General features: G+C 69.2%; 51 protein-coding genes. 1 reads left to right on the top strand and 50 read right to left on the bottom strand.

Going from position 1 to position 41,717, the window contains the following annotated elements:
• The 14 genes from ACLBX9_RS16550 to ACLBX9_RS16615 form a co-directional block, all read right to left on the bottom strand.
• Window positions 1-2,988, bottom strand: a 2,988-nt coding sequence (locus ACLBX9_RS16550) for a hypothetical protein (protein ID WP_447719716.1), incomplete at its 3' end; no start/stop codon positions are given.
• 112 nt (window positions 2,989-3,100) lie between these two features.
• Window positions 3,101-4,495, bottom strand: a complete 1,395-nt coding sequence (locus ACLBX9_RS16555) for a hypothetical protein (RefSeq protein WP_447719717.1) — start codon at window positions 4,493-4,495, stop codon at window positions 3,101-3,103.
• A 9-nt stretch (window positions 4,496-4,504) separates the two neighbouring features.
• Entirely contained in the window at window positions 4,505-5,170 is a 666-nt protein-coding gene (locus tag ACLBX9_RS16560) for a hypothetical protein (protein WP_447719718.1), read from the bottom strand.
• A 71-nt stretch (window positions 5,171-5,241) separates the two neighbouring features.
• Entirely contained in the window at window positions 5,242-5,838 is a 597-nt protein-coding gene (locus tag ACLBX9_RS16565; RefSeq protein WP_447719719.1) for a DUF4376 domain-containing protein, read from the bottom strand.
• The gene (locus ACLBX9_RS16570) at window positions 5,838-6,893 is read right to left on the bottom strand and encodes a hypothetical protein (RefSeq protein ID WP_447719720.1); all 1,056 of its coding nucleotides are present in this window, start codon (window positions 6,891-6,893) and stop codon (window positions 5,838-5,840) included. The genes ACLBX9_RS16565 and ACLBX9_RS16570 overlap by 1 nt, the downstream gene beginning before the upstream one ends.
• A gap of 89 nt (window positions 6,894-6,982) precedes the next feature.
• The gene (locus ACLBX9_RS16575) at window positions 6,983-7,801 is read right to left on the bottom strand and encodes a putative phage tail protein (protein ID WP_447719721.1); all 819 of its coding nucleotides are present in this window, start codon (window positions 7,799-7,801) and stop codon (window positions 6,983-6,985) included.
• Between the two features lie 14 nt (window positions 7,802-7,815).
• A complete protein-coding gene (locus ACLBX9_RS16580) occupies window positions 7,816-8,919 on the bottom strand; it encodes a baseplate J/gp47 family protein (protein ID WP_447719722.1) in 1,104 nt (367 codons plus the stop codon).
• On the bottom strand, window positions 8,906-9,442 hold the full coding sequence (locus tag ACLBX9_RS16585) for a phage GP46 family protein (protein WP_447719723.1): 537 nt from the start codon (window positions 9,440-9,442) through the stop codon (window positions 8,906-8,908). Before ACLBX9_RS16585 ends, ACLBX9_RS16580 begins: the two co-directional genes overlap by 14 nt.
• A 9-nt stretch (window positions 9,443-9,451) precedes the next feature.
• On the bottom strand, window positions 9,452-9,946 hold the full coding sequence (locus ACLBX9_RS16590; protein ID WP_447719724.1) for a phage baseplate assembly protein domain-containing protein: 495 nt from the start codon (window positions 9,944-9,946) through the stop codon (window positions 9,452-9,454).
• On the bottom strand, window positions 9,943-11,052 hold the full coding sequence (locus tag ACLBX9_RS16595) for a phage baseplate assembly protein (protein ID WP_447719725.1): 1,110 nt from the start codon (window positions 11,050-11,052) through the stop codon (window positions 9,943-9,945). The genes ACLBX9_RS16590 and ACLBX9_RS16595 overlap by 4 nt, the downstream gene beginning before the upstream one ends.
• Window positions 11,052-11,795, bottom strand: a complete 744-nt coding sequence (locus tag ACLBX9_RS16600; protein ID WP_447719726.1) for a hypothetical protein — start codon at window positions 11,793-11,795, stop codon at window positions 11,052-11,054. The genes ACLBX9_RS16595 and ACLBX9_RS16600 overlap by 1 nt, the downstream gene beginning before the upstream one ends.
• Before the next feature lie 18 nt (window positions 11,796-11,813).
• Window positions 11,814-12,344, bottom strand: coding sequence for a DNA circularization N-terminal domain-containing protein (locus ACLBX9_RS16605; protein WP_447719727.1), 531 nt, complete (start codon window positions 12,342-12,344; stop codon window positions 11,814-11,816).
• A 24-nt stretch (window positions 12,345-12,368) separates the two neighbouring features.
• Window positions 12,369-15,434 carry a phage tail tape measure protein gene (locus ACLBX9_RS16610; protein ID WP_447719728.1) on the bottom strand — a complete coding sequence of 1,022 codons (3,066 nt, stop codon included), beginning with the start codon at window positions 15,432-15,434 and terminating at the stop codon, window positions 12,369-12,371.
• A gap of 128 nt (window positions 15,435-15,562) precedes the next feature.
• Window positions 15,563-15,898: a hypothetical protein gene (locus ACLBX9_RS16615; protein WP_447719729.1), complete on the bottom strand. Its 336-nt coding sequence runs from the start codon at window positions 15,896-15,898 to the stop codon at window positions 15,563-15,565.
• 45 nt (window positions 15,899-15,943) lie between these two features.
• Between ACLBX9_RS16615 and ACLBX9_RS16620 the strand changes: the two genes are divergently transcribed.
• Entirely contained in the window at window positions 15,944-16,273 is a 330-nt protein-coding gene (locus ACLBX9_RS16620) for a hypothetical protein (protein WP_447719730.1), read from the top strand.
• Window positions 16,274-16,281: 8 nt separating this feature from the next.
• Here ACLBX9_RS16620 and ACLBX9_RS16625 read toward each other — a convergent pair whose 3' ends face one another.
• The 36 genes from ACLBX9_RS16625 to ACLBX9_RS16800 form a co-directional block, all read right to left on the bottom strand.
• Window positions 16,282-16,653 (bottom strand): phage tail tube protein, encoded by a 372-nt coding sequence (locus ACLBX9_RS16625; RefSeq protein WP_447719731.1) that lies wholly within the window; start codon window positions 16,651-16,653, stop codon window positions 16,282-16,284.
• A 110-nt stretch (window positions 16,654-16,763) separates the two neighbouring features.
• Window positions 16,764-18,302: a phage tail sheath subtilisin-like domain-containing protein gene (locus ACLBX9_RS16630; protein WP_447719732.1), complete on the bottom strand. Its 1,539-nt coding sequence runs from the start codon at window positions 18,300-18,302 to the stop codon at window positions 16,764-16,766.
• Between the two features lie 91 nt (window positions 18,303-18,393).
• Window positions 18,394-18,624 carry a hypothetical protein gene (locus ACLBX9_RS16635; RefSeq protein WP_447719733.1) on the bottom strand — a complete coding sequence of 77 codons (231 nt, stop codon included), beginning with the start codon at window positions 18,622-18,624 and terminating at the stop codon, window positions 18,394-18,396.
• 9 nt (window positions 18,625-18,633) lie between these two features.
• Complete coding sequence (locus ACLBX9_RS16640) at window positions 18,634-19,431, bottom strand: hypothetical protein (RefSeq protein WP_447719734.1); 798 nt, start codon at window positions 19,429-19,431, stop codon at window positions 18,634-18,636.
• On the bottom strand, window positions 19,428-19,859 hold the full coding sequence (locus ACLBX9_RS16645; protein WP_447719735.1) for a hypothetical protein: 432 nt from the start codon (window positions 19,857-19,859) through the stop codon (window positions 19,428-19,430). The genes ACLBX9_RS16640 and ACLBX9_RS16645 overlap by 4 nt, the downstream gene beginning before the upstream one ends.
• Window positions 19,860-19,868: 9 nt before the next feature.
• The gene (locus tag ACLBX9_RS16650) at window positions 19,869-20,126 is read right to left on the bottom strand and encodes a hypothetical protein (RefSeq protein ID WP_447719736.1); all 258 of its coding nucleotides are present in this window, start codon (window positions 20,124-20,126) and stop codon (window positions 19,869-19,871) included.
• 101 nt (window positions 20,127-20,227) lie between these two features.
• The gene (locus ACLBX9_RS16655; RefSeq protein ID WP_447719737.1) at window positions 20,228-21,268 is read right to left on the bottom strand and encodes a major capsid protein; all 1,041 of its coding nucleotides are present in this window, start codon (window positions 21,266-21,268) and stop codon (window positions 20,228-20,230) included.
• A gap of 66 nt (window positions 21,269-21,334) precedes the next feature.
• The gene (locus ACLBX9_RS16660; RefSeq protein ID WP_447719738.1) at window positions 21,335-21,715 is read right to left on the bottom strand and encodes a head decoration protein; all 381 of its coding nucleotides are present in this window, start codon (window positions 21,713-21,715) and stop codon (window positions 21,335-21,337) included.
• 46 nt (window positions 21,716-21,761) lie between these two features.
• Window positions 21,762-23,039, bottom strand: coding sequence for a S49 family peptidase (locus ACLBX9_RS16665; RefSeq protein ID WP_447719739.1), 1,278 nt, complete (start codon window positions 23,037-23,039; stop codon window positions 21,762-21,764).
• A complete protein-coding gene (locus ACLBX9_RS16670) occupies window positions 23,039-24,679 on the bottom strand; it encodes a phage portal protein (RefSeq protein ID WP_447719740.1) in 1,641 nt (546 codons plus the stop codon). Before ACLBX9_RS16670 ends, ACLBX9_RS16665 begins: the two co-directional genes overlap by 1 nt.
• Window positions 24,676-24,903, bottom strand: a complete 228-nt coding sequence (gene gpW / locus ACLBX9_RS16675; RefSeq protein WP_447719741.1) for a gpW family head-tail joining protein — start codon at window positions 24,901-24,903, stop codon at window positions 24,676-24,678. Before gpW ends, ACLBX9_RS16670 begins: the two co-directional genes overlap by 4 nt.
• 4 nt (window positions 24,904-24,907) lie before the next feature.
• Window positions 24,908-26,884 (bottom strand): phage terminase large subunit family protein, encoded by a 1,977-nt coding sequence (locus tag ACLBX9_RS16680; protein ID WP_447719742.1) that lies wholly within the window; start codon window positions 26,882-26,884, stop codon window positions 24,908-24,910.
• A gap of 11 nt (window positions 26,885-26,895) precedes the next feature.
• Entirely contained in the window at window positions 26,896-27,543 is a 648-nt protein-coding gene (locus ACLBX9_RS16685) for a hypothetical protein (RefSeq protein ID WP_447719743.1), read from the bottom strand.
• A 254-nt stretch (window positions 27,544-27,797) separates the two neighbouring features.
• Window positions 27,798-28,406: a hypothetical protein gene (locus ACLBX9_RS16690; protein ID WP_447719744.1), complete on the bottom strand. Its 609-nt coding sequence runs from the start codon at window positions 28,404-28,406 to the stop codon at window positions 27,798-27,800.
• A 156-nt stretch (window positions 28,407-28,562) separates the two neighbouring features.
• Window positions 28,563-28,823 (bottom strand): hypothetical protein, encoded by a 261-nt coding sequence (locus ACLBX9_RS16695; RefSeq protein WP_447719745.1) that lies wholly within the window; start codon window positions 28,821-28,823, stop codon window positions 28,563-28,565.
• A 64-nt stretch (window positions 28,824-28,887) separates the two neighbouring features.
• Complete coding sequence (locus ACLBX9_RS16700) at window positions 28,888-29,835, bottom strand: tyrosine-type recombinase/integrase (RefSeq protein ID WP_447719746.1); 948 nt, start codon at window positions 29,833-29,835, stop codon at window positions 28,888-28,890.
• A gap of 126 nt (window positions 29,836-29,961) precedes the next feature.
• On the bottom strand, window positions 29,962-30,714 hold the full coding sequence (locus ACLBX9_RS16705) for a DNA-methyltransferase (RefSeq protein ID WP_447719747.1): 753 nt from the start codon (window positions 30,712-30,714) through the stop codon (window positions 29,962-29,964).
• A gap of 333 nt (window positions 30,715-31,047) precedes the next feature.
• A complete protein-coding gene (locus tag ACLBX9_RS16710) occupies window positions 31,048-31,194 on the bottom strand; it encodes a hypothetical protein (RefSeq protein ID WP_447719762.1) in 147 nt (48 codons plus the stop codon).
• Entirely contained in the window at window positions 31,178-31,582 is a 405-nt protein-coding gene (locus ACLBX9_RS16715) for a hypothetical protein (RefSeq protein WP_447719748.1), read from the bottom strand. Before ACLBX9_RS16715 ends, ACLBX9_RS16710 begins: the two co-directional genes overlap by 17 nt.
• The gene (locus tag ACLBX9_RS16720) at window positions 31,579-31,782 is read right to left on the bottom strand and encodes a hypothetical protein (RefSeq protein WP_447719749.1); all 204 of its coding nucleotides are present in this window, start codon (window positions 31,780-31,782) and stop codon (window positions 31,579-31,581) included. Before ACLBX9_RS16720 ends, ACLBX9_RS16715 begins: the two co-directional genes overlap by 4 nt.
• Window positions 31,779-31,985: a hypothetical protein gene (locus tag ACLBX9_RS16725; protein WP_447719750.1), complete on the bottom strand. Its 207-nt coding sequence runs from the start codon at window positions 31,983-31,985 to the stop codon at window positions 31,779-31,781. The genes ACLBX9_RS16720 and ACLBX9_RS16725 overlap by 4 nt, the downstream gene beginning before the upstream one ends.
• A gap of 1 nt (window position 31,986) precedes the next feature.
• Window positions 31,987-32,142, bottom strand: coding sequence for a hypothetical protein (locus ACLBX9_RS16730; RefSeq protein WP_447719751.1), 156 nt, complete (start codon window positions 32,140-32,142; stop codon window positions 31,987-31,989).
• 7 nt (window positions 32,143-32,149) lie between these two features.
• Complete coding sequence (locus ACLBX9_RS16735) at window positions 32,150-32,464, bottom strand: hypothetical protein (protein ID WP_447719752.1); 315 nt, start codon at window positions 32,462-32,464, stop codon at window positions 32,150-32,152.
• A complete protein-coding gene (locus ACLBX9_RS16740; RefSeq protein ID WP_447719753.1) occupies window positions 32,461-32,688 on the bottom strand; it encodes a hypothetical protein in 228 nt (75 codons plus the stop codon). Before ACLBX9_RS16740 ends, ACLBX9_RS16735 begins: the two co-directional genes overlap by 4 nt.
• Window positions 32,688-32,834 carry a hypothetical protein gene (locus ACLBX9_RS16745; RefSeq protein WP_447719754.1) on the bottom strand — a complete coding sequence of 49 codons (147 nt, stop codon included), beginning with the start codon at window positions 32,832-32,834 and terminating at the stop codon, window positions 32,688-32,690. The genes ACLBX9_RS16740 and ACLBX9_RS16745 overlap by 1 nt, the downstream gene beginning before the upstream one ends.
• Window positions 32,834-32,995, bottom strand: coding sequence for a hypothetical protein (locus ACLBX9_RS16750; RefSeq protein WP_447719755.1), 162 nt, complete (start codon window positions 32,993-32,995; stop codon window positions 32,834-32,836). Before ACLBX9_RS16750 ends, ACLBX9_RS16745 begins: the two co-directional genes overlap by 1 nt.
• 62 nt (window positions 32,996-33,057) lie before the next feature.
• Complete coding sequence (locus ACLBX9_RS16755; protein WP_447719756.1) at window positions 33,058-33,300, bottom strand: hypothetical protein; 243 nt, start codon at window positions 33,298-33,300, stop codon at window positions 33,058-33,060.
• 153 nt (window positions 33,301-33,453) lie between these two features.
• Window positions 33,454-34,101, bottom strand: a complete 648-nt coding sequence (locus ACLBX9_RS16760) for a hypothetical protein (RefSeq protein ID WP_447719757.1) — start codon at window positions 34,099-34,101, stop codon at window positions 33,454-33,456.
• A gap of 122 nt (window positions 34,102-34,223) precedes the next feature.
• Window positions 34,224-34,862 carry a hypothetical protein gene (locus ACLBX9_RS16765; protein ID WP_447719758.1) on the bottom strand — a complete coding sequence of 213 codons (639 nt, stop codon included), beginning with the start codon at window positions 34,860-34,862 and terminating at the stop codon, window positions 34,224-34,226.
• A 187-nt stretch (window positions 34,863-35,049) separates the two neighbouring features.
• Window positions 35,050-35,439 (bottom strand): hypothetical protein, encoded by a 390-nt coding sequence (locus ACLBX9_RS16770; protein ID WP_447719759.1) that lies wholly within the window; start codon window positions 35,437-35,439, stop codon window positions 35,050-35,052.
• A 149-nt stretch (window positions 35,440-35,588) separates the two neighbouring features.
• A complete protein-coding gene (locus ACLBX9_RS16775) occupies window positions 35,589-37,199 on the bottom strand; it encodes a hypothetical protein (protein WP_447719760.1) in 1,611 nt (536 codons plus the stop codon).
• Window positions 37,200-37,232: 33 nt separating this feature from the next.
• Window positions 37,233-38,132 carry an SPFH domain-containing protein gene (locus ACLBX9_RS16780; RefSeq protein ID WP_447719761.1) on the bottom strand — a complete coding sequence of 300 codons (900 nt, stop codon included), beginning with the start codon at window positions 38,130-38,132 and terminating at the stop codon, window positions 37,233-37,235.
• 460 nt (window positions 38,133-38,592) lie between these two features.
• The gene (locus ACLBX9_RS16785; RefSeq protein WP_447718777.1) at window positions 38,593-39,225 is read right to left on the bottom strand and encodes a TadE/TadG family type IV pilus assembly protein; all 633 of its coding nucleotides are present in this window, start codon (window positions 39,223-39,225) and stop codon (window positions 38,593-38,595) included.
• 15 nt (window positions 39,226-39,240) lie between these two features.
• On the bottom strand, window positions 39,241-39,813 hold the full coding sequence (locus tag ACLBX9_RS16790; RefSeq protein ID WP_447718776.1) for a TadE/TadG family type IV pilus assembly protein: 573 nt from the start codon (window positions 39,811-39,813) through the stop codon (window positions 39,241-39,243).
• A gap of 100 nt (window positions 39,814-39,913) precedes the next feature.
• Window positions 39,914-41,005 carry a hypothetical protein gene (locus ACLBX9_RS16795; RefSeq protein WP_447718775.1) on the bottom strand — a complete coding sequence of 364 codons (1,092 nt, stop codon included), beginning with the start codon at window positions 41,003-41,005 and terminating at the stop codon, window positions 39,914-39,916.
• Window positions 41,006-41,253: 248 nt separating this feature from the next.
• Window positions 41,254-41,706 (bottom strand): MucR family transcriptional regulator, encoded by a 453-nt coding sequence (locus ACLBX9_RS16800; RefSeq protein ID WP_447718774.1) that lies wholly within the window; start codon window positions 41,704-41,706, stop codon window positions 41,254-41,256.
• Window positions 41,707-41,717: the final 11 nt, after the last annotated feature.

Consider the following 41,717-nt stretch of genomic DNA (forward strand, 5'->3'; position numbering starts at 1 on the left):
GGCCTGGGCGGCGAGCTGCGCCGCGGCCGCGCCGCTGATGGTCGAGGCCGCCGCCTGATCGAGCCGGGCCGTGAAGGCGAGGCTCGGTCCAAGCGCGGCGGTGGACTGTCCGGCGAGCTCGGGGGCCGCCGGTAGGGTCAGCGTTCCGGTGACGACGAGGCCGCCTGTGGCCAGCACCCGGGTCGCGGCCTGGAAGGTCGTCGAGGCCGCGATGGTGAGCGCCGCCTGTGCCGAGACGCCCGCGCCCGCCGCCAGGGCGGCGGCGGCATTGGCGCCGAGGGTGCCGGCGTGGGTCGATCCCGCGACCGCGGTGAGCGCAGCGGACGTGCTCGCCGTGGCGGAGCCCGCCACACCCGTGCCGGACGAGGCGGCGAGCGCGGCGAGCGCGGCCGTCCCGGTCCGGGCGGTAGCGACCTGGAGGGCGGACGCCGCGAGCGCCACGGCCGCCGTGTAGGCCTGCGCCCCGTCGGTGCGCAGGTCGGTGCCCAGCACCGCGGCGAGCGCCGCCGCGGCGACCGCCACGGCCTGCGCCTGCGCGCTCTGACCCTCGGCCTGCGCAAGCGCCACCGCGCCCGCGTAGAGCCCGACCGCGGCCCCGGAGAGGCTTAAGGAAGCCGGCAGCGGCGCGGAGACCGCGACCGAACCGGAGCCTGAGGTTTGCGCCAGCGCCTGCGCCGCGAGGCTCGCCGCCGCGCTGTAGGCCTGCGCGCCGCCCGTGGAGGCCTGCGCGCCCACCACCTCGAGGAACGCCGCGGCGCTGGCGAGGATGGCCGACGATGTGGCCGCCGCGGCTGGGAGCTGGGCGAGGCCGGCCGATCCGACCGCGGTGATCTGGGCGGCCCCGGCGTGCGCGGGCGACGCCTGGAGCGAGGCTGCCCCAGCCAATGCGCCCTGGCCGGCCGCAGCCGTCACGGCCGAGGCCGCGAGCGCCATCGAGGAGGCGTAGGCCGCCCCGCCGGTGCTCGCCGCCGCGGCCAGCGCCATCGCGAGCGCGGCCCCTTGGGCGGCCGTGATCGCGCTGGTGTCGGTGAGCCCGGCAGCCCCGGCGAGGGTGAGGGCCGAGGCAGCCGTGAGGCCACCCGACCCGGACTGCCCGGCCAGGGCCGCGAGGGTGAGCACGGCGGCGGCCGAGGTCTGCGCCGCGCCGGCGATCCCGGCGACCTCCGCGAGCGCCGCGGTGACGGCCGCGGTGACGCTGGGCGACCCGGCGAGCGCCGCGGCGGCGGCGAGCGGGACGGACGCGCCGTAGACCGCACCGCCCAAAGCCGTGACGCCCGGAGTGGCGGCGAGCGCCGCGGCGCTGACGCCGGACAGCAGCGCGGTCACACCCTGCGAAGGCGTGAGCCCGAGCGCCATGGTGGCGGTGTAGGTCGTACCGCCCGTGCCGCCGCCGCTCGTCGCCACGGTCGGCGCTGCGGAGGCGTAGGGGTGGCCGGCGGGAAGGAGGGCCTGCAGGCCGTTGTTCCAGGCGAGATAGCCCTGGAGCTTCGCTTCATCCGCCGCGGACAGCGCGCCGGTGCTGACATACTCCCGGATCGCCGTCGTGCCGAAGCGGGTGATCCGCCCGCCGATGAGCAATGGACCGGCCGGCGTGCTCAGCGTCGCCGTCTTGTTCGCGACGTCCGTGCCGTTGACGTTTCCGACCTCGACGCCGCCGGCCGTGTAGCGCGCCCCGAGGAGGTTCGTGGACGTACCGAGCGCGCCGAGCAGAACGTCGCTGCTGTAGTCGAAGATACAGGCATTGTTGCTGCTGGCGGGGACGTTGAAGGCAAACCCCCACGCCTGCGAAGAGCTTTCCGCGCCCCAGAACGACACCACCGCGTCGCTGCCGGACAGCGCGCGCCCGACCGCGTACGTCGTGCGCGGCGCCGTCCCCGTCAGCGGGTAGTTCTGCGCCGTCGCCAGGACGTTGCTGTTGAAGACGACTTCGCCGGTCGCGCTGTTGTAGGTCGGATTGCTCGGGGACGACCACGGGAGCGCGTGGAAACCGTTCGGCCCGTTGTCCGCCCACTTGGTGACGACCCCGCCCGTGATGGTCACGGTCGAGGCAACGTTTCCGTTCAGCCAGACGAAAGCCGGATCAGCCGGGAGGTCGCTCGGGAGCCAGGGACGAAAGCTCGGATCCGTGGCCGTCAAGGTGAAGGTGGTGGCCGGGGACGTGTTGCCGGCCGGATCCGTGGCGGTGAGCTGGACCGTGTAGGTGTTGCTGCCGCCCGAGACGTAGGTCTGCGGCTGCGGAGTGAGCACGCCCGTGGAGGTGTTGAGGCTGAACCCGGCGGCGTTCGTGCCGGCGACGATGGCCCAGGACGCGACGGTCTCGTTGGCCGCGAGCTGTATCGGGGTGACGGTCGAGCCGTCGCCCCTCTGTGACCCGCTGGTGGTCGTGATCGTCGGCGGGGTGGTGTCTTCGTAGAACTCCACGGACACCGAGCGATACGCACCGCTGGTGACGGTCTTGGTCTTGGCGGTCCACGATGAAACGGTGGCCGCGCTGTCGTAGACGCCGAGGCCGCCGGCCGTGCCCACCGACGTGCGGCGGGTCATGCTGGTGGGTGCGGTCGAGGCGAGCGTGGTGTCGGTCTTGGAACCGATGGCGCCGAACACCCACGAGCCGTTCGTGCCGTTCTGCAGCGTCAGGGCCGGGACCGAGGCCGAGGTCGAGGTCGCGCCTGTGGCCGCGCCCGCGCCGACCTTCCAGGCATTCGCGCCACTGGTCGAGCGGTACTGTGAGACGCCGACCTGTGTGGCGTTGGTCCAGGTGCCGGACGTCGTTTCCGTGCCGTCCGCGATCCTGTAGGCGGCCACCAGGGCGTTGGTGGTGCCGCCGCCGGTGGCCCCAGAGATCGCCGTCCAGCCGGACGGGATCGTGGCCGCGGTGGCGCTGGCGTTGCGGTAGGCGACCGCGATGAGGAGATCGCCGGCCTGGATGCCCGAGAGGGCGACCGACGTGCTGGCGGCCGAGAACGCCGCGACGCTGGAAATCGACACGCGCGGCGGTCCTCGTGCTCGGCGATGCGGGCGGGTCTCAGCGCAGGGCGGCGAGCGCGAAGGGCACGGGGGTCGAGGGGGCGGCGAGGGTTAAGCCGAAGCCACTCGAAGATCAGCTCCCGCCCCAAGTCCGCCGGCTGCGCATGAACAAGTTCGTGGCACCCGTCGCCCCAGGAGACGCGAAAGTGCCGTTTGATCCCGTCACGAAGCTGGCGGTATTTCGTCCGGACGCAGTCACGGCATTGTACGCGTACGAACCGCTGAATGCCTGCGCCGGCGAGAACCATGGGCCGGATGCACTTGTCGCAGACGATGCGATATTCTCGACTTGATCCGTCGGAACGCCGATGTTGTGGCTAAATGGGTACGTCGTGCTATTGGCCAGAGAGCCAATGATCGCGGAAACGTACCGGCCCTGATACGCGTACGCGATGGCCGAGGTGACCGCCGAGGCCGAGGTAACCGCCTCTCCGATGTAGACGCGGTTGCACTTCACCGCCGCCGAGCCGTTGCCGAGCCACCCCTGCATCGCCTGGATGTCGAAGGTGAACTGGCCGTTGACCGTCGAGATCGCGCCGCCGAACTGGTAGATCGGGAACAGGGCCCCGGAACCGAACCCGGCAGTGGCGACCGCGGCCGATACGAAGTCGTAGAACAGCGCGAGCGTCGAGGACGCAGCCAGCGTCAGGCTCGGGTTCGCCGTGATCAGCGCCACGAGGTTGACGGCGCCGACGTTGCTAAACCCGGCCGCCGCGCTGATCGCCAGCGGCGAGGCCGCGGCGAGCCCTTGGAAGGCCAACGTGAGCGAGGCCGAGGTCGCCGGCAGGAAGCTCGGCACGCCAGAGGCAGCCGGCCCGGAGAGCACCGTCTGCCGCACCGGAGTGAACGCGATCGCCAAGTTGGCCTGCGCCGCGGCCGGGTTGGACGCGAGTTCGGACAGGCTGTTGGCGGCGAGCAGCGCGCCCACCACGGAGCCGGGGGCGGCGATCTGGGTCCACTTCGTGGCATCGAAGCTCGCGCCCGAGGTGTGGGCGGTCGAGCAGACGTAGCAGCCGCCGCCGTTGGTCACGACGTCGGCGGGAGCGGTGGCGGAGTAGGCAATTGACGCCGCCCAGGCCACGGGCTGCGTCTTCCACGGCTGGAGGCCGCCCGGGGCGATCGGCGCCCACTTGCCAGCCGCGAGGTCGGCCGCGAACGTGCCGGCAAGGTGCGAGGCCGTGCAAACGTAGGCCGTGCCGCCGACATACACGGTGGTGGCAGGCGCCGACGCCACGCAGATCAGGCTCGGCGCCCAGGCCACGATCGGGGCCCACGGGGTCAAGCCGGTCGCCCCGACGGGTCCCTGCGGGATCGTCAGGTCGAGGGTCTGGGCGGGCGAGGTGCCGTTGACCTGCGCCAGCGCCTGCGAGCCGGGCGCGCCGGTCGTGACGGTGCCGATGGTCAGGACGTTGGCGGGGCCGGGCGCGCCGCCGAGCGGGATGGGATCGCCGACGAGTTCGATGGCCACGGCTGCCCCTCAATCCTGCAGTGAAGCGACGGCGGCGTGCCGGATCAGCCCGTAGAAGGCGGTCACGGTCAGGCCGGTGGCGAGGTCGGTGGCGAGGAGGTCGAACGGGTACTCGCCGACCGGGCAGCGGGCCATCGTGGCCTTGAGCACCCGCATGGCGAGGGTGCCGTCGCTCGTGCCCGCCACGATGGTGGCGGCCGAGCCGTCGGCCGGGGCCGATGACGCGGTGAGCGTCCGCGTCGCCGCGCCCTTCGAGGCCCGCGCGTCGAGGTCGAAGCGCAGGCCGGAGATGTCGAGCGGGCCCGGCAGCACCGAGACCGCGAAGGCGTCACCGACCGCGTAGGGGGTCGCGCCGGGCGCGAGCGTGAAGGTCAGGCCGCCCGCGTAGAGGGCCGAGCCGACCACCCCCTGGGCGGTCACGACACCGAGCGGGTCGGTGACGGTGAAGCGCGCCAGGCCGCCGATGACCGAGGTGACCTGCGCGACGTGCGGCCCGAGCCGCGTGCCGACGCTCACCGAGGCGAGCGCCAGGGAGCCGTTGCCGACGTTGCCGGGGATCGCGGTCACCCCGCCCTGGCTGGCCAGGCCGAGGATCGGCAGGCCGTCGAGCCAGTCGGTGTTCTGGCTCGTGCGGAACACGATCCGCCGCGGCCGGATGAGGGCGAGGTTCGACACGGGGCAGCGACCTCACGCGGGCATGAAAAAGCCGCCCGGAGGCGGCGTGGGACCTACGGGCGCGCGTCGGATCAGCCGTTCGGCGGCCAAGCCGCCGCGTCGATCTGCGCGGCGGTCGTCACGGTCGGCGGGCTGGCATTGATCGCGGCGTCGAGGTCGTCCTCGGCCGCGAAGGCCGCCTGGACGTGCGCGCCGACCGCGAGCGCCAGCGCCTTCACCTGGTCGGCCGAGAGCGTGACCCAGCCGGACGAGGCCTTGAAGCGGACGGAGCCGGCGCCTGACGCGGTGACGTAGGCGAAGGCGTTGCCGATCATCGCCTGGCTGTCGCGGTCGGTGGCGACGCTGGCCCCGCCCACGACGATGCCGCCGGTCTCGACCGCGAACCGCTTGGCCGCTGCGTAGGCAGTGAGTTCGGCGATCGCCGCGGCGGCGGCCTTCTCGGCGTAGCCCTTCGGGTACGGCTTGGGATATCCCGCCGGCGCGTTGTCTTCGTCGGTGGCGATCGGCAGGCGCATGACCCAACCGGCCCGCGGATCGTCGTCGGTCTTGATCGTCTCGATCGACCAGATGCCGTCGTTCTGCGCCCTGGACAGATCGATGAGGATAGCCTCCGCGTAGGAGGCTGCGAAGGTCAGCGGGGCCGAAGCCTCAGGAGCTGCGTCGGACATCAGGCGGGGACCTCCGAGACGTTGAGGTACGAGGGGGCGCCCGTGCCCGGGTGCGAGCCCGAGCCGGCGAAGTCGGCCCCGTCAGGGTGGACGATGGTGTTCCAGGCGGTGGTATCGCTCCGCCCAAGCAGCGCCTGCAGGTTCACCGTGCCGGCCGGCACGCTGGCGAGCCGGAAGAGAGCGGCGCCCGGGATGCTGACGGCGCCGGCGCCCGAGAGGTTGACCGCCCCGGACAGCCCCTGCGTATCCACGCGCGTGCCGTCGGTCAGGCGCACGCTGGTCGCGCCCGCGCCGCCGACCGTAGGGACATACGTCGCGAAGAAGGCCTCGATCTTGAGGACCGTGGCCCCGGTTCCGCTCGCCGGCCCCTTCTTGACGTAGGGGTTGCCGTTGGCATCGAGGAAGTTGGCGATCGCCGTGTAGAAGTTGGCACCGTTGCCCGAGAGGTTGAGCCGGGTGCTGTTGGTCAGCCGGGTGGAATTGGTCGGGATGCCGTTGGCCGAGACGTAGTTCCCGATGACCGTGTTGCTGGCGGCCGAGGCGTTGTCGCTGGCGACCGCCGTGCCGAGCCGGAGGTTGCCCGAGGCGTCGATCTCGCCTTCCAGCACCGCGGTGCCCACAAGGTCGCCGACCGCCGGGTTGTTGCCCGAGCGGGTCTTGATCGCGATCGCCGGCAGGCCGTTGACCTGGAAGGCCGGGTTGGTCGAGGTGTTGGCGACGTTCGAGGCGCCGGGCACCTTGAACCGGAAGCGCATGCCCTCGACGAGGCCGGTGTAAAGCGGCTGAGGCGCGATCGCGATGGCGTCGGGCGAGCCCGATGCGGCGAAGCGGTTGAGCAGGCCCGACCGGATCGCCTTGAGCATCTGCGTCAGGTCGGCGTTGGTCGGCGCGTCGAGCCCCATCACCTTGCCGGCAGCGATGATGGCAGCGATCTCGCGCTGCGGGTTCTCGACAGCGCCGGGCGGTACGCGCGAGCCCTGCGTGCCGGCCGCGACGTTCTTGCCGATGAAGGAGGCGTTTGCATCCGACGAGCCGGACGGCGGTGTGTAGAGCATCGAACTCTCCGGTGGACGTGCGGGCGCGATCGCCCTGCGGCGCGAGCCGGGGCGTCGAAGGTCAGGGCGGCGGGGGTTGCGCGGACCGGTCAGGCCGCGAGCGAATAGGAGAAGTGCAGCTGCGTGTGCGGCGGGCTAGCGTCGTTCAGCGCGCACTCCAGGTCGGTCGCGGGCACGAACCCTTCGAGGGGATCGTAGTCGCACTGGCCGTCGTCGCAGGTGAACCACGTCTCGCCGGGCGAGCCGACGTGGACGATCCAGTGCTTCCACACCGTCTCATCCGACAGCTCATCCCCGAACGCGGGATCGGCTGGAAGCACGAAGCCCTCGATCGGGTCGCCGTCGTCGCCGACCGCGCCGTCATCGCAGAGGAAGTACGTCTCCTGGATCGCGTCGCCGACGCACTCGGACACGTCGCACAGGAACTGGGTCGGCTCCTCGATCGTGACCGGGTAGCCGAGGCTGTAGGCGAGGCAGACGAAGTAGGCCGGCGACTGGCCCCCTAAGCTCGCGAACTTCGCCCGCACCGCCGCCTGCCGCACGGGCAGGCCGCCGGTGCCCGAGCTGCAGGGTCCCGGCAGGCCGAGTTCCCGCTCCCAGTCGGGCAGCGTGTAGGAGATCGCCGACGGCAGGGCCTGTGTGGCCGCCATCCAGTCGAGGCCGAGGTGGTCGGCCGCGAACGCCGCGATCGCCCGCCAGAACGTGCGCTGGACCGGCGAGGCGCCTTTGCCGTCACCGGCCTCGTCCGTGCCCCAGGCCGGCCCGCGCGGGGTCAGCGCGAGGATCTGCGGCAGGAGGTCGTCGGCCGATGGCTGTGCCTCCAGGTCGAGGACCGAGGGCGGCGTCGTCGGGAAGCTGTAGCAGGGCCAGCCCGGCAGCGCGTCGGGCAGGGCGGGCACGTCGCTCATCGGGCCCTCTCAGGTCAGGCGGCGTAGGCGATCGAGCGGAGCACCGGCATCTGGCCGGCGGTGAACCACTGGTCGCCGGGACTGGCGAGCCCGTGGCTGTCCTCGCCAGTCGCCCGGGAGATCGCCTCGTTGAGCCACGAGGCGGAGAACCGGAACGGGGTCGAGGGCTTGCCGGGCTGGGCCCGATCCGAATAGGTCGCGGCGATCTCGGCCTCGATCGAGGCGCGCACGTCGCCGGTGTCCGGGGTCAGGCCGGAGATGACGATGTCCTGCGGCACGCTCACCGGCGCCGACACGAAGGCGCGCGCCGTGATCGGGCGCCGGATCGGGTCGTCGAGGTAGGCCTGCGCGATCGCCACCTGGCCCGCGGTCGGGATGCCGTTGGGCTGATCCGACACCGTGAACTGCACCCACACCGAGCGGGCGTCGTTCTGGAAGCTGTCGACGAACACTTGGCGAGCAGTCGGCACGGCGGCCATCAGCCACTCGGCGTAGTCCGGGGCAGAGCCGCCCATCGGCGGGTTGGCCTTGCGGAACAGCACGCGCGCGCGGAAGGCCTCGATGTCCTCCTCGTCGGCGCCGCCCGAGAGGCCGGTGCCGTCGCTGGCCGTGTCGACCGTGATGGTCAGCGGCGCGCCCGCAGGCGCGTCGGCGGGGTCGAGCAGCGCGAGGCTGGTGCCTGCCTCGGTGTTGCCGAGCGCGCTGGGGCTGTCCGCCTCCAGGTCGAAGGAGACAGTCCCGCCCGAGGGGGTCGCGTCGGTGAGCACGTTGAACACCACGCCGTCGGCGCGCGCGTACTGCAGGCCGGCGGGGATTGGCACGGTCGCGGTCGAGCCGCCCGAGCCGGAGCCCAGGGCCGGGGAAGCGGGGTCCAGCGTCAGGCCCAGCTCGAACCCGTGCCGGATGAGCCAGAGCCGGTCGGCCGTCGAGGCGAAAATCTGCTTGACCAGCCACCGGCGGCGCAGCTCGAGGCCTTGGCCGACGAGCGCCAGGACCTTCGCCAGCACCGTGAAGGTGTTGGCCCAAACGCTCGCGATCGCGCCGTCGATCGACTGCGTGATGTACTTGCGCGCGGCCTGCGACAGTTCTTTCAGCGAGCGTACACTATAGCCCGCCATCGGCTCGCCTCCAGAGGATGTCGAATTTGTCCGCGTAGACCTGACTGCCGTCGCGGGCGTACAGGCCGATCGCCAGCGCCACCCGGCCGTTGGCCTTGTCGACCGTAGCCGTGGCCGAGACCTTCACCACCGCGCCCTGGCGGATCAGCGGCTTCAGCGCGCGCTGCACCTCCGCCTCGATCTGGGCGCCCGTGGCGTCGCGCAACACGCTGCGCCGGAACAGCCAGAGCAGCGAGCCGAGAGGCGCCTCGCCGGCGGCCGTATCGATGTCGAAGCCGTCGCCGGGCCAGCCGCGGCGGTCGCCGCGGTGCTCGAACCGGAGGTCCTGGTCCTCGGCGCGACAGTCGGAAAACAACAGCAGCAGCACCGCGGTGCGCAGCGGATTGGCCGACACAAAGCCACCGGCCGGCCCATCGTCGCCGCCCGCCGAGATCGCGAAATCGCCGACCGTGCCGTTCCAGACGATGTCCCACGGCAATAGGCTCACGCCCGCGTCCGCGAGCGGGGTCAGGGTCAGCTGCATGGATGGGCCTCAGCCGATGCGCGCGTAAACGAAGGGCGAGGGCCCGCTCTCGGTCATGACCCGGGCGTACGAGCCGGTCTTGCCGTCTCCGCCGAGATAGACCTTCTTGCCGGAGACGTGGGCGTTCTCCTTCGCTTCGATGGCGACCGTCTTGCCCGTCATCTTCTGCGGGGCATCCTTGGCGTCGTGCCAGATCCCGTCCTTGCCGAGGTAGCGAGAGACGTTGCCCTTGTCGTCGTAGATCGTGGTCTGCCCGGGCTTCTGGTCGCGCGGGCGATAGTCCTGGTGCTCCAGCCCGAGGATCGCGACGAGGCCGCGCTCGCCCGAGCCGGCGACGCCGATGCCGTGCGAGCCGACCGGCGCGTTCGAGGCGAGTCCGTGCTGGCGCACGATGTGGTGGCCGTCGAACTCCTCGCCCGGATAGCCGTAGCCCTTGCCGGTCTGAAGCTCGCCCCGGTCATCGGTCTCCTGCAGCTCGAACCGGAAGAGGTTGGTGCGGCTCACTCCTCACCCTCCCCCTCGTCGTCGATGCCGCCGCCCGGGTCGAACACGCCGTCGGACTTGTCGCTCGCCTCCTTGCCGCCGGCCGCCTTCGGGTCGACGAAGGTGAGGTAGGCGACCGTGCCCTCCTGACCGCCCTGGCGGAGGTTCGCCGTCTGGAGCGCGTAGTCCCCGTCGATGTCCTCGGGTTCGTTGACGATCGCCATCAGGCGGCCGGGCTCCCAGAGCTGGCCGGCCTCGTCGCGCCAGCTCGCGACCTTCACGGTGATCGTCGTGCCGAAGGAGGCGCGGCGCAGGCGCTCCCAGCGCAGGCGCTTCTTCAGTTCCTTCTTGGTCCAGTCCCCCTCGGGGATGATGAGGTACGGGCGGTTGCGCTTGACGCTCGGGTCCCGCTCCGTCTCCTCCTGCCGGAGGTTGTCCTTGCCGACGCCCTTGGCGCGCTGACCGCGGGCGACGTAGTGCGAGAACTTGTCTCCGCACTTGATCTTGACGTCCATCTCCTCGACCGGCGACTGCCCGAGGATGAGCGCGCCGGCGTGCCGCTTGGTGCCGGCGCGGGTAATGTTGATCGAGCCGTCCGGCTGCCCCGCGAGCATCAGCCCGAGGCGGCGCGCCTCCCGCTCAAGCGTCTGGAAAATCGTATCGTGCGGCTGGCGCTGGACCTTAGGGATCTTGGTCAGCTGCTGGTCGGTCTTGAACCCGCACCGGACCTCGTCGAGCTCCTTGGCGATGTCGAGGAGCGTCTTGTTCTCGAACCGCCCGGTCTTGTGCTTGACCGGATGGCAGTCGACGGCGTCGGCGGCCTTCGACTTGCCCTCAATCGTGACTTCCTTGGTCTTGGCGTACTTCGCGCCGTAGCCCGTGATATTGCCTGCACAGAGCAGGTCGCCGCGGCCGGGCCGGGTGCGCCCGCCGACCGCCGAGGTGCGGATCTCGACCGCGCTGCCGTGGCGCAGGCGCTTGGCCTCGTCGCTCCACGAGGGGTTCGTCGCCCCGAGGTTGAACGAGATCTCGGCCGACTCCTGGCTCCGGTTCACCGAGACGTCCTGCCAGCCGATCATCACCTGGCCGTCGACGGTCAGGGTGACGATCTCCTCGACGAAGGGCATCAGCGGCGACCCGGCGACACGGCCTCGATGGTGGCCGGCATGTGGAAGGGGGTTCCGACGCCGTTGCGGTCCATCAGCTCGGCGGCCCGCTCCGGATCGGCGTAGAGCGACCAAGCGAGGGCGGCGGCCGGAAACGAGCGCGCGGCGTCGACGCGGATCACCGGCTGGAGCGTGGCGGCCTCCTGAACGAGGTAGGCCGAGGTCTCCCGCGCGGCGGTGTCGAGGATCGCCAGCGCCTCCTGGCCGAGCGCCGCCGCGATGCGGTCGGCGGCGCCGTCGTAGGCGGCGCGGATGCGCAGGCGGGCTGCGCCGGCCGATTGCTGATCGGCGAAGCCGGTCCCGGCCTCCGCCACGAAGGCTTCGCCCAGGCACGCCATCTCGACCGCGACGCAGGTCGCGCGCGCCAGGCTGTAGGCCTGCGTCAGGATCGGCGACGCAGAGGTCGGCGCACAGCCCTGCGTCGCGCTGGCGGCCGCGTACAGGCCGGCCGCGGCGTCGGCCGGCTCGCAGGCCCGGGCAATCGCCTGGACTGTCCCCACGAGGCTCCTGGCGATCGTCGCGACGTCGGCCGGGGCGATGACGCGGGGTGCCAAGGTCCGGGCGATCCGCCGGCAGGTCGCGCGCGCGGCCTGCGCGTCGGCCGCCGGCGTCGGCAGGGTCCGTGCGAGATTGTCGACGACGCCGGAGAGCGCCACGGCGGCTGCGGCCGCGCCGGCGATCGCCGAGGACGGGGGCGCGGCCATGGCGGCTCCGTAAGCGGATCAGAGGGAGGGCACGAACCCGGCGAGCTCGTCGGGCACGAAGGCGCCGATCGCGTCGGACACGGCGTCGGCGAGGCCATCAAGCGCGGAGGCCGCGATGCGGTCGCCGAGCTGCAGGAGGCCGAAGCTCCCGGCTCCGTCGAAGCCGCCGCTCGCGCCGTCGTCGCCGGAGGCCTCGATGAACTCCAGGTCGATCTCGACGAAGCCGAGCCGGTCCTTCTTGTGGGAGGGCGCACAGCCCGTGCACCGGACCTCCTGCGGCCCGAAGAACGGCAGCACGAGGCTGAACGCGCCCTCCGTCGAGCAGGCCCCGATCAGCGCCTGGACGTCGCTGTCGGCCTGGTCGTTGGCGATGTAGGCCTTGATCCGGAATTCCCGGGGCAGGCGCCCCATGTCCTCCGTGTCGTGGGTCTCGGCCTTCGAGTACTCGTGGACGGCGACGCGCCGCCCGGTCTTGGGCAGCGCCTCCTCGTCGACCTGGAACGGCACCCCCGCGAAGGAGGCGCCGCGCAGGGTCATCCAGTTGCGCATGACGCCCTCCGATCGCGCTCTCGGCTACTGGACGGCGCCCGGGGTCGAGGCCGCGCCCGGCATGGACACAGCGCCCGGGCGGGCCCCGGACGAGGTGAGCGGCATCTTCGCGGTCTGGCTCGCGACTGCGCCCGCGATCTTGGCCGTGAGCATGTCGCTGTTGAGCTCGACGATGACCCGCTGCGGGTTGAGTGTGATCGTCGCCTCGCCGCTGACCGGCGGCAGCTCGGGCACCTTCGCGGTGATCTGATCGGGCATCACCTTGGCCTCGATCGGCTTGCCGCCATTGGCCGCGGTGGTGGCCGCGCTGACCACCTGCTCCAGCGTGTTGCGCAATGTGGCGGCGAGGCCGCCCGGATCACCGCCCAGCTCCGCCGGTCTCGCCGGCGGCAGCGGTACGGTCGTCGCCGGCAGGCCCGAACCGGGTGCGGGCGTCGGATCCGTCGGCGGCCGCAGCGCCCGCAGGCGCTCTTCCGCCGTCCGGATCTGCCCTTCCAGCTCAGCCTTGCGGGCAGGATCGCCGCCGCCGATGCCCGGAAGGCCCAGGTCGGACAAGCCGTCGGCCTCGGATTTCAGCGCCTCGAGCTGCTGGCGATACCGAGCCAGGGCCGCGGTGGCCGCGTCGATCGAGGAGGCGGTGTTCGCGCGCGGTGCATCGATCAACGAGGCGACGCCCTCCGCCGCCCGGGAGCCCGGCTGGGCCGCGCCCGGCGGGAGCGAGGGCGTGCGATCCGCCTTCGCCAGACCATCGAGTCCGGGAAGGACGTCGCCCGGCTTCATGGCGATGTCGGGCTTGCCGCCGTGGACGAGCGCCTTGTCGTTGTCGGCCGCGAACACGAGCGGCGCTGTGACCGCGAGCGCGGCCGCCGCGATCGTGCCGACCGTGAGCGTGCCGATCGCCAGGGAGGCGACGGTGGCGGCAGACGCGCCGCCGCTCAGCGCGCCGTAGGTCAGACCGGTCGCCGTTCCGGTCAGCACCGCGCCACCGGCGATCGTCGCCGCCTTGCCACCGATCCAACCCGCTGCCGCGCCCGCCGCCAGCACCGACTTCGGCAGCTCAGCGATCGCCTGCTGGAAGTCGGCCTTCATCGTGTCGAAGCGCGTGATGAACGGGTCGATCGCCTGACCGACCGACGACTCCATGTTGAGCCGCGTGCCCACTACTCGGGTCGAGGCGCCATAGTAGCCGGCGTTGATCTTGCGCCCGATGTCGCCGGCGAAGCCTTCCGGCGTGTGCTTCAGCTTCTCGACATACTCGTCGAACAGCGCCGCCTTGCGGGCCAGCGCCATGATCTTGCCGCCGTGCTTGTCCGTGAAGAAGGCGTTGGCCTGCGACAGCGTTGGGTTGGAATTTAGGAAGTCGTGGAACAAGCGCTCGGTATCGACGCTCTCGATCATGTTGGACCATAGGCCGCCGAACACCTTTGCCAGCGCCTTCTGATCCGTGACCTTCATCTTCCCTTTTTTGTTTTTCTCGAAGCTCGACCCGGCGATGTCGGTTGCGCCCTCGATGAATTTCTGCTGATCACCGAAGATGTCTGGGTTGTTGATCAGGTCATCCATCCGCTGCTTTTGTGCGGCGGTGAAGCCCTTGCCGAATTTCTGCTTGAACGCGCCCTCGACGATCTCGGGGCGGTTGCCGAGCGGCATCGTCACGTAGTCGTTGTAGTTCAGCCCCATCGCGGCGAGCGCGCCGAGCCCCTTGTTGGTGGGCGACACGAGCTTCGAGGCGGCGGCGCGCGTCGCGACACCGGCCTCTGAGCCGGCGAAGCCCGAACGGCGCAGCAGGGCGAAGATCGCGCCCATCGTCTCGTTGTGCAGACCGGCCCCCGAGCCGGAGGGCCCGCCGAACTTGAAGGCCTCCTTGACGTCCTCGTTGTCGAGGCCGCCGATCTTGGCGAGCTTCACAGCCTGGTCGACGTTCTTGCGCATGGTCTTGAGCGCGGACGCCGGATCCTCGACGTCCTGATTGGTCGAGAAGACGATGCCCTCCATCGTCTTGGCCGCGTCCGGGAGGGTCGAGCCCATCGCCTGCGCATAGTTGACGATCTCGTTGATGAACGGCTCGACGAACTCTTTCTTGACGCCGCGCTGTGCGAGGTCGAGCTGGGCGTGCATCACTTGGAGGTCGTTGAACTGCGTCGTGCCGCCCAGGTGCCGCCCTTGGAGCTGGCGGCTCTTCAGCTCGTCGTCCGTGAGGTCGGCGACCGCCTGCTGCTTGCGGCTCAGGAAGTCGAATTCCTTGTAGGTGTGGAGCGTCGCGTCCGTGCCCTCGTGGATCTTGTGGCCGAGATAGACGCCGGCGCCCCCGAGCATGGTCGAACGGGCCTCGCGCACGGCGGTGCGCCGCGCCTCCAGGGCCTCCAGCTTCTCGTTCGCGGCCTGCTCCTGCTGCTCGCGGTGTGCGCGGCCGGCGACGCCCATGCCTTCCGTCACGCGGCGGCTCTGCGCGATCCGCGCGGCCGTGCGACTGCCCGCGGCGCCCATGCCGGCGGTCAGGCGGCCCTCGGCTTGCGCCACAGCCTCCTGACGCAGGATGGCGGCGTTGGCACCCTCGATCGCGGCCTTCAACCTGTGCTGCTCGGCCACGAGCTTGCCGACCGACGACCCGGAACCAGTCAGCTCGGTCCGGACGCCCTTGAGTGCCGACGCCTGGCTTTCGTAGGCGGAGGAGGCCGCCTTCACGGCGCGTTGCGCCGTGCTGAACTGGCGCTCCAGGTCAGCGACGTTCCGGCGCGCATTCGCCATCTCTTGGGCGATGCCGCCGCTCTTCGAGAACGAGCGTATGCCGTCGAAGGCGGTCGCCGCCTTGCGGGCCGCGTCCAGCTCCTTGGCGATGCGCGAGACGTCGGCCTGCGTGCTGCGGAAGGCTGTGCGCGCCTGCGCGAACGAGCCCTGCGCGCCCCTGAGGCGCTCAAGGTCGCGCATGCCCTTCGCCGCGCCGTCGATCTCCTTGCCGAGGCGCGCGACCTCGGTGGAGACCTTCGCGCCCTTGCCGACCTCCTTGAATTTCTTCTGCAGCCCATCGAGGACCTTGGAGAGCCGGTCCTCGCCGCTGATGACGGCCTTGGCTTCGATGATGCGGCCCATCTATCGACGCCTTCTGGCTTCCTGCTGCTTGCGCTTCTCAGCCTGGATCACCGCCCGGCTGAACCAGTAGATCAGCCGGTCGATGCGCAGGTCCTCGACCTCCGCGAAGGACTTTTCGAGGACGAGGGCTACGTCGTCGGCGAGCTCGGAGAGGCCGCGCTGTCCTCGGCGGCGGCCTGGAAAAAACCCAGGATCGCCTTGCGAACCTCTCGCGCCACCAGGAAGTCGGACTGCTCCAGGAGCAACGTATCGGGTTCGACCACCAGGGCGTTGATGTACGCCTTGATCGTCTCAGGCTTCTCGATCGAGAACAGCGCACCCTCCTCGCTCTGCCCGATCGAGTAGGGCTCGCCGCCGCAGTCGAGGTAGTCCGAGAACGTCGGCCGGCGGATCACGACCTCGGTGATCGGCCCCTTGTGGCCGGGCAGCGGCTCCGGCAGCGGGATGCGGACGGTCTTGGACATGGGCGTCACCTGTGGTTGCATGGGCCCGTCACAGGAGAGAGCCGGATGCTGCGGGTAGGAATGGCGGTCGCGCTGGTCGGGTGCGCGACCGTGGTGCGAGCGGCGATGCCGGGCGAGCTGCAGACGGAGATGATAGCGTGCGAGAGCCGGGACCTGATGGTCCGGGCGCTGGAGCTGATCGACCAGAAGGACAACGCCGCCGCCGACGAGCTCTGGCGCCGGGGACGCCTCGCCGGGTCGTGCCGCGTCTTCTACAAGGGCGACAAGATCATCCTGGAAGTCCGCGAGATGACTTCAGGCCTGTCGAAGATCCACAAGCCGGGCGAGCCGAGCGCCTACTGGATCGTCAACTACGCAGTCGATCCGCGCCGGTAACGCGAGGGTCAGGTGACCTGATAGTTCGCCGCCGCGCACTCGATCTTCAGCCCGGAGACCTCGCCGCTCTCCGTGTCGATCGACGGGTCGCCCGACCACGAGGCGTCGGTGTACAGGTGGGTGCGCTTCGCGTCGGTCTCGACGAAGGTGACGTTGAGGTCCTGCAGCATCATGTCCTCGTCCCAGACGAGGCCGACGCCGCGGTCGAAGGTCAGCTCCAGCGAGGGGAGCTTCGGCTTCACCATCGAGGATTTCGTGCCGTCCTGATTGGCCACGTTCTCGCGTGTGGCCCCGGCCGGGCTGATCGTCGCCTTGGCGCGCCCGCTGTAGGACTGGCCGTTGATGTCGAGCGTGAACCGCCCGCCCTTGTTGCCGGACATGGCTGTGGTCTCCGGAGCGCGCTCACGGGCGCGGCGCTGTGGCTGGGAAGGCGTCGGATGCGGCGGGACCCGCGGACGGCCTCAGGGCGCGTCCGCGGGCCTCTCAGCGGCTACTGGAGCGCGGCGTTGCCGTCGGTGAGCTCGGGGAAGATCGTGATGTTGGCCGCGAACACGGTGAACTGGTTCGACACGTCGGTCGGCAGATAGGCGTTCACCCGGTTCGGATCGCTCGAACGCTCGACGATCAGGTACTTGGCGAAGAGTTCGACCTTCTCGACCAAACAGGCCACGTTGCAGAGCGCCGTGTAGGCGTGGATCAGCGTCGTGCGGATCTGGGTCGGCGTCACCACCCCCTGGACCCCGTTCGGGTTGACGTCCTTGAGGACGGACCGCGGATAGGTCGAGGTGACCATCAGGCGGAGGTAGCGCTTCACGTAGGCAGCGATCGCCATCGTCTCGATGCCGAGGAAGGTGATGTCGGCCGAGCCGTACGCGTTCGTCTGGTAGGTCGTGAGCAGGCGGTCGATCGCCACCGTGCCGTCGGCGTTCACGACGAGGGCCGAGATGCCGTTGTGGTACAGGCTGTCGCGGTCGGACAGCGCCCAGCGGTCGGACAGCGCCTTCGGGGGCCGCAGGCCCTGGACCACAACGGTCTGCAGCGGCCGGGCGATCTCGACGGCATCCGTGAGCGCGCGGCCCAGGTTCTTCGAGAACGCGGTGAGCCCGCCGACGCCGGCCACGATCGACCACAGCGGGTGCGGGTGGTTCAGCACGCCGAGGATGGTGGTGTGGCGGTCGTTGCGCGCAGCACCCAGCGTGGTCTGCGCCGACAAGTTGCCGTTGTTGGCGGTGATGTAGTGCCCGTCGAGGCCCACCGTCGGCGACCACCGGCCCGACCCGGCGTCGGAGAGGAAGTCGCGGGCGGCGTTCAGCTGCGCGACCGACGCGTAGGGCCCGCAGATCCAGTCGAACTGCGTGGAGGCGAGCGCCGCGAAGGCCGCCGCCATGTCGACCTCACCGGTGCCGCCCGACATCGCCGTGATGGTCACGGTCAGGCCGGGCACCTCGATCTCGTCGCCGTCGAGGCCGGCCTCGATGCGGATGCCGAGGCCCTCGGAGCCGACGTGGTTGGCTGTGAGCGTCACCGTGCCGGTCGTGGCCGCGGCCGTGACGGGCGCCCCCATGCGGCGGTTGAACCGGGTGTAGCCGGCGTTGATCTTGGCGGCGAGGTTGGTCGCCACGGTCGCGGCGGTGTCGCCCACCGCCACCGGAACCGAGTAGCGCTCGCCGGCGACGTAGCGCACGAGCGTGCCGGACTGGGTCGCGGTGCCGGTGATGGCAATGGTGCCGGTCGCGGCCGCGCCGCCGGCCGGATCACCGACGTTCATCACCCACAGCTCGCCGGTCGGGTTGCCGGCGCGCGCCCAGGCGATCATGTCGGCGAGCATCGAGCCCTTGCCGGCCAGGTAGTTCGGATCGGCCGATCCGATGTTCTGCGGCTTGAGCGCCACCAGCGGCGAGCTCGCCAGCGCGCGACCCATCAGGATCTGGCGCGACAGGCCCGAGTAGGGCGGCACGCCGGCGTTCACCTCGGCGTAGAACAGCGGCACCCGGATATCGCCGGGCATGTTGTTGAAGGCGACGGCCATGTCCGGGCTCGCTCCAAAAGAAAAGGCCGCCCGGAGGGACGGCCGTGAGGCGGGAGGGGTGAGGGATCAGGGCCGCGGGCGGCCGGGGGCGTCAGGCGTCGGGGTGCGCCCCGTGCGCGGGCTCGGCCTCGACGGTCGCCGGCGACTCCGCTGCGGCGACGGGCTCGTCCTGCGCATCGGAGACCGTGATCTCCTCGCGCATCGCCATGCCGGCCCAGTACGGGGTCCACGGAACGGTCCGACCCTCGGGCGGCAGGAACTGGCCGCGCTCCGGATCCGGGATCGATGCCCTGGGATCGATCGGGGCGACGTGCTTGAGCATCGAGGAGCCTCAGGGCGATGGGATGGTGGCGGTGACCGCGATGGTGCGGCCGGCGGCGAGGTCGGCGGCCCGGTCCGGCGCGTCGTCCGCGTCGAGGACCTGCGGGGCCAGGATCATGTCGGCGCCGGTGAATGGCGCAGGCTCGACCGGGACAGGGAGCGGCGAAAGGCGGCTCACCAGGAGGTCGCAGGTCGAGCGGACGGAGCCGGCCGGGTCGCTCGCCTCGGCGATCGTACGCAGCGGCTCCGGCAGGAGCGCGTAGGGCCCGGTCGGCACGTCGAAGGCATCCGCGTCCTCCGGCGTGAACAGTTCGACGCGCAAGGTCACGAGGTGCACGGCGAATTTCTCGCCGGTCTGGTCGGTGGCGAACCGCGAGCAAGCGACGGTCGGCACCCGCTTGACGACGGTACGCAGCAGCTGCGCGGCGGTCGTCTCGCCCCGGGTCAGGATCTCGATCGCCCGCTCCTCAATGAGATCGAGGTCGGCTTCGAGCTCGCGATCGGTGGCGGCGTAGCCGATGGCTTCGAACGGATCCCCGCCTTCGACGCTGACCTGTCCGACCGCGTTCATCGCGATCTCCAGGACCAGATCGCAGGCCAGCCCGAACGGGGCGCCGCCGTTCTGGTGCGACCACGCCTCACCCTTCGTTTCCTCGGAGGTGAGGAGGATGGTCGGCACGGGCTCGCGATGATCGAAATTCGCGATGCGCGAGTCGTAGACGCGCCCCTGGACCATCGCGTCGATGACCGGGTCGCTGTTGAGCGCCTCGATCGCCTGAAGGCGCAGGGCGGTGCGCATCAGGCTCATCGGAGTGGATCCTGTCGGCGCTCGCCCTCGGCGAGGTAGATCCAGGCACGCACCGGCGCTTCGGGCAGGTACCCCTGGACCGTGAACACGGTGCCGGTGCTCATCCGGCGGATGATGTCGCCGATCTGCGGCCGCTGCGGCAGCGCTGCCTGAGCGACGTCGATCATCGGGCGCTCCGCGGAGATCCCGTGCGAGGCGCTGTCGGCCATGCGCCGCCCGTGGGCGTGCAGCACCGCGCCTGCATCGACGAAGGTGCCCGAGAACGCTAGCGCCGCGCGGAAGGAGCTCGACACCGGGCGCCCATTGACGTCGCCCCGGCCCGACGGGCCAGGCAGATCCGGCGCGGCCTGCGGTTCGAGGATGAAGCCCTCGCTGAAGGCGGCCTCAAGGTCGCCCTGGCGCGCGAGCCACTCGTCCTCGAACGGCATCCGTCAACCTCAGGCCGACTGCGAGGCGGCGCCCTTGGCGGGGGCTGCAGCCTTCTCGGTCTCGGCCGGCTTGTACTCCTCGGCCATCTTGGCCGCGATCAGGGCGTCGGCCTCGTCGGCATCGAGCTCCGCGGGCGTGCCGGGCGGAACCGCCTTCACCACGTACTTGCCGCCGGCAACCGCGCCGTTGGCGTCGATCTTGAAAGGCTCGTGTCCCTTGCCGGGCAGGTGAAGCGTTACGTTCGCGACGATGGTCTTGGTCGCCATGGGGCGCCTCCGAAAATTGATGGGGGATCGGTCCGGCGGCGGGCCGGTGGGCGACGCGGCGCCCGGCGAGCTGGGCCGGCGAGAAGCCGGCCCGGAGGCGATTACGCGACGGTCGCGGCCAGGGAGGCGTTGATCCAGCCGAACAGCGGCAGCGGCGCGGAAGCCATGTTCTGCAGCGTGGCGGCGGGCTCCTCGACGTCCCAAACCTTCGGGAAGCGCGGCATGGCCTTGAAGCCGGCGCGGCGATCGCGCACGGCGCCGTAGGTCTTGATGCCCTGGAGCGCGTCGATGTTGGCCAGGATGACGGTGTTGTTCGGCATGAACTGCTGGATATTGCCGGCGTCGTCCTCGTAGAGCTCCTGGTACTGCCAGAAGTCGAACTCGGGCAGCGAGCCGAGGAACGCGACCTCCTGGCCGACCGCGCCGCCGGTGGTCTTGCCCGCGAGGTCGATGTTACCGGCGGTCTGCCGGTACGAGTTCATGACCTTCGTGACGGTCGCCGAGTTGATCAGCATGTCGCCGGCCAGCGGGTCGAGCAGCACGGTGCGCGGCTTGAAGCCGGACACCCGCTGGACCTGGGTCGACCAGGCGCGGATGTTCTGGAGAGGATCGACGCCGGTCTGGCCCCAGCGCAGCGCGCCCGTCAGCGCCACGGTGAGGCTGGGATCGCGGCCCATGCTGAGTGTCTTGGACGGATACTTCGGCCCCTGACACACCACGGAGCCGGAGAGCAGGAGCTGCAGCGCCATCCAGATCTCGGTCCGGGTGATCGCGTCGTCCTGCAGCAGCATGTTGTCGAGGATGGTGAGGTCGAAGCGCTGCTCCGGGGTCAACTCGCCGAGCAGACGCTCCCCGACGCGGCGCTTGAGCGCCTTGAACGGCTCGACGACGTGCTTCGGCCGCACGGTGGGCGGCGTGAAGCTCTTCGTGGCGTAGCCGCGCGAGGGCAGGATCTGGCCCTCGACGGTGTCGGAGACGAACGCGGCCAGACGCCGGGCGCGCTGCACCTGGTCGAAGAACACCTCCTCGGAGTCGAACTGCTGGAAGAACTTGAAGAAGGTGTCGAGGATGAACCGGCTCGGCCGGTCGAGGACGCCGAAGGCGCCGAGCAGCTGGGCGGTGGAGTTGACGTCGAGCGCCATGATCGCGGGCTCCAAGAAAAAGGGCCCGCGAGGGGCCCTGAGGATTGCCGGGAAGGGTGGGTGGGATCAGCCGAGGACGCCGGCCGAGCGGACGTAGATCTTCGAGCCGGCGGCGCGCAGGGCGGCCTCCAGGGTCGCGGCGGTCCAGCTCGCGTCGAAGGTCATCTTCTCGGCGACGAACTCGCCGTCGTCGTAGCCGGAGCAGACGACGTCGGCCGCCGAAGCATCGATGTCGAAGGCCAGCACGATCGCCGGCACCTGAGAGCCGTCGCCCGCGGTCTTGACGCTGGTGACGTATTTGTCGGTCGAGGTCACCCGGCCGAGCACAGTGCCGCGCTTGAGCACGGCGCCGGAGGCATTGGCGCCCGAGGCGACGGTGATCTGCCGATCACGCTGGCTGACGCCGCAGCGCAGCGAGGTCGGGTCGTACATGGCGTAGTCGGTCATCGCGGCGCTCCGGCTGCGGGAGGGAGGGTGAGGCCGTCAGGCCGGTTCAGCGCAGGCCGAGCAGGGCCTTGGCTTCGGCGGCGCCGCGTTCGGCAGCCGACATCTTCGACGGATCCGCGCCGCCCTCGGTGCCCAGCTCGACACGGCGCTCGCCGGCCATGTCGGCGGCGAGGTTCGGCTTCTCCGGCGCCGCGGCGGCGGCCTTCGGCGCCTTGGTGAGCGCGGCGACCGCGGCCTCGGCCGGCAGGTCGCTGTCGAAGGCGAAGTGCTGGGCGAGGTCTTCGCGACCCTTCGACTCGTCGGAGCCGAGGATCGCCTTGATGCGGGTCTTCGCGGCGGTCGCACCGGCGCTCTCACCGGCGGTACGGCCTGCAGTTTCACCCTCCGCCCGGCCCTCGGCGCGAGCGGTGGAAACGGCGGCGTCGAGGGCCTCCTGCGTGATCATGGTCTCGTCCTGTTCCAAGGGGTTGAGCTCGGCCACGAAGGCGGCCACGGCGTCTTCAAGCGAGCCGACATCGTCGGCGAGGCCGTTGGCCTTCGCTTCGTCGGCCGAGAAACAGAGGGCTTCGGTCGCTCGGACCGCCTTCTCTTTCAGGCCGCGGTTGCGTGCCACGGTGGACACGAACACGTCGTAGAGCCCGTCGATGCGGGCCTGGATCCGCTGCTGCACCGCTTCCGGGAGCGGAGCGTAGGGATTGCCGTCGACCTTGTGGGCGCCGGCGTGGATGAAGGTGATCTTGAGACCGGCGTCCTTCATCGCCTCCGACACGTCGACATGCGCGGTGACGACGCCGATCGAGCCGACGCCGCCGGTGCGGGCGACCCAGATCTTGTCGGCGGCGGACGCGATCGAGTAGGCCGCCGAGTAGGCGGCCTCGTGTGCGAAGGCGCGGATCGGCTTCTTGCCGCGGGCGGCGTAGATCACGTCCACGAGGTCGAAGTTGCCCGCGACCTCGCCGCCGGGGCTGTCGCACAGGAAGGCGATGCCCTTGACGTTGTCGTCGGCGAGACCGCGCTCCAGCGCCTTCCGGATGTACACGTACCCGGTCGCGTACGAACCGTAGGCCATGCTGAAGTCGTGCAGCAGGACGCCCTTCACGGGGATCTGCAGCACGCCGTCGACTACGACGTAGGGGCGGTAGTACGAGCGCCAGGATCCGGCCTCCGGCCAGAAGTCGTCGCCGGCGACCGCCGACTCACGCAGGATCTCGGTGACCTTCGGGTCGGCCATGACGACCCGAAGGCAGGCCTCGAAGCGGTCACGGCGCTCTGCGGCGACGAGCGTCGGCTCGCCGGCAAAGCGGGCCAGCAACGGGTTGGGCATCAGCGCTCTTCCTTGGTGGCGTCGAGCTTCCTCGACTGCTCGTCTCGGGAGGCCTGCTGTCCGCCGGCGGGCTGCGCGCGCAGCGCGGCCTCCGGCTCGATGCCGAGGTCACGCAGGCGCTTGCGCTCGCGGGCGATCTGCTGGACGTCCTCTTCCCAGTCGACGCCCTGCTCGGCGCCCTCGCGCTCACGCGTGGACATCAGCGCGTCGACGCGCTCGATCGAGGCGTAGGCCTCCTTGAGCGGGTCGACCCAGCCGCGGGCGGGTCCGATCCACTTCGCGGCGCAGTAGGCCGCCTTCTTCGCCCGGAAATCCGGGGCGCCCTTCGGCGCCTTCACGATGCCGCGGTCGAGCGCCTCCTCCAGCCACGCCGCGTAGATCGGCTGCATGAACTGGGCGGCGAAGTGGTCCTTGCGGGCGGTGAAGCCGCGCCAGACTTCCAGGAGGGCGGCGCGGGCGGACGAGTAGTTCACCTGCCCCCAGTCGTTTGAGAGCTGCTCGTAGGTCAGCCCCATCGCCGAGGCGACGTTGCGCAGCGAGGCACGGGTGAAGTGCTCGAAGACGCTGTTGGGGTGCGTCGGGTTGGTGAGCGTGACCTTCTCGCCGGGCGCCGTGAAATTGACCTTCACCCCGCCCAACCGCATCGGGGCGGCTTCGTGGAAGCCAAGGCGCATCTGCTGGTAGGCCGACAGCTCCTCGCTGCCCTGCTTGTCGTCCATGAGCTGCGCGAGCTGCTCGTGGTCGTACGGGCTCTCGATGAAAGCCGCCATGATGGCGTTGAGCACGGCCGCCTGCATCTCGGCCTCGTCGTAGCGGCCGAGCATCTTCAATCGCTTGACGATCGGTGCCAGGGGCGAGGTGCCCCGCACCTGCCCGGCACGCTCGGCCTCGAACGCGTGGACGATGATGCGGCGCCCGAAGCTCGTCTCGCGAGCGACGCGCTCCCAGCGCCACGGCTGCATGCCGAGATAGTAGTCCCCGGGGTGTGTGACCCGGATGTGGTAGGCCACCGGCACGCCGTCCCCATCCATCTCGACGCCCTGGCGGAGCTTGGTCTGCTCCATGCCGTCGGACGGGTTCGACAGGCGGTCGGGATCGATGACCTGCACGGCGGTCGCGAACGGACCGCCGCGCGGTCGCCACAGGATCGCGGCGAGCGCCTCGCCGTCCAGCACCCGGTGCCGGAACGCGAGTGCCAAGAGGCCGCCCATGCCGGTGCGCCGCCCCACATCGCACCAACAATCCGGGTCGTCGACGTAGTCCCGCCAGGAGGCCTCGATGTCCGAGGCAAACTCGTCGGCCGCGTCGTAGTCGACGCCGCCCTTGGCCGTGCGCAGGCCGAGCGAGCGGGCGTTCGGCTTGGCCGATAGGCGCCAACCGGAGCCGACGATCGCATCGACCTGACGAGTGACGCCGCCCGAGGCCCAGCCGTCGTTGCGCGCGAGGTCGTGCACGCGCGCGATCATCGTGTCGCGTTCGCCGAACAGCGCGGACGCGCCCGACGGATTGCGCGGGTTCCACGCCTCCAGGTCGGTATCCCGACGTGAGGCCGCCTGGAACGAGCTCGCGAGCTCCCGGCCGGAGGCGCGCATGCGCACCACCGGCTCGCCGTCCGGGCCCAGGATGCGGATCTGGCTCATCCGCCGAAGACCACCCGACGGCCAGGCGTGCGCCGCAGGGTCGCCTGCGTGAGCGGTACGCCGAGCGCCGCTTCGAGGCGGCCGATGTAGGCGAGCAGCTGCGCGGGGTCGGCGGCCTTGTAGACCATCTCCCGCTCGTAGTGGCGGAGCTTCACCAGCCCGCCACGGGTCATCAGGGTGTGGTAGGCCGCGCGCGCCTCGTCGAGCATCGCCTGCGTGGCCATGAGATCATCCCGATCGGTTGAGGGCGTTGGCGAGAGCGGCGATGCCGCCGAACCGGGGGCGGGCGGCCGACGAGGTCGGTTCGACAGGAGCGGCAGCTGCGGCCGGTGCCGCGGGCGCTGCCGGCGTGGCGGGTGTCGCCGGCGGAGACGGTGCGGCGGTAGCGGGGAGCAGGCACTCCCGCTCCGCCTCTAGCTTGTCCCAGCGCCGGTCCGGCATGCCGCGCAGTCCGAGCCGGTTGGCCGCGGTCTCCGCCTGCAGGTGTGTGTCCAGCGCCTCGTTGGCCTGGCCCGAGTCCTTCGCCCACCGGTAGACGACGAACCCAAACCGCTTCACCGCCTCGCGGCGCTCGGCGGTCAGCTGCTGGAAGTACGTGTCCTCCAGACCCCGCGGGAAATGGACGAAGCCCGGCTCGGCCGGGTCCGTCTTCGCGAGGTTGCGGTAGAGCGCCATCTTCAGCACGGACGAGCCGAAGTTGAAGAAGCGCTTCGAATACTTGAGCGGCTTGCCGGCGGCGTTGCGCTCCTTGCGGACCTGCTCCAGGACCGGCGAGGTGTCCCGGTTGGCGCCGCGCACCATGATCACGCGCGCGGCCGGATGCGTGCCGGCCCAGCCCCAGACGTCCTCGGTCCAGGCGTTGCCGTCGATCGCCGCGAGATCGATCCCGATCTGACGCCCGACCGCGTTCGGCCATGTCTGCTGCAGCAGCTCGTCGAGGAGCCGGCGCGTGCCGGGCTCGCTGATATGGCCCGGCGTGACGCCGTACTGGATCACCCAGCGCCGGCCGTTGCGCCCGAAGGCGACGGCCTGCCACTCGACCCGGTCGTCCTGGCAGTCGATGCCGAGCGTGACCAGAAGACCGCCCTTCGGGATCGTCCCGCAGGCGTAGTCCGCGGCGGCGGCTCGGTCGCGCAGGCCCTCCCACGGGGGCGCCTCGCTCTGTGCGCGGAAGGCCTGCCCGACCGTGTCGTTGAGGAAGACGCGCTCGGCCTCGGGGTCGCCCTTGGCTCGGAACCACTCGAAGGCGATCTGCGCCCAGGATTGCAGGAAGCTGTAGGCCGACCAGACGTAGAACGAGCGGTGGATCCGCTTCATCTTCGGGTTGGCCGCGCGCCATTCGTGGCCCGCGAGCATCTGGGCTCGGTGATGCTCCTCGATGGCCGCGCCGCAATCGGGCGCGGTGCAGATGAAGAACGCCCGGTCCGGATGCTCCTCGTCGAGGTGCGGGAGCATGTTCTCCCATTCGAGCGTCTGCATGTGCCCGCAGTGCGGGCACGGCACGAACAGGCGCTCCTGGCTCCCGGCCTCGTAGTTCTTCGTGATCCGGCAGCCCGGCATCACCAGCGGGGTCGAGATCTTGAAGATCTTGGCGAAGGTCACCCCGCGCGAGCGCGAGTCCGCCTGGACCTCCGGGTCGCCGGCGGAGTTGACCTCCCACTTCGCCAGATCGTCCTGGACTTGGCGGGGGATCGTCACCTGCGAGAGCGAGGCGGGCGAGTTGGCGCCCGAGATCAGGATCGAGCCGAGCCCGTCGGCGCGTTCCTTGTAGAGGACCGAATTGCCGCCCTCTCGGCTCTTCTCCGGGAAGATCGCCTTGAGCGAAGTGGTCCCACGCAGCATCGGCGTGAGCTTCATCTTCGACCAGCGTTCGGCGTTGTTGTCCGTCGGGTGGACGTACATGAAATCGCACGGATCCATGTCCATCGTCCCGCCGGTGAAGACGTTGGCGAGGACGGTGCCGCCGAGCTGAGCCGACTTGGCCAGCGTGACGATCCGACAGGGGTCCGCGGGCGAGAGTGCGCCCAGGATCTCGTTGAAGTACGAGAACCGCTCGGGGTTGTAGCGTCCGACCTCCTGGCTCTCCCGCTTGGAGAACTCGATGTTGTTCACGGCCCAGGCGAGGTAGTCGACCTGCGCCGGCGGCTTCAGCGCGGCGGCGATCGCGTCCCATGCCGCGCGTTCGGCGTTGGCCAGGACCGTCATCACTCAATCCATCAGGTCGAGGACCGGCTCTGCTCGGCCAGCGTCTGCGCATGCTTGGTGGCTGCGCTGGCGGCCTGCTCGCGCACCTTGCGGAACTGCTCGTTCAGGGCGTGGGTGACGTCCCGCGCCTCCAGCTCGAACTGGCCGGCGAGCGCCGTGGCGATGGCGGGCAGCATGCCCTCGAAGATGCGCAGCATCTGGCCGGCGATCTTGCCCATCTCGGCGCGCATCACGGCGCTCTCGGTGTAGCGGCCCTCGCTCGCCGCCTCCTCGATCGCGTCCAGGCGGTTCGAGCGCTCGGCCGCTTCGAGCTTGGCGAGCTTCAGCTTTCGGTCGACGTCGTCGCTCGTCCCGTCGGGCGACCAGCCGCCGTAGGGATCCCGTCCGTCGCCCTCGTCCGCACCCTCAGCTGGCGCCGGGGTGCTCCTCGGGCCGGTGAGGCGCGTCTGCAGCCCGTTTCCAAGCGCCTGGCCGACGTCCCGGCGCAGGTTGACCTGCTGCAGCGCGACCTCGACCCGGATCCGGGCCGACCGGCCCTCGCCAACGAGGCCGGAGCCGCTGATCTTGCCCTCGTCGATCCACTGCGTGATCCGACCGGGAGAAACGCGGGCGATCCGGGCGAACTCGCTCTTCGAGACGACCTGTTCGGGGTTCGACATGGCGCTCCCCGGCCTCGCAGGAGCCTCCGGCTTTTTAGGACGGCCCGTCGGCGCTTTTGAGCCCGATTTTAGGGGGCTAAAAAGCGGTCCAGAGGCGATATCCGAGCGAAAACAGCGATTTGGGCGCCGCCGCCGGTCGATTTTAGCCCTAAATTTTAGGCTTTCCGAAGCGGCTCAGACTGGCGCGATGCCGGGGTATCCCGCCCGCAGAACCGGTCGACCCCAGGGAGGACCCTGAACAGGGGGGGGTGGGGTCACCCGCCCAGGATGCGCCCGAGTTCGCGCTCCAGACGTGCTGGTAGGTCCGCGGCCGCAGTGCTGTTGAAGGCCGCGGCCGACGCGCCCTGAACCATCTCGTCGGGTATGAAGAGGCCGGACTTCACCACCGTGAAACGGTCCATGCGCCGGGTCTGCGAGCCGGCCCGCATGTTGCCGGTGATGCTGCCGGCCCGCTCGAAGACCTGCCCGTTCCAGTTCGACTTCACCACCCGGTGTGGCCACCAGCCGGCCTTCATGAAGCTGCCCTGCCAGACCGACCGGACATTCCATGGTGCCGCGCTGACGCCGGCGCGCGTCTCGCGGGCGCCGAAATACTTCAGGCGGATGTTCCCGCCGTGCGACTTGATCGTGTAGGTCAGCGACCCTGCACTCGCCTTGTTCTCTCGCAATGCCTTGACGATGGTCCGTCGCTTCAGCCCCGTCTGAGGGACGAGAGCGCGGACCATCTGGGTCTTGGCCTTGGCGCCGGTGTGGTTGATGGCGCGAGCGAGGGCGAGCGGCGCGCCCTTGCCTGCCGCGCCGATCTGGTTACCGAGGCGGGCGAGCGCCGAGGCGTCCAGGGTGACGAACAGGCCGCCGCTCATCGCCTACCATGCGCCGGGCCATCGCCTCGACGTCCTCGACAGTGGTGCGGCCGATGAGGCCGGCGGCGCCACGAACGGCAGCGAGATCGCCCCGGGCCGCGGCGCGGAGGCCTTGGCCGAGAGCGGTACGGCGTTCGCCGCAGCGGCAGCCCATGGTCAGCAGCTCTGCATCGGCTGCGGCACGTCCCGGTGCTGCTGCACCAAGCGCATCTGCGGCCGCTCGATGGTCAGTTCGGTGCAATCGTCCAGCACGAGCGCCGTGACGTCGGTCACGCCAGAGTCGCGGCACATGCGGATCAGGTCGTCCTGCCACCTCGCGACAGTCGCCGCCGGAAGCTTCCGGCGGGTGCGCAGCACCAGGATGTCGCCGTGCCGGACCTCGAGGCGGTCCAACTGGCGGTCGAGGTCTTCAGCCAAGGTGTTCACCGGACGATGCGGGCGTGCGCGCCCTGGCGGTTGACGTGGGTGACGACGCCGGACCTCAGAGGAAGCCGGCGCCCGCGTTCTTCCGGAACAGGTCGCCGTCCTCAATGTAGCCGGCCGTCGTCTCAAGCTTGGCGTGCCGCATGTGGTTGGCGGTCAGGCGCAGATCGGCGCCTTCGTCGCCCGCCGTCGTCGCGAAGCCGCGCCGGGGCGAGTGGCCGCCGAACTCATCCGGATCGAGGCCGGCCGCGGCGCAGCGAGCCTTGAGGATGCGGGCGAACTGGCCGCCGGTCAGGCGGTGCGGCGAGAGGCGGCCGCGATCGCAGCCGCGGAACACCGGGCCGTCCGCGATCTGCGCCGCCGCGAGCCACGCTGCGACGGCGGCCGGGATCTTGAGCTTGCCGTCGAGGACGGCCACCGAGTGGCCCTCGCCCGACTGATCGGTCTTGCTGCGCCGCAGGCGGACCATCAGCCCGCGCCGGTGCCGTTCGAGATCGGCGACGTCCAGGGCCACGAGCTCGGAGCGCCGGAGTGCCGCACCGAAGCACAGCAGGATCAGCGCCCGGTCGCGCACGGCGACGAGGTCCTGGCCGCGGATCTTGCGGATCACCTGCGCGACCAGGTCGGCGGTCAGAGCCCGCTTTTTCTTGCGGGCCCGGCCGACCGTGTTGCGGATGCCCACCAGGATCTGGCGGACCTCCTCGCGGGCGGTCGGGCTGTCGTGGCCATACGCGCGGTGGACGCTGGCGATCGCGGCGGCCCGCCGGTCGATCGTCGAGACCGATCGCCCGAGCCCCACGAGGTGGGTCAGGTAGCGGCCGACCGTCCTACCGGAAGCCGGTAGTCCATCGAGCCCGTGCGCGTCGCACCAGCCCGTGAAATCGCGCCAGTCGGCGTTGTAGGCCCGTCGCGTCGCCGAGGCCTTGGAGGCCGCGGCGAACCGGGAAGCAGCCTCGTCGAGCTCGTCTGGGACGTAGGGGACCAGCGCGCCGACCGAGGTCGGCACGGGAAGGTTATCGTGCATCCGCGGCGACCCCATTCGGATGCACGGGAAGGGACATTATCGTGCGGCCGCGCAGGGCGCCCGCGCGAGGTCGATCGGCCGATTTTTGGCCAGTCGAACCGGGTCAATTCAAGCTTGCGGGCAGCGTTCGGCCACCGCCTCCAGCCGCCGGCAGGCGGTGTCGAAGTGGCGCGGATCGGCCTCGATACCGAGGTACGGCAGCCCGAGCTCGGCGCAGGCCTCGCCGATCGGCGACGAGCCCATGAACGGATCCAGCACCGGACCGTCGATGATCGCGAGGAGGTCACGCATCAGCGACACGGGCTTGGCCGCCATGTGCAGCTTCGCCTTGGGAACAGACGCTCTGTAGGCGCCGGGTGCCACGCGGCCGACCGACGCGCGGTGGCCGTTGGTGCCCCAGACCAGGAACTCGGCCTGATTGCGGTATCGGCCGAGTTGGGGCCGCACCGCTTCCGTCTTGTCCCAGGGCACGATGCCCCGCCAGAGGAGGCCTGCGACCTGCATTGCGTCCGTCGTCACCGGCAGCTGACGCCAGTCGGTGAAGGCGGCCAGGATCGCGCCCGGGCGCATGCCGAGCCGGGCCCGGTGCATCCATAGGCCGGTCCAGGCCAGGAACGAGCGCTGGTCGCGGTTGTCGCCGACGAACTCGGCCTGGAGGTGCCGGTACTCGCTCGACTGGTACTTCTGGCTCGGCGCGCGGATGCGGTCGCCGGCGTGAAGGCCGCCGCTCGAATAGGGCGGGTCGGTCAACACGCCGCCGATCGACCCGGGCACCAAGGCCGCGAGGACGTCGAACAGGCTGTCAGCCCGGATCAGCGTGGCCGACCCGATGCAGACGGTCTCCGGGAAGGAGAAGCGCAAGACCCCGCACCGATCGCTCGATGCGGGGTCTGCGGGCGCGCCGGGAGCTGGCGCGGCACGGTGCGACGGCTGTGTGGCCGCCTCGGAATGGTGTTCGGGCATAACCTGTTGCAGGGTGCCCCGGCCGCTCGAGCGGTGGCGGGGTGGTCGCCGATCCGTTTCCGGAGCGGCTGTCTGCGGTCATGCGTGTCCCAAGCACGCGGTTCGAGGTATCGCGAGTACCTCGGCTCCCGCCTCTTTTCAGAGCAGGATCAGTCTAGGCCGATCGGGTCGGCTCTACCAGCGCCCGGGCGAAGCCCAGGGCGAACCGGCGGTACCAGGCCCGAAACACGGTCAGGCCCCCATCAGCGTCAGCCACGCGTCCGCGATCGCGAACGGCAGCTGGGTGTTGGCCTCGATCCAGATCTCCGCCGTGCAGCGGTAGACGTCCAGCAGCGACCAGAGGTCGAGGCGGTGGCGCGGCTCAGAGCGCATCGTCACCCACCAGGTCCTCGACGATGCGATCGCGCTCCTCGTCCGACTCAGCGAGCTGGTAGAGGTGCACTTCGTTGGCGCGGTCCGACCGGGCCCAGTCCAGGGCTTCCCACATCGCGCCGCGATGGCCGGCGCCGACGATGCGGGCAAGGCCGCCCTCACCGCGGCGGACCGCCAGGAACACGGCGCCGGGCGCGTCGGATGAGACGGCCTGGTCGAGCGAGAAGACTGCGACGACGTAGCGGCGTCCGGAGACACCACGCCACGCGGACAGGGCGACGGCCGACGAGCGGGTCGCGCGCAGGCGCTCCTCACGCACCTCGGGGCGGGTCGAGCGATCGGACCGGATCCGGCTGAGTTCGTTCGACCACGCGAGGCGGCGACGCGAGCTCATGGCCGTCCGCCGCACACCACCTTGGTGTAGCGGCCATCGCCGAGCAGCTCCTCACGCGCGACGGTCGTTTGACCGGTCATCATGCAGGCGAAGACGGACGGCACCTTGATGGTGGCGACGTTGAGCGCGGTCTCGCGCGTGCACTCGGGCTGCGCAGTCGAGGCGGCGCACACCAGGATCAGGGCGAAGACCGTGTTCATGCGGCGTGCCCCAGATTGATGGCCGCGACCAGGACGCAGGCGGCGAGCGCGAAGTGGAGAGCGCCGATCAGCAGCACGTCGCGGAACGACAGCGCGGCCGAGCGGCAGGGATGGTGGGCGTCGATGCCGGCGACGGCGAGCAGGAGCACCAGCGCCACCGCGATGAAGGGCAGTGGCGCCAAGCGCTCGATCAGCTCGGGCATGTCAGCGTCGTGAGCTCTTGCCCGGAAACAGGACGATGCCGAGCAACAGCACCAGGGCGATCACCAGGACCTGCGCGGTCAGCGGCGACAGGCAGAGCGGCGGGACGAAGGGGGCGACGTGCTCGGGCGCGGGGACGTCGAGGATGAGGCCGTCCATGGGAGGCCTACGGACGCAGGCGCAGGAGCGCCGGGCCGCGCGCCTCGGCGAGCGCGATGGCGTGGGCGCGTGCTTCCTCGACGAAGGGCTCGCGGAACACGGGCAGCTCGGTGCCGCCGGCGATCGCCACCTCGTCGTTCTCGGTGGGCGCGCAGACGACGCGCACGTCCCGAGCCATGACGTCGCCCAGGCGGCGGACGATCAGGTCCCGGATCGGGCCGATGGCGCTGTGGGCGTGGACGACGACGAGGGCCCCCGACTTCGGGAGCGCGTCGATCATGCGATAGGTGGCGGCGACCCGCCGGCGCTGGGAAGCGGTCAAAGGGCGGCGGCTCCGGAGACGGGAAGGGTGCGGGCGGCCTCGCCAATGACGGCATCGCGCACGGTGCGGTAGCCGTACTGAACGGTCGCGCCGGGGAGGCGGACCATGCGCCAGTACGGGCTGCGCTCGTGCTTCTGCGCTTCGACGATCACGACCTCGGTTGGACCGTAGGCGCGTGAATACGAGCCGGCCGGGCCGCCACCGTTGTCGTTGGAGGCGGGCATCAGGCGAAGATGCTTCCAAGCGAACCTTCGAGGCTCACCCGGATCTGCAGGTTGCGGGCGCGGAAGCGCATGTCCGGCGTGGCGCAGTCGCAGCGGAGGATCGCCGCGCACAGGTCGAGGAGCGCGGAGCGCTGGGCGGGCATCATCAGACGATCCCGAGGCGCTTGTGGGTGATCCGACGCCAACCCTTGGTGGGGTGCAGCACGTGGATCGCGTCCTCGCCGTACTGGATCGCGGCGATGCGCTTCGGGGCGATCGCGTTCCACGCGGCATCGACCCGTGCCCGGTAGGCCTCGGTCAGGTTCATCTGGCGCTTCCAAAGAAAAACCCCGCCGGAGCGGGGTCGGGCGTCTCAGGTGAGACGAGGGGTCAGGGGCGCTTCGCCAAGACCGCGGCGCGTCGGCGATCCTGGTGGCGGGCGATCGCAGACGGTGCCGGAGGCCTCTCGCGGCGCTGGCCGCACATGTCGCGGTCGAACCGGTAGAGTGCGGTGCGCAGCTCGTCCCGGGCGATCATGAAATGCTCGGCCGTGAAGCGGTGGTCCGGCATGCGGATCCGGTCGGCGAGCGTACGGAGCTCGGCGACGCGCTCGGCCATGTCGCGCTGGGTCACCGCGGCGATCCGATCATCGCGGGCGATCCTAGCAGGAGAGTGGAGGGAGCTGAATACGAGTGCGCCCCGCGACCGTTTCCGGCCCAGGGCGCACCTCTGCAACAGACCTATGTGTACGGGATCAGCCGCCCAGCCGTCAAGCTAGGCAGCGTCTTAATCTGAGGCTTCCTGAGCTCGCTCGCGAGAGGCGACTTCGTTAAGGAGTTTTTTCTCGCCTCGCCCGAGCGGTCGCCGCTGCTTATTCTGTAAGGCGAGGTCGTGAATAGAAGCAAGACGGGTTAAGTCGGTGTCGTTCGTCTCGAATGCCACAAACTTTATAAATGCAACGCTATAACAACAAGCAAAATCTTCAATGCTTTGCCTACTTCCGTCAAAATTTTGCAATACATGAACTATAATAGTGCGCTTCCATGCTTCTATGTTGTCGTTTAAGGCGTTTCTAATATGTTTTCGCTGCAAAAATCCAATTCTAGATTGTAGGATTTCTTGTAAAAAAACCCAATTGTACATTTCCTCCAATATATATAGCTTAAACCCCGCTAGATCCGTTATATCGCTTGCTCCACTTCCAGATACGTCGTCGTCATGATCAAGTCTTAGGCGAAGATACTCACTAAATAATTTGTGTACATGTTCATTAGAATTGTGCCTTGCTGTTGTCCGCCAGGCGAACCAGGCTACTAAACCAGCGGCGACTCCTACGAGCAATGCGAATATAGATATAAGGTTCGTTGCCGACGCGGTGGCAAACCATGCGGGATCGACATCATTGGGTGGATTAATGAACTGAAGCCTTAGCATAATAAAAATCCTCCAGCGCTGTGCTGCAAGATTTTATTATGCCAATGGACGGGCACGCGCGAGGCTGAAGGCGAACACGAAACTGGTATAGCCGGGCTCAGCTTCTGGAATGTGGAGCTACCTCATGCTGCGCTCTCCTTTGCAGCCGGTGCAGCATCGTTGGCCGCGGCTGGCGCAGCGCGCTCGGGCCGCTCCGGCGGCAGGTAGCCCCACAGGCTCGCCAAGGCGCCGAGGCCACGGCGCAATCGATCCAGGGCGACGGCGGAGGCAGCGTGCTCCTTGCCGTAGCCGAACGCCCGGCCGGTCTCGACGAGGGTCTGCTCCTCAATGATGATCGCACGCACCGCGATCCACGCGTCCCGATCCATGGCGCCCTCGGCGATCCGGATCGCGCGGCGGTGCTTCTCCATCGTCTCCGTGATCGGCGTGCGCGAGGACGGATGGCCGCCTCCGGAGCCGTTGAGATCGTTGGCCGCGAACCCGGACAGCCCGGCCATGTGGTGATGGTCGCGCAGCTTGTCGCCGGCCTGGAAGAGGTTGTGGTTGCGGTCCGGGCTTACCGGGTCTAGCTGGTCCCGGGCGGCGAGGCGATCTAGCGGCGCCTGCGACAGTCGGACGACGCCGTCGAACCCGATGAAGCCGCGCGGCGGGTTGATCACCTGCAGGCGGCCGGTGCCGAGCTGGATCGTGGTCTTCAGGCCGGCCCGCGACAGGCGTTCGGGCGTCGGATCGTTGTCGCGGCCGAGCGTCTCGACCTGCATCTTGGATGACCCCGCGCCTGCGAGGGTGATGGAAGGCGACTTACGACCACGTCCCACGGCGGATCCCCAATGCTGTGCAGCTTCAGCGCGAAGCAGCAACCCGCCTGTGGTCCAGCGCCCGTTTCCGCATCGTCAAGAGGAAACTTGACCGCTGCGGCATTTTCGATGGATCGCGGCCGAACATAGATCAGCGTCGGCCGTCGACGCGGTTCTTCTCGGCGGCGATCTTCTGGCAAGCCCGGATCCGCGTGCGATCGAACTTGCTGCGATACCAGCCCCGCGCCGAGCAGTACTCGGAAATCGAGCCGCCGACCTCACCCTCTGTAGCGATCGCCCGGGCCCAGAGCAGCAGGATCTTCCGTTCCTCCGACCGGTCACCGAGTACGGTGCCGGTGAAAGCCAGGATGTCGAAGGTGGCGCTGGGCTGACTGTCGATGGCGCTGCGGAGCGTGTTGCCGCGGGGCGCATAGATCGGCGTGAACGGCATCGCCCGAAACGCGGCCTTCAGCCAGCCCTCGACGTCGGCACAGGTGAACGGTTCGCGAGGGGGATCAGGACCTTCCGGACGGGACGACATCACACACGGAAACGCGGCCCAAACCGCCGCTTGTCGTTCCTAGCATGTTCCCGGTCATGAAAGCGTGGCCGTTGCGACAACATGCGCCGGCGATGTTCTGTATCGGACGGTGCGATCCCAGACCGAATGCTGCAGCGGAGAAGATCCGTTCAGTCCCACCGGTCGATCCGGTAGCAGGCCGTGCCGGTCGCGTCCGTGACGCGGATGCGGTGCCGACCATCCCCGCGGCCGACGACGAGGCCGTTCGCGTCCGACTCCTCGCGTCCTTGGATCTGCCGCGTCCTGCTGTAGGCCTCCACCACCGCCCGGATGCCGTGCAGATCCGACCGCAGGGTCTCCGGGAATAGGCAGAGCCCGGGCTCGCGCTGGTCGCGGGCACCCGCGAGCACGAGGAGCGCGTTCTTGCCCTGGTGCGGGAACGCGTCCTCGTCCGCCCAGAGCGACGGCTGCAGGACCGCGGCGGCGACGTCAACCCAGGCCCCGCGCGGCAGGCCCCACTCCTCTGGTGAGGAGCCGCCGTGATAGACGTACCAGGAGACGGGATTGCGGGCCTCAGCTCGGTCCCACTGAAGGATCGGCGGCGCGTCCGGGTGCAGCGCCGTGACGAGCCCGCACAGGTTCATGTTCGGCTCGGTGAAGACCGCCATCCGCCGTGCGGTCGGCAGCACCGTGCGGGCGAACTTCACCCACGTGATCGCCTGGGCCGGCATGTCGAGCGGCGGTGGCGCGGCGTCGCCTTTCGCCGCGAGGTGGCCGAACACGCCGCCGCGGCCGGCCGCCTCCGGCTCAGGCGTCGGCCGCCACAGCGCCGGGATCTCGGCGAGCCGGGCGTAGCGGCGGTGCAGCGCCGGCTCCAGGCCGAGCTCGGCCACCAGCTTCTCGGCCTGCGCGATCGTGCCCGCCTTCGGCGCGGCCTGCGGGCGCTGGTACAGCAGCGGGTGCATCTTGGCGTCGAAGCGCCGCTTGACGTTCCCGAACGGCATCCCGGCGGCGATGTCGTCCAACAGCGTGCCAACCATGGCGCCGCGCGGCGTGCAGAAGCCGGGCGGTGCTGTCGCGATTGCCCGCCAGATCAGGTTATCCCGCAGTGGCCCGCGCGTGGCCGCCGGCCCCTTCAGGTGACCGATCGCGTCGTGCAGGTCGAGCAGGAAGGTCGCCGGCCCGATCACCTTCTCAGCGCGATAGAGCGCCTCGGCCTTGAGGAGCGTCAGCGCGCGAGCCACCGTGTCCCGGTCGAACTCGCCGAGCGCGCGGGACAGCGTGCGGAAGTCCTCGCGGCGGGCCGCCATCGCCTGTCGGGCGGTCAGGGTGCCGGGCAGGTAGCGGGATCCCGCCTCGGGCCGCACGGCGAAGTGCGTCCAGCCGCCAGCCTCAGGACTCCCCCAGACCGCATCGCTCGCGAGGAACGGGGCGGTGATCGGCGCCGCCCGCACGGCCTTGGCCATCGCCACCACGGCCGCGCGGTACGGCTCAGGGGCGCTCTCCGGCTCCCATAGCGCAGGGGCGACGGTGCCGCGCGCGTCGATCGCTGCGAGGCCGCCGAAGCGCTTGAGGAATGTCCGGCAGCACGAGCAGGTGTGATACTGGCGCTGCTCCGGCGGCAGGTGCTCCAGGTAGACCGCGAAGAGGTCGCCGGCGTCCGTGGCGAACAGGCGGCGCGGATCGGCGGAGGCCAGCGCATCGTAGCGCACCTGCATCGTCCGGACGAGGACGTCGAAGGTGTCGGGTCCCGATCCGGTCCCGGTGCTCACGGTCTGCATGATCCCTCCCGCCTTCCGGCTATCGGTGCGCGCCTACTTCCCGACATTCATCATCGGCATCGTGCCGCCCGGCACCATCGTGGTCGGCAACTTGCCGTCCCAGCGCTCGGCCTGCGTCAGCGCCACGAGGCCGGGGTTCGAGCCGAGCGCTTCGGCTCGCGCCCGGATCGCGCTGGCTTCCGCGTCACCTCGCAGCTTGGTCGCGTCGGCCTCTGCCTGCGCGCGCTGCCGGATCGCGTTGGCTTCCGCACCCGCCTTCGTGCCGACGATCTCGGCCTGGACCTTCTCGCGCAGGGCGTTCTGCTTGAGCCGGTCGACCTCGACGGAGGCCTGCATCCGCTGCTCGATCGAACGCATGTACTCCGGCGAGAACTGGATGTCCTCGATCTGCACGGCCTCGATGACGATGGGCGCGTTCATGCCGCCGATCGCCTCGTGGATGGCGGCCGCCATCTTGGCGTTGAGCTGCACCCGCTCCTGCACCGCCGTCACGGCGTCAAACTGGCCGAACACGTTCTTGGACTGCTCCAGCACCTTCGGCTCGACTACGCGGTCTTCGAGGTTCGCGGTCGAGGTGAACCGGCTGTAGACCTCGGACACCCGATCGGTCGGGACGTGGTAGAGCACGGACAGCTTCATCACCGCCGGCTGCTGGTCGCGCGAGTAGGCCTCCATCTTGTCGAACTCGACGCGATGGGACTCGACGCTGATCGACACGGCCGACTGCACGAACGGCAGCTTCCAGTGCAGGCCAGGATCGGCCTCGCCGACCACGGCGCCGTTGGTGAGCAGCACCACGCGCTCGCGCTGGTCGACCGTATAGAACGAGCCGCCGACGATGGAGAGGGCGACGAGGCCCGCGATGCCGATGAGGCCGAGCCTGCCGTAGTTCAATTTCTTCGCTCCCTTCTGCGTCGGACCGCGATCACCCATCTGTCGTTCCAGTTGTGTGCCTTTGGCCATCGGCCCCTCATCGCATCCACACGACGCTGCCGTCCGCGTCTACTGTACAGCGCGACTGGTGCCATTCGATGTCGTTTGAGGGCCCAACCGCGCGGCGCATAGATTGCGATGCACGGCATCGCCCGGAACGCCGTTATCAGCCGGCGCCCGACGTCGGCGCAGGACGCGTGCTCACGAAAGGGCTCGAGACCTTCTGGGCGGGCGAGCATCAATCGCGGTGGAGCGGCCGAAAGCGCCGCCGGTCGTTCCTTGCATGTTCTTGGATCAAGCGCGGTTGCCAGGATACCGCTCATGCGCGTTCAGTGTTGCCGCACGGCTCAATCGAAGCTCGAACACAATGCCAGAATAATCGCTGCAGCACGCGTCGATTGAGACAAGGTGATGGATACCTAAAGCTCGATTTGCATCATTTCGGGCATCGCAAGTTGGATCAGGAGCACGCCTTGCCATTGGGTAAAACGATTTCATTGTAGGTGGATTTTACCGCTTGACCGCCGCGGGTCGGCCAGGGGACGCTGGCTTTGAACGTGAACTGGTTATTGGCGCCACCCACAAGCCGCATAATATTGCTTCCGAATAAAGCTGGATACGGCACGCTCACTTCGGCCAAGACGTAGCGCATTCCGGCGAGCTGGAAGCCCTCCGGCACCTTCAGATCTGTTGCCGCGCCGACGGCCCGTGCTGTGCCGTTGCTCGTCGCGTAACTGGAGCACACTCGAGGCAGCTGCCCTGAACCGTCCGCTGCGACGCCGAGCGCGCTGATCACGATCTGAGCTGTGCTGTTCGGATAGGGCGTCAGAACAAGTTTGGCTGACGCGAAGATGTCGCTCAACGTCGCCGCCGCCATCGGTGTCTGCGTGTCTCCCTGGGAGGTGATGTCCGCTAAAGTACGCGCCAGAAGTGTCACTTTACGATAGTGATCGAACGCGCGGCCAAATTCCGTGATGCCAAACAATAGCGTCAGCATTACCGGCAGGATTAGCGCGAACTCGATGGCTGAGACACCGTAGGTGTCGTCACGCAGGTCGGACAACCTGCGGATGTAACGGATCCTGTCGGGCATTGGCCATCTCATGGGTCAGCACCCCTGTCCCGACGAGGTGTCATAGGGTTCCGTACGAAAAACGGCCGTCGACTGAAGTAGCCGCGCCCCATCACCGAAGCCGGGCAGACCGGCATAGAGGAAGCTAAAAGCGACGCGGTATTTGACTGCGGCGGTGAAGACAACGATCGCTCCCGGCTGCGCGCAAGCGTAGCTGGTCCCGAAACCGGTGGACCAATCTTTCGTCATCGTATCGAGCGGTGTCGGCACGCTGCCGGCCGCGAAGGAAGTACTCAACGCGATGTTGAGCTTGAGTGAACTGCAATCGAATGCCGTCGCGACCTGTGCAGTGTTGGTGCCGCACATGGACGCTTTCATTGCGGAGAGCAGTTTGCTGCTGTCCGTCTGGCCTGTATTCGCCTTCTGGAATTGACCCGTGTAGATTTTTCGGCCGGCGCGCTGGAGAGCATCATCGAGGTTTCGCGCCGTCCAGACCAGCAGGGCGGTTTGGAGGATCACCGCAAGCAGACTCAGGAACGGCGTTGCGATCAGGGCAAACTCGACAGCGGCCGCACCATCTTCCTTCCGGATGAGGTGGTTTGCTGCCAAACGCAATCGCGCTCGGATCGAGTGAAGCTGATCTCTGCAGCGGGATGGCATTTACAGCCCCAGAATGATACTGTTGAAGAGATGAACGATTGAACTCGGATTACTCAACAATCCTGAGCTTCTTATCAGCTACCTTGATCAAGGTTGGGCATGAGACGATAACGCGGATGTCGTCGTAATCCCGATCACTGCCAGCGTTGGGTGGGCGGTCCTCCCAACCGTAATACATGTACTTGCCATCGCTGCAGCTCGCAGTCGACGTCGCTGGATCGTGGGTCGTGTGGCTGTTCGGCAGGATCCCACCGTCGGATTTGCTCTTGCAGGCGCTGAGGCTATCGCAGACGATCGTCTCCAAGATCGGGTTCGAGACCATGTTCACAGTCGTCAGGCTGCCGGTCGTATTAACGCGATAGCCCTTCATGCTCATTGACTGAACCCGCAGCCCGGTATCGATAGTCGTGTCAGTGTAGTATTCATAAGTTTCCTGGCTTGGATCGTTCCAGATCGATTTATTGCTTCGGGCGTTGCGCACGTTGTGCAGCATGTAGCTCGGAGCCTCGTTGGCGCCGCAGGTGGGTAGAGCGGCCTTCGAGTAGTCGGTCGGAGGAGTGCCGTTGTCGGCGATCGCGACCAAGCCGCGTCGGCCCTTATCGGCTTCTGCCTGACGCTTGGGATCGGACGAATAGCAGTACATGTAGATGCGGTTGTAATCCGCTGCTTCGGGCGACAGCTGGCTGAAAGTCGGCGGACTGGTCTGGTAGACCGGCGCGACTCGGTTGACGGTGGTCGCGGTGCCGACGACGAGTTGTCGGGGCATGCCTGGCAGGAGATGGAGCAAGTTCGTCTTGACTGTCGTCGAAATTGTCACCCGGTAGTTTGCGCCATCGATCCAGCTTCCGTTCACCTGATACCCGCCGGTCGTGCCAGCGGTGCCCAAGCGAGAGGTGAGCTGAGCACTTGCGAGACGTAGCCCCTCGGTGGCTGCTGCGACTGTGTCCGCGTTGGCGACGAGCAGCGCGGTTGCATCGGCGATGCTGGACTCGACCGCCCGGATGCGCACGGCATTGCCGTAGTCGATGACGAGGCCGCCCGCGCCCAGGAGCAGCGGCAGGCTGAGCCCGAAGATCATCACGACGTTGCCGCTTTGATCATCAGCGAAGGGACGAAGCCAGCGCGACAGGCTTCCACGCATGTGAGATCTCCCAACGCGCGTCCCACCATTCACCAGCGAGCGCAGACGGTGCGGGATCACGTTGGCGTTACAATATTAATTCCAGGTTGTTGCCGTTATTTAGACGATCATATTGAAGCATTAGGTGCGCTTCCCAGTTTTGGTATGGTTAATGAAAACTAAATGTTGGTCTGCTGTCAGCTTGTCTGGGTTCCTGCAAAACGGGCGGCATACGGCCTGACGTCCTTTGGAACTCTGAGGCTAAGACGTCAGCCCGCCCCCACCGCCGCCCGCCGCTTCGCCTGTGCCCCCGGCACGCCCAGCCCGATCGCCTTCGCGATCTTCGAGCGCTGCGCGGCGTAGCTCGGCGCGATCATCGGGTAGTCCGCCGGCAGGCCGTATCGCTCGCAGTACGTCGCCGGCGTGAGGCCGTGGGCGGTGAGATGCCTCCGGATCGTCTTGTAGGACCGGCCGTCGATGAAGCTGACGATGCCGTCCTGCTGGATCGACTTGCGGATCTGAGCAGGCGTCGGGCGGTCGATCGCCGCCTCGTGCGGGGTCGGGACGGCGATCGTCACGGGCAGCCCCTGCAGTGCCACCAGCCCGTCGCGGACCGTGCGCATCAGCCCAGGCAGCGTCTCGGGTGCCACGGCCTGGCGGCCGACGTAGGCCGCCACGATGCCGGCGGTGAGGTCGAGGATGGGGTCGAGGGTCTCAGGCATGGTGCTCTCCT

It is taken from the genome of Methylobacterium sp. A49B, assembly GCF_053346215.1.

Bases quoted from the DNA above. Each gene is read 5' to 3' on its own strand.
- ACLBX9_RS16795 (WP_447718775.1), bottom strand. From the start codon at position 41,005: ATGCGTGGAAGCCTGTCGCGCTGGCTTCGTCCCTTCGCTGATGATCAA.
- ACLBX9_RS16630 (WP_447719732.1), bottom strand. From the start codon at position 18,302: ATGGCCGTCGCCTTCAACAACATGCCCGGCGATATCCGGGTGCCGCTG.
- ACLBX9_RS16615 (WP_447719729.1), bottom strand. From the start codon at position 15,898: ATGTCCAAGACCGTCCGCATCCCGCTGCCGGAGCCGCTGCCCGGCCAC.
- ACLBX9_RS16725 (WP_447719750.1), bottom strand. From the start codon at position 31,985: ATGCCCGAGCTGATCGAGCGCTTGGCGCCACTGCCCTTCATCGCGGTG.
- ACLBX9_RS16760 (WP_447719757.1), bottom strand. From the start codon at position 34,101: ATGCTAAGGCTTCAGTTCATTAATCCACCCAATGATGTCGATCCCGCA.
- ACLBX9_RS16655 (WP_447719737.1), bottom strand. From the start codon at position 21,268: ATGGCGCTCGACGTCAACTCCACCGCCCAGCTGCTCGGCGCCTTCGGC.
- gpW (WP_447719741.1), bottom strand. From the start codon at position 24,903: ATGGCCACGCAGGCGATGCTCGACGAGGCGCGCGCGGCCTACCACACC.
- ACLBX9_RS16575 (WP_447719721.1), bottom strand. From the start codon at position 7,801: ATGAGCGACGTGCCCGCCCTGCCCGACGCGCTGCCGGGCTGGCCCTGC.
- ACLBX9_RS16570 (WP_447719720.1), bottom strand. From the start codon at position 6,893: ATGCTCTACACACCGCCGTCCGGCTCGTCGGATGCAAACGCCTCCTTC.
- ACLBX9_RS16650 (WP_447719736.1), bottom strand. From the start codon at position 20,126: ATGGCGACCAAGACCATCGTCGCGAACGTAACGCTTCACCTGCCCGGC.
- ACLBX9_RS16745 (WP_447719754.1), bottom strand. From the start codon at position 32,834: ATGATGCCCGCCCAGCGCTCCGCGCTCCTCGACCTGTGCGCGGCGATC.
- ACLBX9_RS16780 (WP_447719761.1), bottom strand. From the start codon at position 38,132: ATGGGTGATCGCGGTCCGACGCAGAAGGGAGCGAAGAAATTGAACTAC.
- ACLBX9_RS16720 (WP_447719749.1), bottom strand. From the start codon at position 31,782: ATGAACACGGTCTTCGCCCTGATCCTGGTGTGCGCCGCCTCGACTGCG.
- ACLBX9_RS16585 (WP_447719723.1), bottom strand. From the start codon at position 9,442: ATGCAGCTGACCCTGACCCCGCTCGCGGACGCGGGCGTGAGCCTATTG.
- ACLBX9_RS16565 (WP_447719719.1), bottom strand. From the start codon at position 5,838: ATGTCCGACGCAGCTCCTGAGGCTTCGGCCCCGCTGACCTTCGCAGCC.
- ACLBX9_RS16595 (WP_447719725.1), bottom strand. From the start codon at position 11,052: ATGCCCTTCGTCGAGGAGATCGTCACCCTGACCGTCGACGGCCAGGTG.
- ACLBX9_RS16685 (WP_447719743.1), bottom strand. From the start codon at position 27,543: ATGTCGAACCCCGAACAGGTCGTCTCGAAGAGCGAGTTCGCCCGGATC.
- ACLBX9_RS16715 (WP_447719748.1), bottom strand. From the start codon at position 31,582: ATGAGCTCGCGTCGCCGCCTCGCGTGGTCGAACGAACTCAGCCGGATC.
- ACLBX9_RS16785 (WP_447718777.1), bottom strand. From the start codon at position 39,225: ATGCCCGACAGGATCCGTTACATCCGCAGGTTGTCCGACCTGCGTGAC.
- ACLBX9_RS16680 (WP_447719742.1), bottom strand. From the start codon at position 26,884: ATGACGGTCCTGGCCAACGCCGAACGCGCGGCATGGGACGCGATCGCC.
- ACLBX9_RS16740 (WP_447719753.1), bottom strand. From the start codon at position 32,688: ATGCCCGCCTCCAACGACAACGGTGGCGGCCCGGCCGGCTCGTATTCA.
- ACLBX9_RS16690 (WP_447719744.1), bottom strand. From the start codon at position 28,406: ATGAGCGGCGGCCTGTTCGTCACCCTGGACGCCTCGGCGCTCGCCCGC.
- ACLBX9_RS16730 (WP_447719751.1), bottom strand. From the start codon at position 32,142: ATGGACGGCCTCATCCTCGACGTCCCCGCGCCCGAGCACGTCGCCCCC.
- ACLBX9_RS16750 (WP_447719755.1), bottom strand. From the start codon at position 32,995: ATGAACCTGACCGAGGCCTACCGGGCACGGGTCGATGCCGCGTGGAAC.
- ACLBX9_RS16600 (WP_447719726.1), bottom strand. From the start codon at position 11,795: ATGGCCGCGCCCCCGTCCTCGGCGATCGCCGGCGCGGCCGCAGCCGCC.
- ACLBX9_RS16660 (WP_447719738.1), bottom strand. From the start codon at position 21,715: ATGACCGACTACGCCATGTACGACCCGACCTCGCTGCGCTGCGGCGTC.
- ACLBX9_RS16580 (WP_447719722.1), bottom strand. From the start codon at position 8,919: ATGGCGGGCTATAGTGTACGCTCGCTGAAAGAACTGTCGCAGGCCGCG.
- ACLBX9_RS16620 (WP_447719730.1), top strand. From the start codon at position 15,944: ATGCTGCGGGTAGGAATGGCGGTCGCGCTGGTCGGGTGCGCGACCGTG.
- ACLBX9_RS16640 (WP_447719734.1), bottom strand. From the start codon at position 19,431: ATGAGCCTGATGCGCACCGCCCTGCGCCTTCAGGCGATCGAGGCGCTC.
- ACLBX9_RS16645 (WP_447719735.1), bottom strand. From the start codon at position 19,859: ATGCCGTTCGAGGACGAGTGGCTCGCGCGCCAGGGCGACCTTGAGGCC.
- ACLBX9_RS16765 (WP_447719758.1), bottom strand. From the start codon at position 34,862: ATGCAGGTCGAGACGCTCGGCCGCGACAACGATCCGACGCCCGAACGC.
- ACLBX9_RS16800 (WP_447718774.1), bottom strand. From the start codon at position 41,706: ATGCCTGAGACCCTCGACCCCATCCTCGACCTCACCGCCGGCATCGTG.
- ACLBX9_RS16610 (WP_447719728.1), bottom strand. From the start codon at position 15,434: ATGGGCCGCATCATCGAAGCCAAGGCCGTCATCAGCGGCGAGGACCGG.
- ACLBX9_RS16635 (WP_447719733.1), bottom strand. From the start codon at position 18,624: ATGCTCAAGCACGTCGCCCCGATCGATCCCAGGGCATCGATCCCGGAT.
- ACLBX9_RS16605 (WP_447719727.1), bottom strand. From the start codon at position 12,344: ATGCGCAACTGGATGACCCTGCGCGGCGCCTCCTTCGCGGGGGTGCCG.
- ACLBX9_RS16775 (WP_447719760.1), bottom strand. From the start codon at position 37,199: ATGCAGACCGTGAGCACCGGGACCGGATCGGGACCCGACACCTTCGAC.
- ACLBX9_RS16770 (WP_447719759.1), bottom strand. From the start codon at position 35,439: ATGTCGTCCCGTCCGGAAGGTCCTGATCCCCCTCGCGAACCGTTCACC.
- ACLBX9_RS16665 (WP_447719739.1), bottom strand. From the start codon at position 23,039: ATGCCCAACCCGTTGCTGGCCCGCTTTGCCGGCGAGCCGACGCTCGTC.
- ACLBX9_RS16670 (WP_447719740.1), bottom strand. From the start codon at position 24,679: ATGAGCCAGATCCGCATCCTGGGCCCGGACGGCGAGCCGGTGGTGCGC.
- ACLBX9_RS16625 (WP_447719731.1), bottom strand. From the start codon at position 16,653: ATGTCCGGCAACAAGGGCGGGCGGTTCACGCTCGACATCAACGGCCAG.